We start from the raw sequence: 56,784 nt of genomic DNA, 5'->3' as shown, positions 1-56,784 counted from the left end.
ACCCACCTGCCGCTGGCTTACGTGTCGAAGGCCATCACCGAGGAGCGATTACACAAGCTGATCACCATCCTCAACGATGACCTGAAAAACAAGTTTGGCATCAAACAGCCGCGCATCTATGTGTGTGGCCTAAACCCCCATGCCGGAGAAGATGGTCACTTGGGCCGCGAAGAGCTCGACATCATCATCCCCGCTCTGGACATCCTGCGCGAGCAGGGCCTCGACTTAGTTGGCCCGCTTCCCGCAGATACCTTGTTCCAGGAAAAATATCTCAATGACGCCGATGCAGTACTCGCCATGTATCACGACCAAGGCTTACCTGTACTGAAATACAAAGGATTTGGCAAGGCCGTCAATATCACTCTAGGCTTACCCTTTATCCGCACCTCGGTAGATCATGGCACCGCGCTCGATCTGGCAGGTAAGGGAGAGGCCGACAGCGGTAGCATGCTCACCGCGCTAAATCAGGCCATATCCATGGCAGCGAGTAAACATGAATAAACAGGTACACCAAGGTCACCGCGCACGTAAACGCTTTGGCCAAAACTTTCTAAACAACGACGCCATCATCGACCAGATCGTGGCGGCCATCTACCCGCAACCAAAAGATAAGCTGGTTGAGATCGGCCCAGGCCTCGGTGCACTCACCGAGCCGGTGGCTAATGGCGCTGGCCACCTGAATGTGGTGGAGCTGGACCGTGATTTGGCCCAGCGCCTGCGCGAGCACCCTACTCTTGCCAGCAAGCTCACGGTCCACGAGATCGATGCGCTAAAGTTTGACTTTCGCCAGCTGGCCGAAGGCGGCAAGCTACGGGTATTTGGCAACCTGCCGTATAACATCTCTACCCCACTGATCTTCCACCTGCTGAGCTATGCCAAGCAGATCAGTGATATGCACTTTATGCTGCAAAAAGAAGTGGTACTGCGTATGGCCGCAGGGCCGAACAGCAAGGCCTACGGCCGCTTGTCGGTTATGACTCAGGTGCAATGTAAGGTGCTGCCAGTGCTGGAAGTGCCACCAGAGGCCTTTGCACCGCCACCAAAGGTAGACTCTGCCGTGGTGCGCTTGGAGCCCTATGAAGCTCCATTGCATGACCTGAAGGATCTCAAGGCACTGGATTGGGTGTGTAAAGAGGCCTTCAACCAACGCCGCAAGACCATCCGCAATTCGCTGTCCAATATCTTCAGCGCTGACGAGCTAGAAGCCCAAGGCTTCGACCTTAAGCTGCGCGCAGAGAACCTCACCCTTGAGCAATACTGCCAGCTGGCTAATCTGGCTTGCGACAAACAAGGCGCCGCCAATGACTGAAGACGCTGACTACCAATTGGATATTGAAGTAGAGACCGGCTTTATGCCCGAGCACTCCAGTACCGATCAGGAGCAGTTTGCGTTTTACTACACCATCACCATCACCAACTTCAGCAGCTGCGCACTCACCCTGCGCCGCCGCCACTGGCTGATCACCGATGGCAACGGCGAAGTGCAAGAGGTCAAAGGCGATGGTGTGGTTGGCAAACAGCCCACCCTCGAGCCAGGCAAACCCTTTACCTACACCAGCAGCGCCATGCTCAGCACCGAGGTGGGCGTAATGCAGGGGCGCTACTTTCTTGAAGATGACGAAGGCCAGGAAGTGGAAGCCGAGATCCCGGCCTTTCGCTTGAGCCTCCCCAACAAACTTCACTAAGCCATGGCCAACTATTTTCTTGGCGACATCCAAGGCTGCTTCGATGAGTTGCAGCTGCTGCTCCAGCAAGCCGCGTTCGATCCAAGCAAAGATCTGTTGTGGTTCACCGGCGATCTGGTGGCGCGTGGACCTAAATCGCTAGAGACCCTGCGCTTTATCAAAGGCTTGGGTGCGGCCGCACGTGTGGTTTTGGGTAATCATGACCTACACCTGCTGGCGGTGGTTCATGGGATCCATCAGGCAAAGCCGTCTGACCGGCTCGCCCCTTTGCTCGATGCGCAGGACTTGGCTGAACTGTGTGATTGGCTGCGCCAGCAGCCACTGGCCATCAAACATCCCGACTACCCGATCCTGGTCAGCCACGCCGGACTTTACCCGGGCTGGAGTGCCAAGCAGGCGGTAAAACTCAGTAACGAGGTCTCTGAGCAACTGCGAGGCGACGACTATCGCACATTGCTGCAAAAGATGTATGGCAACCAGCCCGATAGCTGGGATGAGCAGCTAAGCGGCTACAAGCGCCTACGCTTTATCATCAATGCCTTTACGCGGATGCGTTATTGCTATACCGATGGCCGGCTGGACTTTGACAGCAAGCTGGCGCCTGATTCGGTCGAGGGTACGCCATTGCAGCCTTGGTTTACCTTAGATAACCCAGCACTACGCAAGCGCAGCGTGATTTTCGGTCATTGGGCGGCCTTGATGGGCAAGACCAATTGCCAGCAAGCGATTGCCCTCGACACTGGCTGCGTGTGGGGCAACTACTTGAGTATGCTGCGCTGGGAGGACGGAAAGATATTCACCCAGCAAAGTGTGGAAGGTGCTCGCGGCTAAACACGCTCTAAGGTCACGAAACGGTAGGCGTGGGCGTTCTTCTCGTCTGCCGGATGCGATTCGCTCTCTAGCTCATTCCATGCATATTGCTGGTAATCAGGGAAATGGGCATCACCCTCTACGCAGAGGTCGATATGGGTGAGGTATAGGCGGTCGGCCGTGGGCAGGCATTGCTGATAAATCTTGGCGCCACCGATCACCATCAGCTCATCCACATCCCCCGCCACCGCTTTGGCCTGCTCAAATGAGTTCACCACGGTCACGCCCTCGATGCTCAGCTCACTGTTACGGCTAACAACGATGTTCAAACGTCCCGGCAACGGACGGCCGATGGACTCATAAGTCAGTCGTCCCATCACCACCGGCTTGCCTAGCGTCACCTTCTTAAAATGCTGTAGGTCGGCGGGCATATGCCAAGGCATTTGGTTGTCTTTGCCAATCACTCGCTGGTCTGCCATCGCGGCAATCATGGAAATCTTCAAAACTTACTACTCATACTATCGGTCGATTGCGGTAGATGATAATCGATGGCACCGCTAAGCCAAAGCTTAGTGCGCCCAAAATAAACAAGGTTTTTAGGCCATTCTCCAACACCTCGGCCAACAACTGGGTATCGAAGCCGTGGTTGTAGAGCGCCAGCAGGCTCAGGATGGTTTTAAAGGCAAAGCTCCCCGGTACCATGGGGATCACGGCTGCCACCGTCATCACCGGTCTTGGGATTAGGTGCTTACGTGACCAGTACACCGCTATCAGGCCGATCAGCATTGCGGCAACTAAACTGGCCCACTCTATGGGCATATGCAACTGCAGCAGTGCACTGCGGCACACATAGCCAAAGGCGCCCAGAATCGCGCAGAACTTGAGGTACTTGGCTGGTACGTGGAACAGCATGGCAAAGCCAACGGCCGGTATCGCCGCCAGTATCGCTTGCTTGATAAACAGCATCAGTAACGTCATTACCATAGCCCCCACAGATGACCCAGCCACATGGCAAAGCTCACGCCAACCGCTGCAGAGAGCGTCAGCAAGGAGGCAAAGAACCAACGCGCGATGCCCATATTGATGTGCCCTTTAACCAAATCCGACACGGCATTAATTAGCGGAAAACCAGGTATCAGCAGCAGCACCGAAGCCGCTTGAGCAATCTCTGGATGGCGCCCTAAGTGGAAGGTGGTCGCCACCCCGGCAATCATGGTGGCGACAAAGGCTGTGAGGCAAAAGTTCACCATCGGGCTATGGTGTCGTTTACCCATGCTTTGGCGAAACGCCATCGCACAGCTACTTGCCACAAAGGTATTCAAGCAGACCAGCAGTGAGCCACCAAACTGGGCAGCAAAGCTTGCACAGGAGAGCCCTACCATCACCACAATAAGCCAGCGCGGGTATTTGAGGGGTACTAGGTTATTCAGGCGCTGCTCCACCTGAGCGGCGTCTAACAGGTGCTTCTCGGCCAGGATGGTTAGCCGCTGCACCTCGCAAACCATCTGCATATTTAAGCCACGGTCATAGACTCGACGGGTGGTGGTAACGCAGCGCCCAGAGACGCGTCCGGTAATCACTATCGCATTGGCGGTAATCGCCATGTCCACTTGCTCCAGACCTAGACAGGTGCCAAGGCGAATAGAGGTTTCTTCGATTAGCTTGGTTTCTGCGCCATGTTGCATCAGGGTTTGTGCAACCCGCGCGACTAAGCGGCACAACTGGTTTTGCAGATCGCGAGACAGGCTCGGTTCAGTGGGAGCCGAGAGGGCTGAGACGTCCATGTGTTCTCCGTTGTACTACTCGAGCAAAATATGCTCGAAACAAAAAGGGCCGCGATATGCGGCCCCTTATTCTAACGCTGATAGACGACTTCTACATCATAGTCATCATCATCAAAGTCGTCGTCATCCCAATCATCATCGTCTTCGATGGCAGCTTGTTCGATCTTACTCTTATGGTAATCATCCCACTGGAAGCTGACTTTCTCTTCCTCAGTCAGCTCATGCTGTACTTCAGGCAAGCTATCCAAGTAATCACCAGCCTGCTTACACAGGTCAGTGGTGCCTTCTTGGGTTAGTGCGGTAATCCGATGGATATCGCCGTCCCACTCCAGCGCGTCAACCACCGATTGGATGATCTCATCGGCTTCTTCTTCGAGCACCAGATCCAGCTTGTTGAATACTAACCAGCGCGGCTTGCCCGCCAAGGCTTCGCTGTATTGCTCAAGCTCATTGAGGATGGTCACCGCATTCTCTGCCGGATCGCTGCCATCGGCAGGTAACACATCCACAATGTGTAACAGCAGGCGACAACGCTCAAGGTGTTTGAGGAAGCGCACACCCAGACCCGCACCGTCGGCAGCGCCTTCGATCAAGCCAGGAATATCGGCGATTACAAAGCCACGGTTAGAGCCTTGGCGAACCACACCCAGATTCGGGATCAAGGTGGTAAACGGATAATCAGCCACCTTCGGCTTGGCCGCCGATACGCTGCGAATAAAGGTCGACTTACCGGCGTTAGGCAGACCGAGCAGGCCAACATCGGCCAACAGCAGCAGCTCTAGCTTGAGGTTGCGCACCTCACCCGGGGTACCGTTGGTCTTTTTGCGCGGCGCACGGTTAGTACTGCTCTTAAAGCGCGTATTGCCCAGGCCATGATAGCCACCTTTGGCCACCAACAGGCGCTGCTTGTGCTGGGTAAGATCACCTAGGATCTCACCGGTATCTTCGTCACGGGCACGGGTGCCCACTGGCACTGACAACTCGATGTCTTTACCACGCTTACCGGTACAGTTACCACCTTGACCGTTCTCGCCACGCTCAGCAGCGTAAAAACGGGTAAAACGGTAGTCGATCAAGGTATTGAGGTTCTCGTCGGCGACCAGGTATACGCTACCGCCATCGCCACCATCACCGCCATCGGGTCCACCGCGTGGTACGTACTTTTCGCGGCGAAAGCTAATGACGCCGTTACCGCCATCACCCGCGTCTACTTTAATGACCGCTTCATCTACAAATTTCATGTTCAGGATTCCGCTTACTAACCGGCTTAGACTATCCAGTATAGAAACAAAAAAACCCCGCTTATAGCGGGGCTTTCAGTAAAGTTCGAAGTAATTACTCAGCGTCGATGCTTACGTATTTACGGTTCTTAGGACCTTTAACTTCGAATTTTACTTTACCGTCTGCAGTGGCGAAAAGAGTGTGGTCTTTACCAATGCCTACGTTTGAGCCAGCGTGGAACTTAGTACCACGTTGACGAACAATAATGCTACCCGCTAGAACAGATTCGCCACCGAAGCGCTTAACACCAAGGCGTTTACTTTCGGAATCGCGACCGTTACGAGTACTACCACCAGCCTTTTTGTGTGCCATGAGTGTATTCCCCTAAATTAAGCGTTGATGCCAGTAATGCGAACTTCAGTGTACCACTGACGGTGGCCCTGCTGTTTGCGTGAATGCTTACGACGACGGAACTTAACGATCTTAACTTTATCGCCACGACCATGAGCAACTACTTCTGCAGTTACTTTAGAACCATCAACATAAGGTGCGCCTACTTTTACGTCGTCGCCATTGGCAACAAGTAGCACGTTGTCAAACTCAACGGTTTCGCCAGTTTCAACTTCAAGTTTCTCTAGGCGAACGGTTTGACCTTCGGCAACACGGTGCTGTTTGCCACCGCTTTGGATAACCGCGTACATTTTCAAACTCCGCTATCGCGCCCACTAAATTTGGACGCTTTTAATTCTAAACAATGGCCGCGAATTCTACGTAAAAAGATCACTTCAGGCAAGGGCAAAATGAAAAAAGTTTAATTTTCATCCAAGGCCCTCGATTTTACCGCTCGCGAGCTGTGCAGGCGCTGGTTTTAAGGTAAGATAGCGCCGCGTAAAACACTACGAAAAGCACTACACTTCATTGCATTAACAGCTCCCGGTAGCCTAATAAAAAACTATGAAAATGGACACCATTAAGCAACTTTCTGACGCCGATATGACGGCAGTGAACGAGCTCATCTACCAAGAGCTGTCTTCAGATGTTGCATTGATCAACCAGATTGCGGTCTACATCGTTAACAGTGGTGGCAAAAGGATCCGTCCGCTACTTACCGTATTGGCAGCCCAAGCCATGCAAGTCAGCAGCGATCACCACATCAAGCTGGCCGCCATCATCGAGTTTATCCACACCTCCACACTGCTACACGATGATGTGGTCGATGAATCGGCGCTGCGTCGCGGCAAAGACACCGCCAATGCCCGCTTCGGTAATGCAGCTAGCGTACTGGTGGGTGACTTCCTCTACTCGCGCTCGTTCCAGCTGATGACCCAGCTGCGTAACTTAAAAGTGATGGATATCCTGGCAGACGCCACCAACGTGATTGCCGAGGGTGAGGTGATGCAGTTAATCAACTGTAACGATCCCGATACCACTGAAGCGCGCTATTTCGACGTTATCTACTGCAAAACCGCCAAGCTTTTCGAAGCGGCTACTCGCCTAGCTGCTGTACTCGCTGAAAAAGATCCCGCCATTGAGCAGGCAATGGCGGACTATGGTCGTTACCTCGGCACTGCCTTCCAGCTGATGGATGACATCCTTGATTACACTGCTGACCAAGCAGAGATGGGCAAACAGCAAGGCGATGACTTGGCCGAAGGTAAGCCAACTCTGCCGCTTATCTATGCCATGGATAGAGCAGAGCCTGAGCAAGCGCAGCTGATCCGCAACGCCATTGAGCAGGGGGACGGCCGCGACCAACTCGACGCCATCCTGACAATCCTTGAGCAGACCAAGGCGCTAGATTATTGCCGCGAGCGCGCCTATCAAGAAGCCCTCAAGGCGGTGGAGTCGCTAGCGGTGCTGCCAGAGAGCGAGGCCAAGCAAGCGTTGATCTCACTGGCATATATTGCCGCTGACCGACAAGCTTAGCGTCGAACGCTAGAGAATCAGCGCACACCAATAAAAAAGGCTGCCCAAGGCAGCCTTTTTTGATCCCGCTGTTCCTTATGCTTCAGCAAAAGGATGACGCAGGATAATGGTCTCGTTGCGGTCAGGACCGGTAGAGATGATATCTACTGGCACTTCCAGCAACTCTTCGATGCGAGCGATGTAGGCCAATGCAGTAGCAGGTAGCTGTTCGCGCTCGGTCACACCAAAGGTGTTGTCAGACCAACCAGCCAGACTCTCATAGACAGGCGTTACCTTTTCGTAATCGTCTGCAGACATTGGCGGTACGTCAACCACAGTGCCGTCTTCCAGCTGGTAGCCGGTGCACAGTTTGATCTCTTCAAGACCATCCAGTACGTCCAGCTTAGTCAGACATAGGCCCGACAGGCTGTTGATCTGCACTGCACGGCGCATTGCTACGATGTCCAACCAACCACAACGGCGTTTACGACCGGTGGTTGCACCGAACTCGTGGCCTTTCACGCCAAGATGCTCGCCGACTTCGTCATCCAACTGAGTTGGGAATGGGCCAGCACCAACACGGGTGGTATAAGCCTTGGTGATACCCAGCACGTAGTCCACGTGGCGAGGGCCGAAGCCGCTACCAGTGGCAACACCGCCAGCGGTGGTGTTAGACGAGGTTACATACGGGTAAGTACCGTGGTCGATGTCCAGCAACGTGCCTTGAGCACCTTCGAACATGATTGAGTCACCACGACGACGGGCTTTGTCCAGCAAATCGGTAACGTCTTGTACCATTGCGGTCAAGGTCGGTGCCATTTCACGCATCTGCTCGAGGACTTCCTCGTAGCTAACGCTAGGCGCATCGTAGTAGTGGTTCAGCTGGAAGTTATGGTATTCCATCACTTCTTTCAGCTTGGCTGCGAACTTGTCCATATCGAACAGATCACCAACGCGCAGGCCACGACGAGATACCTTGTCTTCGTACGCAGGGCCAATACCACGACCGGTGGTACCGATCGCGTTCTTACCGCGGGCTTTCTCACGGGCTGCATCAAGCGCAACGTGATAAGGCAGGATCAGCGGGCAAGCTTCGCTCAGAACCAAGCGCTCTTTCACTGGTACACCACGCTGTTCCAGCATGGTCATCTCTTTGAATAGCGCGTCTGGAGCCAATACCACGCCGTTACCAATTACACAGGTAACATTTTCGCGAAGTACGCCAGATGGAATTAGATGGAGTACGGTTTTTTCACCGTCGATGACAAGGGTATGGCCTGCATTGTGGCCACCTTGGTAGCGCACCACATAGGCCGCTTTGTCGGTAAGTAGGTCAACAATCTTGCCCTTACCTTCGTCTCCCCATTGGGAGCCGAGAATGACTACGTTTTTTCCCATTGTGTTTTCTGCGTTAGTTAAAAAGCGATTCTATCAGAAATCGGGTTTACAAAGGGAGCCCGTTATACAGATTTTCACGCTTTAGGTCAAAGATTAATCACAACTAACAAGGTTATACCAAGGGCGCAAAATGTCATCCCTAAGCGACGAAAAGACTCGGGCGATTGCTGGGAAAGGTAGTCTAGCCAAGCCTTGTAGCGGTTTGGAAACAGTGCCGGCATGGCTCCTTCGATAAGTAAAACTAAGGCGATTACTGTCAGTACTAGTGTCATAAAAAAACCCGGCGCACGGCCGGGTCCTCTGTATTAAGCAACGCTTAGCGCGACTGCTTCATAAACTGGAAAAACTCGCTGTCAGGCTCAAGCACCATCACATCGCTGCCAGAATCGAAGGCCTTGCGGTAGGCTTCCAGGCTTCGCCAGAACTGATAGAACTCGGCATTGGCTTGGTAAGCATTCGCATAGATGTTGGCCGCTTCCGCATCGCCTTCACCGCGCATCTCGCGAGCACGCTTGTCGGCATCAGCCAGCAATACACTTACCCGGCGATCAACATTCGCACGGATAATCTCCGCCTGCTCCTGACCTTCCGAGCGGTGCTCTTTGGCCACTGCTAGACGCTCAGCGCGCATCCGTTGGAAGATGCTGTTGCTGACTTCGTCAGGCAGGTTGATCTGCTTAATCCGCACATCACGCACTTCAATACCAATCTCAGACGAGCGAGCCATGCGCAGTAGTGCATCTTCCATCACCTTGCCACGCTCACCGGAGACGATTTCGCGAATGGTGCGAGAACCAATCTCTGAACGCAGGCCGTTATTGATCTTCCGTTGTAGCAGTGATTCTGCTTGTAGGAAAGAGCCGCCGGTAGAGAGGTAAAAACGTGAGAAATCGGTGATTCGCCACTTCACGTAGGAATCGATGATCAAGTCTTTCTTCTCTGAGGTTACAAAGCGGTCAGCGTTGCCATCCAAGGTTTGGATACGTGCATCCAGGATCCGCACCGAGTCGATAAACGGTACCTTAAACTGCAGGCCAGGCTCATACACACGAGTATCGCCATTAGAATCACGCTTCACCTTGCCAAACTGAACCACGATGCCGCGCTCGCCTTCTTGCACCACGAACACCGAGGAGAAACCCACTAGCAGCACTGCAATCAGCGCAAAGATAGATAGTTGTTTCATGCTTAGTTTCTCCCTGAAGAACGTTCTGAGCTACGGCCAGTGCTGCTGCGCGTTGGCTCCGAGCCAAAGTTATCTTGGCTAACGCCGCTATTGCGCGAGCTAGAACTCGAAGAAGCACTACTGCCTGAGCTACGGGTTTCGCTAGGAACCAACTTGTCTATCGGCAAGTACATCATGGAGTTGTTGTTTTGCGCATCAACCAACACCTTACTGGTGTTGCCATACACTTGCTCCATGGTCTCCAAATACAGACGGTTGCGCGTCACTTCAGGGGCAGCTTCATATTCAGGTAGCAGCTGAACAAAGCGAGATACCTCACCCTGGGCTTTCAGTACCACTTGCTCTTTATAAGCTTGGGCCTCTTGCTCAATACGTTGAACCCGGCCACGGGCACGCGGCTCAATCTCACGCTCATAGGCTTCGGCTTCACGGATGTAGCGCTGCTCATCCTCTTGCGCGGCAATCGCATCATCGAAGGCATCTTTCACTTCTTCTGGCGGACGCGCTGGCAAGAAGTTCACATCGATAATCGATACACCCATGTCGTATGGAGCAATGATCTCTTCGATCAGCTCCCAAGTTTGGCTACGCACCACTTCACGACCGGTGGTCAGGATGTCATCCATACTGGTGTGACCCACCACATAACGCAGAGCGCTGTCGGTGGCTTGTGCCAAGCTGTCATCCGGTGCAGTCACGCTGAACAGGTACTTGGCAGAGTCGGTCACACGGTACTGAACGTCCATCTCAACCCGCACTACGTTTTCGTCTTCGGTCAGCATAAAACCAGACGCTGGCAACGAGCGGATCGTTTCTACGTCGACTGGAATCACATCTTGAACGAAGGTGGCTTTCCAGTTCAGACCCGGCTCAACCGGCCCAGCTTCCTGGTTGTAGCGACCAAAGGTCAACTTAACCCCACGCTCTGCTTCTTTGATGGTGTAAAAGCCGCTTGCGACCCAAATCACCAACAAGATCACCGCGATGATACTAATACCAAAGCCACCCACGCCGCCTCCCGGCACCGAGGGTTTCTTGCCACCACCGAGGATCCCTCCCAGGCTGCGGTTTAGCTTCTTGAACACTTCGTCCAAATCAGGCGGACCCTGATTCTTATTGTTATTACCCCAAGGGTCGCGGTCACCGCCACCTTTGTTGCCAGGCTCGTTCCAGGCCATCTGTGTCTCCAGAATTTAAGGGTTAATGCTACTCACTAATGAGTAATGTACTTTTCGAGCTGATAATCAAATTGCTTGTCCAGGCGCTGCCATTCCACGGCAGGTACCCGCACATCGACCAAGCTGTTGCCACTTTCATCAATAGCCTCGTTATCTACGCAGTCTAACTGATATAAACGGCTTCGCAAACGCCCTTCAGCGGGCGGAATACGCAACTGATGAGTCACCATGCTACCGGATAAGCGCTCACTAATCGCTTGATATAAAAGGGGCAGTCCATCACCACTGAGGGCTGACAACCACACCTTCTGTGGCACACCATCCTCGTCTCGCTCAATCCGAGGGGCTTGATCCGGATGCTGGTCGACCTTGTTGAACACCAACATGGTAGGAACCTCGTTGGCCTCAATTTCTTCTAATACGATGTCAACCTGCTCAATGTTCTCTGCCATCCGCTCATCGGCGCAATCGACCACATGTAGTAGCAGGTCTGCCTCGCGGGTTTCGGTCAGGGTTGCTTTAAACGCTGCAACCAAATCATGGGGAAGGTGACGAATAAATCCAACGGTATCCGCCAGGATCACTTTGCCTACATCGTCGATATCAATCTTTCGCAACGTGGGGTCGAGGGTCGCAAACAGTTGGTCTGCAGCATATACCTCGGAGGTGGTGATCCGGTTAAACAGGGTGGATTTTCCGGCGTTGGTATAGCCGGCAAGAGATACGGTAGGGATCTCGGCGCGCTGGCGGGCTCGGCGCCCTTGCTCACGCTGCTTACCGACTTTCTCGAGGCGCTGCAAGATCTGCTTGATACGCGCTCTAAGCAAACGTCGGTCAGTTTCCAGCTGCGTCTCACCCGGGCCACGCAGACCAATACCGCCTTTTTGGCGCTCCAAGTGCGTCCAACCACGAATCAATCGGGTAGACATGTGACGCAGCTGCGCTAACTCAACCTGCAGCTTACCCTCGTGGGTACGCGCACGCTGAGCAAAAATATCCAGAATCAGAGTGGTTCGATCCAATACCCTTGCTTCGCAGAGGGCCTCCAGATTACGTTCCTGCGCAGGCGATAACGCGTGGTTGAAAATGACCACATCCGCCTGCTGGCTTTTCACGTACTCGGCAATTTCTTCCGCTTTACCCGCCCCAACAAAGTACTTGGGATGGGGAGCAACACGACTTCCTGTAACCGTTGCAACGGCGTTAACCCCCGCAGAACTGACTAACATCTTCAGTTCCTGCAGATCCTCACGCTCATCCTCGTCTGTAAAATTAACATGTACAAGAATGGCCTGTTCACCTGCTTCATAACGGTCAAACAAGCTAATTTACTCCTTGGTATCGCAGTGGCCGAATACCACTGAGATAACTACTCTTCGTTATTTTCGTTTGGAGCCGGTGTGTGGTGAGATACAGCACGCGCTGGTACAACGGTGGAGATTGCGTGCTTGTAAACCATTTGGCTCACAGTGTTTTTCAGAAGGATTACGAATTGATCGAACGACTCGATTTGCCCCTGAAGCTTAATACCGTTTACTAAGTAAATCGAAACGGGAATACGCTCACGTCGTAGCGCATTCAAAAACGGGTCTTGTAAAGACTGCCCTTTCGCCATTTTATTATTTCCTTTGTTGTTATCTGTCACTGATATTAGTGGCTAAACTTCCCTCGCCAGTATATACCAGTAAGGTGGTTGCTTATAGCGCCATTTTCAAGTTTAACTCAGTGAATTTATGATTATTTTATCGTTTTGAGTCGCGCTACTGTCAAGCCAGTTCAGCTCTGACCAGCCATTCAGCCAGTTCATTTGTTTCTTTGCTAACTGCCTGGTTGCGACCACCCCGCGGAAGATCATCTCCTGATAATCCAGCTCGCCGTGCAGGTAATTCCACATCTGTCGATACCCCACACAACGCATCGAAGGCAGGCTTAGATCCAAATCGCCACGATCTATTAAGGATTGCACCTCATCGGCGAAGCCCTGCTCTAGCATCAAGTGGAAACGTTGCTCGATGCGCTGATGCAATACCTCTTTCTCACTCGGAGCAATCGCGAACTGATGAAAACGATAGGGCAGCAGTTTAGGCGGCTCGGCCTGTAATGCGCTCAAGCTCTTGCCGGTGAGACGATATACCTCAATGGCGCGCATCAGCCGCTGCTTGTCGTTAACGTTGATTCGGGCCGCGCTGGCAGGGTCGATACGCTGCAACTCTTCGTGTAGAGACCGCCACCCTTGCTCATCGCCTTGCTGGATGATTAGCTCACGCAGCGCATCATCGGCTGCTGGTAACTCGGCAATCCCTTCAATTAGAGACTTGAAGTAGAGCATAGTTCCCCCAACCAGCAGGGGGATCTTACCCGCTTGGTGAACCCGCTCTATTTCACGCAGCGCGTCGCTACGAAAATCGGCCACAGAGTAGACCTCAGTAGGGTCGCAGATATCAATCAGGGCATGGGGTGCCAAGGCCTGCTCTTCAGCCGTTGGTTTAGCGGTACCAATGTCCATGCCACGGTAGATCAGGGCCGAATCGACACTGATCAGCTCTGCGCCCAGCTTTTGATGTAACTCAATCGCCAACGCGGTCTTGCCCGATGCGGTAGGCCCCATCAGGCAAATCACTGGCAGCGAAGCATTCATATTAGAAACTCTTAATGTATTCGGTGAGGTCAACCGGCTTGCTTGAGCGACCCGCCATGGCCGACCACTCCTCGGTATCGAACTGTTGCACCAAGTGTAGGACTTGCTGCCACTCTTTGACATGGTGGGTACTGGCGCAGCAGCTAAGCAGCGCATCCAATACCAATTCGGGCTGTTGCCAGCTCCCCTCCGCCTGACCTTCCATCAGCTCAAAGAACTTCGGTAGCGCATGGCTAAAGTCACAACGGCGCACCAACTTAGGCACTTCACACAGACTGACTTTTTTAGCTGTCGACGGCCTTAGCACCAAGCCCAAGCGCTTAAGCGCCTCACTCTGCTGTTCGATAAGCGCGATATGACCAGCACTTAAGTTTAGCTGTAGCGGCAATAGTAAAGGGAGCCGTTGCAGGCCTTGCGGCCACTGGGCCAAGGCCTGTTTACGCCAAACATTGGTCTGCAGGGCATTCACATTCCACAGCTCCAGCTCCCCCGCCCGCTCGGCAAGCAGATAACCTTGCTCTTGCAGGTACAAAGGTCGCAAGCTGGTCGATGGCTCCATGGAAGCGGCATTGGTGTCAGGCTGGGCAGATACTGCGACCGCAGGCTCATCGGCATGCTCCTTGGCAAACGCGGCGCTGCGGTCCATCCACTGATGATAGGCCCGATGCTGCTCTTGCACTGCTGGCCGCAGCGGGCTGCGGTAGTCATGACTGCCTCCCGCACTCCCACCGGATGAGGCAGAACTTGGAGAGCTGCCACTTGAGTCAGCACGATACTCGCCAGCACTCTGATAGCCATGCAGCGGTGGATAGCTGTGCTCACCGCTCAATGAATGTGAACTCGCGGCTGGAAAGTCTGGCTCTGCAGCACCGTCGCTATCTGGCTCGGGTGCCCACTGCGACGTTAGATTCGCTTGCTGGGCAGCGCCCAAGGTCTGCGCCAACACCCGCACGATATAGTCGTGCACCAAGCGGGCTTGATGAAAGCGCACCTCATGCTTGGCCGGGTGAACGTTTACATCGACCTGCGAATGCGGTAGCTCCAGATACAGAACGTAGGCCGGGTGAGAGTCTTCAGCAATATGGCCCACATAGGCTTGGCGGATGGCGTGCTGGATCAGCTTATCGCGCATCATCCGGCCATTTACATAAAAGTACTGTTGGTCGTTTTGGGCGCGCGCGGCGTCCGCCAGGCCCAGCCAACCAGTTAGATGCAGCTGGTCATGTTGGTTCTCAAGATAGAGGCAATGCTCGGTAAAGCCCTTACCCAAGGCCGAGGCAATCCGGCGCAGTTGGCGGGACTGATCCGGTGCAATCCGATACTGACGCATCGTCTTGCCGTTGTGCTTTAGGCTTAGTGCCACATCAAAGCGGCTCAGCGCCAAGCGCTTTAACAGCTCATCGATATGGGCAAATTCGGTCTTGTCAGTGCGCAGGAACTTGCGCCGCGCCGGGGTGTTGTAGAACAGGTCCAGCACCTCAAGCGACGAGCCGGGAGGATGCGCAGCGGGCTGCAGGTCGACTTGCATGTCGCGGCCATGGGCGCGCGCCTGCCAAGCCTGTTCTTGGTCGGCCGGACGAGAGGTCAAGGTCAGCCGAGAAACCGAACTGATACTGGCGAGCGCTTCGCCGCGAAAACCGAGGGTAGCGATGCTCTCCAAGTCATCGATACAGGCAATCTTACTGGTGGCGTGACGGCTAAGCGCCAGCTCAAGTTCGGCCTTGCCGATACCTTTGCCGTTATCGCGGATAAGGATCCGTTTGGCCCCGCCCTTATCGATCTCCACATCGATGCGGGTCGCCCCAGCATCCAGGCTGTTTTCGATAAGCTCTTTAACCACCGAGGCTGGCCGCTCGACCACCTCACCGGCTGCAATCTGGTTGGCCAGCTGCGCCGGCAGGATCTGAATACTCATACTAACTACTTGGAATGACCAGCACCTGGCCGATGCGCAGCGAGTCCGAGCTCAGATTATTGGCACGCTTAAGGCCTGCCACGCTCACCTTGTAGCGCTGCGCCAACACCGATAGCGACTCACCGCGCTGCACGGTATGTTTGCGCTCAGCATGGCGCATCGCGTACAGCGTGCCCGCTGGCGGCTGGCGACGGTAGTGCTGCTTAATACCGGCCACGATCGCCTTGGCGATGCGCTCTTGGTAGTTGCCGTCGCGCAGGTTCTTCTCTTCGCCGGGGTTGGTGATAAAGCCTGCCTCGACCAGTACCGAGGGAATATCTGGCGACTTGAGTACCGCCAAGCTGGCGTGCTCCGGTTTCTTTTTGTGTAGGTGAGCGACTTTGCCCAACTCTCGCAGGATTTCGGTGGCCGCAGAGTAGGCGGTATTCATCGAATAATCTTTTTGCATATCTACCAAGGCAAAGTTCAGATGGGCATCACCACCCACCGAGCCCATCACCTCGCCCACGCCACCGAGTAATTCAGACTGGACCTCATGGTCCTCGATATGCCGGCCCACCTCAGATTTGGCGCGGCCTGCCGACACCACCCACACCGACGCGCCTCGCGGCTGTGGGGTTGAGAAGCCATCGGCATGAACCGACACCAAAAAGTCGGCTCGGTGCTTGCGGGCGATCTGCGAGCGGCGATTAAGGTTTACATAGTAATCACCGGTGCGGGTTAACACGCCTTTAAGACCCGGCTCTTGATTCAACAGGCGGACGACTCGCTTGGAGATCGCCAACGTAATCCCTTTTTCGTAGGTACGCTTGGGACCAATTGCCCCGGGATCTTCGCCGCCATGGCCCGGATCGATGGCAATCACGATGTCGCGATCACCAGTAAGCTGTTGGGTACTCTGGGTCTTGGCAACTTGTTGTTGCTCTTGCGCCACCCGTTGCTCACCTTTTTTATCCGGCAGGTCGATCACCAACCGGTGGCCGTAGCTACCGGTAGGCTTGAGAGGAAACACCACCGGTTTCACCGATTGGCCCAGCTCAATCACCAAGCGGTAGTCTTGTTTTGCTTTGGGGGTACTCGGGCGTAGCTTCTTCACTAGGTTGCCGCTGAGCGATACCTTGGCCAAGTCCACCTGCACCTGGGTGTTGCTCAGGTCAAGCACCAAGCGATGCGGGTTGCTCAGATTGAAGTAGCTGTAGTCGGCCGCTGAAGACAAATCCAACACTAAGCGGGTGTTCTCCGGCCCAGCCCATACACGGATCCCCGACACTTTATTGGCTAGCGCGTTGGCGCTAGCCAGCATCAACATCAGAGGAAAAACCCAAAACCACTTAGCTTTCATCATTGTCCATTCGTGTTACGACTTCGCGCCCAATATCACTTTGGGCAGCCACTTCTGCGACCCGTTGCTCACCTTGATAGCTTAGGGTAACAATCAGATCAGCCTCAGGCAGGAACCCTAGGCCTCGTTCAGACCACTCCACCAAACACTGACAGTCATCGGCAAAATAGTCTCGAATACCGATAAACTCCAACTCTTCTGGGTCAGCCAGGCGGTAGAGATCGAAATGATGCACCCGCCACGCGCCGAGCTGATAGGGCTCAACCAAGGTGTAAGTGGGGCTCTTTACCTGGCCTTGGTGACCGCGGCCTTGGATAAAGCCGCGGCTAAGGGTGGTTTTCCCCGCGCCGAGCTCACCATTGAGGTAGATAACACAGGCGCTATCGCAGGCCGCTGCAAGTTGTCTTCCGAGGTCAACAGTGGCCTCGGCATCACTAAGAAAAGTCTGCCAATTCATCTCGTTACTATTGGGGGTTCACTAGTTGCCGCACATAAGGCATCAGATCAGAGGCGAGCAGGCCACGCTGTCCCTGCTCGGCTGCAAGATCTGCCGCCATACCATGAATGGTCACGCCTATGCTGGCAATATCAAATAGGTCTATCGACTCAGCAAACTGAGCCAGTAAACCGCCGATTATACCAGACAATACATCGCCCATCCCACCTGAAGCCATGCCCGGGTTACCTGCACTGCTGATACGTACCCGGCCATTGTCGCCAGCGATGATTGTGCCAGCGCCTTTAAGTACACAAATACCACCAAAACTCTGCTGGATGTTACGCGCGGCAGTGATGCGGTCGTCCTCAATCTCAGCCACCGAGCAAGCCAACAAGCGGGCCGCTTCGGCGGGATGCGGGGTGAGGATCCAGTTGCCCCGCCATTTCGGCATCTTGGTCAGCAGGTTCAGGCCATCGGCATCGACCAGCAGTGGAAAGTCGCGCTCTAAACAAGCTGTCAGCAGCTCACTGGCCCATTCGTCGGTGTCCAGGCCCGGGCCGATTACCGCGGTGTTGGCTTTGTCCAGCAAGGTCGCCAGCAAGGTTTGCTCACCGGACTCAATGCCAGCCACCATCAGTTCAGGTCGGCCAGACAGTACCGATTTTTGATGCTCGCTGCGGGTTAGAATGTTGACCAGGCCGGCACCGCTGCGCAGGCTGGCCTCGCCCGCTAAACGAATAGCGCCGGGCATCCCGATGTTGCCACCCAAGATCGCCACTCTGCCGAAGTTACCCTTGTGGGCTACCGGTGAGCGGGGCTTGAGCAAGCTAAACAGGGACTCGGGGTTAATCCGCTCCACGCAGGTTTTGTTCTGCTCCTCAAACGCCGCGTCCAGCCCAAGGCCAGCAAACACCAGCTCGCCGACTACCGCAGCCGCTAGGCCGGTAAACAGGCCCTGCTTGGCCGCGATAAAGGTGACCGTGCAGTCGGCCATCATCACTGACTCGCGCGGCTTGCCGGTATTGCCGCAAAGGCCCGAAGGCAGGTCAATCGCCAATACCGGGGTATCCACCGAGTTGGCCTTCTCAATCAGTTGCTTGTAAGGCTCTCTCACCTCACCATTGGCGCCGGTGCCAAGCAGACCATCGACGATCACATCGCTGTGCCACTCGGCCCATTGGGCACTTTCTGCCTCGCCGCCATCGGCCAGCCAGTTATCGCGCGCAGCGGCAGCTTGTTCGGGCAGGCGCTCTGGGTCGCCCACCTCTACTACCTGCACCTGTAGCCCTGCCGCTTGGGCGAGGCGTGCCACCACATAGGCATCACCACCGTTGTTTCCGCCGCCGGCCAGCACCAAGATCTGTGTTGCCTCGGGCCAGCGGGTGTTCAAGGTCTCGAATACTGCCTTGCCGGCCAACTCCATTAACGCAGCTAAACTGATATCATGCTGCTCGGCTAACTTAGCCTCTTGGTCTTTTACTAACTCGGCCCGCCACACGCTATATGGTAGGCTTGCACTGAGGTTTCCCTGCATTTGCGCCATGAATAATCCATCCGAAATAGACTTAAAAAAGCTGGTTCAACATATCAAGCATACTGGTGAAGCGCTAGGCTTTCAGCAGATCGGCATAGCAGATGTGGATCTCAGTCAACATCACCAACAGCTCGATAAATGGCTGGCGGAAGGCTGCCACGGCTCAATGGATTGGATGGCACGCAACACCGAGCTACGCAAGCACCCAGAACAGCTACACCCCGGTACCATGCGGGTGATATCGGTCAGGCTCGACTATCTACCGGAAGACGCGCGCTTCGCCCAGTCACTCTCAAGCAGCAAACAGGCCTATATCAGCCGCTACGCGCTTGGCCGCGACTACCATAAGCTGATGCGCAAACGCTTGAAGCAACTGGGACAGGCCATCAGCGAGTATTGCCAGACTCAACTTAATCTGCGCCCCTTCGTCGATTCGGCACCGGTATTAGAGCGTCAGTTGGCCAGCAAGGCCGGACTCGGCTGGCAGGGGAAACACAGCCTGCTGATCAACCCTAAGGCGGGGTCTTGGTTCTTTTTGGGCGAGCTGTTTGTCGACCTGCCTTTGCCGGTCGATCAGCCCATCGATGAGCAGTGTGGCGAATGTGTGGCCTGCATGACCATCTGTCCGACCAGCGCGATTGTCGCCCCCTATAAGATTGACGCCCGTCGCTGCATCTCGTATTTGACCATCGAGCACTCTGGCAGCATTCCCGAAGCGCTACGCCCGCTGCTGGGCAATCGCATCTACGGCTGTGATGACTGCCAGCTGGCCTGCCCGTGGAACCGCGAGTCCTCGGTCAGCCAAGAGCAAGATTTTCAGGTTCGCGCTCAACTTGAGCAAAAGAGCTTAGTAGAGCTGTTCAGCTGGGATGAGGCCACCTTCCTCAAAGCCACTGAAGGGTCGGCGATTCGCCGGATTGGCCATATCCAGTGGCAGCGTAACCTGGCCATTGCCATGGGCAACGCCGAGTTCGACGCGCAGATTTTGCAGGTATTGAGCCAAGCCAATAGCCAAGACGAGATGCTTGATGAACACATCCAATGGGCCATTAACCAACACCAAAGCAAGGCGGTATTAGCCAGAAAAACCCAGCGCTTGATCCGTATTGTCGAGAAAGGCCTGCCCCGAGACGCCTAGGCGGAGTGTAAACTTAACTTTACTAAACGCTATTCCCGACGATTCCCCGCCAGCTCTACATTCTTAAACACAGAGTAACAAGCAATCCAGCAAAGCTTCGGTGTTCAGCTATAACTATAAAAGCCATCAGGCAGAGAAGTGATGCGGAGGTAACGTTATGGCGATGAAGAGTTCCAAAGAGTTTGCAACGTGGTTGATCAATCGTTTTGGTCAGCAGCTCGAAGGCGTGGTGATTACCCGTGATGACCTTAAAGCACTCTCTGGCCGACAAAACCTACGGCCGGATTTTGTTGCTGACGTTCACTCGGAGTTAAGCCACCATGGCTTGGGCTTTGTAGCGGACCGACTCCGGGCAAACTACTACTTTTTCTACCTACCCAAGGTGTACTGGAAAGACGTGGCCGACCGCTACGCCGAGGACGAACCACAAAATATCCTACCGCTAAAACCATCCAGCGCCTCCCGACAAGGGTAACTTCATAGTCTTGCCGTTTGCTTGCCCGCAAAGCTGGCATTCCATCTGCTTACTCCTTACCCTGTAAGCAGATTGGATTTACCTAGTAAGCATAGGAATACTATGAGAATTCTTGGAGTTGATATTGGTGGCACCGGGATCAAAGGCGCCATCGTAGACAGCATTAGCGGCGAGCTTCTCAGTGAACGCCACCGCATCCCCACCCCCCAACCGGCTACACCCAATGCCGTGGCAGATACCCTGAAACAGCTGGTCGATCACTTTGAGTGGCGCGGGCCAGTGGGCTGCGGCTTTCCAGCAACTGTGCACCATGGGGTGGCTCAAACGGCGGCCAATATCGACAAGTCTTGGATTGGCACTAATGCAGCAGCCTTGTTTTCCGCCGCCACTGCCTGTAACTGCGTAGTGGTAAACGATGCCGACGCCGCCGGCGTAGCTGAGATGGCTTTCGGTGCGGGGCAAGATCGCAGCGGTGTGGTGATACTGATTACCGTGGGCACCGGCATTGGCACGGCGGTGTTTGTTAACGGGGAACTGTTACCCAACACTGAACTGGGCCACCTACTATTGGGCGACACCGTTGCCGAGCACTATGCCAGCGCCCGAGTACGCGAACAGCAAGATCTGAGCTGGAAGAAGTGGGGCAAGCGTTTTAATACCTACCTGCAACGCCTCGAGTTCTTGTTCTCTCCCGACTTGATGATCATCGGCGGTGGTGCCAGCAAGAAGTTCGACAAGTACGTGGAGCAGTTTGAGGTGAAATCCGAGGTGGTTCCCGCCCAAGGGCTTAACCAAGCCGGTATTGTCGGCGCAGCCATGTACGCCCTCCATGAGTTCGGTGACGACTCGAATAGCTGAGCGCTAGCTCAAAATTGCGCCAGATAGATAGGCTTTGCGCAAGGTCTCGGGAAAACGCTCGATAGAGTATCGCAGCAGTTCCCGAGGCAAGCTGGATAGATTGGCCTTGAGAAACGCCTCGACTGAAGCTTGATCACGCTTGGCTAACTCCCTGAGCATCCAGCCCACCGCCTTGTGCATCAGCGGATGTGGATGATGTTTAAAACGCTCGGCCAACTGCATGGTCAGCGCGCTATCCCCTTGGCGGATATAGTGCCAGCAGCTAACCATCGCCATCCGCTGACTCCAAAGCAGCGGGTCGGAGGCAAAACGCTCAAGCAACGCGATGTCTTGATGCGTCCAAACATAGGGCCCCAAGATATATGGGCATGAACAATCCACCAGATCCCAGTTATTCACCCTGCGCCGCTTATCCCAGTAAACAGCAATAATGCGCTCACGCTCCTCCGCCGAGCCCTGCTTAAACAAGCTCACCAAATTCACCAAGGCCAGCTGGCGCTGTTCATGCCACTGCGACTCCAACAGCTGTGCGCTGTCGGTGATAGTCAGAGGGCAGTGCTTGGCGACCAAACGAATACTCGGCACCCGCACTCCGAGAAAGCAATCCCCCTCGCCATACCCTCCGGCTTGGGCCTGAAAGAACTTGGGATAATGCGCGGCCTTCTCAGGTTCGATGTACTGCTCAAGCGCCTGACAGGCTTGTTGAATGGCTGACATAGCTAACAGCTCGGACGAAAAGTGATGAACGCTATGGTGGGGGATCGGGAAATACCCGTCAATCTAGAACGAAAAAAGCCCCGTCGTTTCCAACGGGGCTTTCGATTTGGAGCGGCACACGAGGTTCGAACTCGTGACCTCAACCTTGGCAAGGTTGCGCTCTACCAGCTGAGCTAGTGCCGCTTCATAAACTGTCGCATTACTGTGACTCGGTGGTGGCAATTAGGCAACATAGGTTGCGCTACTCTCTAATCCACACTGAGCAAGTGCCGCTTCGATGCTTACTCTCGTAAGACTTTAAAATTGGAGCGGCACACGAGGTTCGAACTCGTGACCTCAACCTTGGCAAGGTTGCGCTCTACCAGCTGAGCTAGTGCCGCTTCATCATGCATGTAACGCCTTGGCTTCACATGTCTTACAGGGCTGCGAATTATAAGAGGAAAATTCGGCTTTGCAAGAGGCATTTCAAAAAAAACGCCCCTTTGCTGCTGTTTGCTTAGATTTCGTCCAGCTTAAAGAAGAACTGGCGATAATGCTGCAATTCAGCAATCGATTCGCGGATATCATCCAATGCCAGATGACTGCCGCTTTTCTTAAAGCCGTTAAGCAACTCAGGCTGCCAGCGACGCGCCAACTCCTTCACGGTGCTGACATCTAAGTTGCGATAGTGGAAGAATTTTTCCAGCTTAGGTAGGTATTCATGGATAAAGCGGCGATCTTGGCCAATGCTGTTGCCGCACATCGGGGAGATGCCAGCAGGTACCCACTCTTTGAGGAACTCGATAGTCATCTGTTCGGCTTCCGCCTCACCAATCTTGCTCTCACGCACCCGCTCGACCAGGCCAGAGTTGGTATGAGTGGTGGTACACCACTCGTCCATCTTCGCTAGCACCTCATCACTTTGATGTACTGCGATAACCGGACCCTCTGCGAGAATATTCAAGTGGGGATCGGTGATGATAGTGGCAATTTCCAGAACCCGATCCGTCATGGGTTCAAGACCGGTCATTTCCATATCGATCCAGATTAGATTATTTTCGCAAACAGCCATGGACACCCTATTATTGGAGGAAAACTTTTCCGCAAATCAACGATAACGGGTATCATAGCGACTTTACCCTCTTACTTGAATAGCAGTTTTCGTGACGAAAAGAAAGAAACTGAGCCGTGGTCAGCAGCGCCGGGTACGCAGCAACCAGCAAAAACGTCTGCAACAGCAAGACAACCAGCAATGGCTCGATGAACAGCTAGGCGAACGCCAAGAAGGCGTGATCATCAGCCGCTTCGGACAGCATGCGGATGTTGAAGACCAGCAAGGAGAGGTATTTCGCTGTAACCTACGCCGCACCATCGACAGTCTGGTCACCGGTGACCGAGTGGTTTGGCGCGCTGGTAATACCCAGCAATCCGGCATTTCCGGGGTAATTGAAGCGGTCCATGAGCGCCGCAGCGTACTCACCCGCCCCGACTTCTACGACGGTATCAAACCCATCGCGGCGAACATCGATCAGGTGATCATCGTCTCTGCGGTGCTGCCCGAGTTCTCCGCCAATATTATCGATCGCTATTTAGTGGCAGTAGAGGATGTCGGCCTCGAGCCCCTGCTGCTGCTCAACAAAATCGATCTGCTCGATGACCAAGCGCGCGACGCGCTCGAACCCCAGCTACAGCAGTACCGTGACTTGGGCTATCAAGTGCTCTACGCCAGCAGCAAGCAAGCTCATGGCCTCGACGAGCTGCAAGCGCAACTGAAGGGCAAAACCAACATCTTTGTTGGGCAATCCGGCGTGGGCAAAAGCTCACTAGTGAATGCCATCATGCCCGAACATGGCATTGCCACCCAGGAAGTGTCTGACGTATCGGGCCTTGGCCAACACACCACTACCGCCGCCCGCCTGTATCACTTGGCCAGCGGGGGCGAGCTTATCGACTCCCCGGGGGTACGTGAGTTTCAGCTATGGCACCTCGAGCCGGAGCGGGTCACTTGGGCCTTCCGCGAATTCCGCGAACACCTCGGAGAATGTCGTTTTCGTGACTGCAAGCACCAAAATGACCCGGGATGCGCGATCCTTGCCGCCCTGGAACAAGGTAAGATCAGTAGCCAGCGCTACCAGAGCTACCTACGGATATTGGAAACCATGGAAGCCAACAAGCCAACTCGCGTGATACCCAACAAGCATTAGAGAGAATCAACGTGTTAGACAGAATCAAAGTGGCTGCTCAGTACTGCATCCCACAGCACCTTATTTCCCGTTTAGCAGGGCGCTTTGCCCAGGCTGAAGCTGGCAAGCTGACCCAAGCGGCTATTAGCTGGTTTATCAAACGTTACAAGGTGAACATGAGCGAAGCCGAGCAAGGGTCCCCCGCCGACTATGCCTCGTTTAACGCCTTCTTTACCCGTCCACTAAAAGCCGGGATGCGCCCGATTATCGAAGGCGACGAGCAGCTAGCCCACCCGGTAGACGGCGCGGTTAGCCAACTGGGCGATATTGAGCAAGGGCGAATCTTTCAGGCCAAGGGCCATGACTTTAGCGCTCGCGAGCTGCTGGGCGGCGACAAAGCGCTAGCCGAAGAGTTTCGTGACGGTAAGTTTGCCACTATCTACCTCTCTCCCAGTGACTACCATCGCATCCACATGCCGTGCAAAGGCACCTTGCGCCAGATGGTGTATGTGCCCGGTGACCTGTTTTCGGTCAACCCACTGACTGCGCAAAATGTGCCAAACCTGTTTGCGCGCAATGAGCGGGTCGCAGCCATCTTCGACACCGAGCAAGGTCCGATGGCCATGGTGTTAGTGGGCGCAACCATCGTTGCCAGCATTGAAACCGTTTGGGCCGGTACCATTACCCCGCCGCGCGGTAAGCAAGTATTTAGCTGGGATTACCACAATAACCCGATCACCTTGGATAAAGGTGAAGAAATGGGCCGCTTCAAGCTGGGCTCAACCGTGGTGATGCTGTTCGCCAAAGACGCCATCGACTTTGTCGAAGGCCTCTGCGCCGAGCAAACCACCCGCATGGGTGAGCTGTTCGCTACCCGCAAATAGCCACTTTTAGGCGTCGCCTCGCCACGAGGTGACGCCCCTTCAGATAGCTCACTAAAAACCTCTTCTGACAGCCCGCTGAAAAATAAAGGAAAAGGCGAGTTTCAACTTAATATTTTCGGCAACTTGCTGATAAACTTACCCAAGCGCCCTTTGTCCTGTAACAAGCCATGTTCCGCCCTAGCTTTGCACTGTTTTGTAGCCTTATCTTTACCAGCATAGCCCTCGCGGCACCGCTGCCCACCGCCTCCAGCGGAGAGGGGCAACTGATGGGGATGATCCAATCCCTTAGCAGCGACTCCCCCACCCTCGACCAGCAACAGCAACAACAGCTCTATGAAGAGTCGTTAAACTTGCTGCGTGAAGGCGACGGCTTCAGGCAACAGGCTAAGCAGTACCGCGATATCATCCATAACTTCGATCGGCTCAAGCAGCAGGCGCAACAGCAGCTCGAGCAGGCCGACAACCTGCCACCACTCGATGAGCAGCTCGACCCGCGCAGCCTCAATCAACAGTTTCAGATCAACCAAGAGCAACTGCTCGCCCTTAAACAGCGCCAACAACAGGTGCGCGATGAGCAGCGCCGCTTAGATAGCGATGTTAGCCAGCTCTACGACCGCTCCCAGCCGCTGCGTGAGCAGCTTAACGAGCTGCGTGGGCAGTTGGATGCGCTGCAGTTCTCGGTCCTCAACGATGTCGACGAGGCCAAGCGGGTTAAGGCGCAGGTCAACGAGGCCAAGCTCACCTCGCAACTGGCGATGTTAGAGCTGGCCGCCCAAAGTGCCCCGTTGCGCAACGAGCTGCTGCAACTGGAGCTGGCGCTACTGCAAAGACAGCAAGCCAATCTCGAGGCCAATCAGCAAACCCTGCAGCAGCGCTTACAACTGAGTATCGAAGCCGACAATTTAGCCCTGACCCAACGTGCGATTGAGCTCGATGAGGCACTAGCAAGCCATCCCTTAGGCGAGTCACTGCTCGGGCTAAATCGCCAGCTACGTAAGCAACTGGATGCGCTGATCGAGCAGTCCTTCGAGCTGCAGCAATCCCAGCAAACCGTTAGCCAGCAGCTCAATCAGATCAGCTATACCTTCGCCAACTTCAAAGAGCAGGTCTCTTGGCTCAAGGTCACCCGCGCCTACGGCGAATACCTGCGCGAACAGATCGCCGGCCTGCCCGATCCCTACCCGATGCGCGGGCTGGAGCAGCAGATCATCGAGACCCGGGTGAGTAAACACCGCTTCCAGCAGCAGCAATACAGCTGGCGCTTTGAGGGAATGGATCAAGAGATTGAGCAGTGGCGCAATCAGCTGCCGTTGGACCAAGCCCAGCAAGTCCGCCAACTGCAAACCTTTAATCAGCAGCTGGCCAATAATTACCAGCGCGAGCTGGATCTGCACCTGTTTACCCTTGCCTCACTCAAGCTCGATTACACCCGCCTCAACGACGAGCTGGAACAGATCCGTATCGCTGCCAATCAAGAGCTGTTCTGGACCGCCGATGTCAAAGCCATCGATGCCAGCTTCTTTGTTGGCCTGCAGCAGGCGGTAGTGTGGCTGTTGCAACCCCAGCATATGCTCAGCCTGAGTAAGTCGGTGATGAACATCAATGTCTGGTGGTGGCTGGGGGCCGTGCTGAGCTTGGTAGTATGGGGCTACCAACATTACCTAAAACGCACCTGGCTGAAAGATTACTTGCAGCGCAGCGATGCCAAAACCCGCAATATAACCAAGGACAAGTTCAGCCTGACCTTGGCCAACCTGCTGCTATGCGTGTTTTTGTCTGCCCCCATGCCGGTATTGATGCTGAGTATCGGCAATGGCTTGCTGCAGTCCTGGGAGGAGGCCTTTGTCCGCGACTTTGGTGACTCGTTGGTGTTCTTGGCAAAATCGCTGTTTTTATTCCAACTGCTGCGCCACATCTGCTTTAAGCATGGCTTGCTCAACACCCACTTCAAGTGGCCGCTGGTCAATGTGCAGCAGGTCTACCACGAGCTGTATCGCTTGGCCTTAGCAGCGCTGCCGCTGCTGTTCTTGTTTTTCCTAAGCTACAGCCAGAGCTCCCACCCGGCCTATAGCAGCCTGGCGCGGCTGATCTTTATTCTACTGATGCTGTGGCTGGCAAGTAGCTGGTACCGGATCTCCCGCCTAGAGCTGCCGGTTAACTACCATGTCGACATCTTTAAAGCGCCTCAGTTGGCTAAGCGCTTGTTCTGGTACGGCGCGATGGCGATCCCACTGGTTGGCGCCGTCGCCGCCTGCGTGGGCTACTTCTCCACCGCCTACACCATTGTCTGGCAGTTCTGCGTCAGCGTGCTGATTGGCTCGGCCTTTATCATGGTTTATCTGATGGTGCGCCGCTGGATGTGGCTGCAGCGCCGGCGGATTGCCTTCGAGCGTGCCAAGGCCAAGCGGATTGAAAAGATCGCCCAGCGCAACCAACAAGAAGACGAGCAACAAAGCTCGGCAGAAGGTCAGCTAGATAACATCGAAGAGCCCGAAATCGACCTCGATACCATCAGTGCCCAGTCTCTCGGCCTGCTGCGTACCGCCTTGTTTGTCGCCTTCTTCGGGGTGCTGGCGGTACTGTGGTCGGAGATGACCAACGCTTTTTCGGTGCTCGACAACGTGACTCTGTGGGAGATCTCCAGCGTGCGCTCCGGGGTGGAAACCCTGCAGGCGATCACCCTGCGTGGGGCGCTAATGGCGATTATCACCTTGGGGCTGACCATGATCTTGGTGCGTAACCTGCCCGGTTTGCTGGAGCTGATGCTGCTGCAGCATCTGTCTTTAAGCCCCGGCACTGGTTTTGCGATTACCACCACCATCAATTACTTGGTGATATTGTTCGGCGCGCTTACTGGCTTTGGCCTGCTCGGCATTGAGTGGTCGAAGCTGCAGTGGTTGGTGGCCGCACTCACCGTTGGCCTCGGCTTTGGCCTGCAGGAGATCTTCGCCAACTTTATCTCCGGCTTGATCATTTTGTTTGAGAAGCCGATTCGGATTGGCGATACCGTGACCATTCGCGAGCTGACTGGCACCATCTCCAAGATTGAGACCCGCGCTACCACCATCCTGGATTGGGACCGCAAAGAGATCATCGTGCCCAACAAGGCCTTTATTACCGAACAGTTTATTAACTGGTCGCTGACCGATCCGATCACGCGAGTAGTGCTAAGTGTACCGGTCAAGCAGGGCTCAGATATTAACCAAGTTACCCGTCTAATTACCGAAGCGGTGGAAGAATCCAGCCTGGTGCTAGACAACCCAGCGCCCGAAATCTACTTCCTCGGTTACACCGATCATGGTCCCAATTTTGAGATGCGTGTCTATGTTAGCGAAATGGCCTACCGTCTCCCCATGACCCATGAGGTGTTCTCTTTGATCAACGACAAGTTCAAGGCAAGTGGAATTGAGATAGCATATCCGCAATTGGATGTATCGCTAAACACATCAAAAGAAAAAAGATTTTCTAAATCGATGGCGTCACGCCACAATTTCACAAGGACCTAGTTGATTACAATGACTATAACAAAACAACATATCAGCCTTGCGCTTTGCGTTGTCATACCCCTGTTGGTACTGGCAATTCCCACCGAGAGCATTACCTTTATGGAGCTGTCGGTGATTGAGCATCGCGTAGTGGCGATATTCTTAATGGCAGCGCTGCTGTGGATTATGGAGCCGATCCCGGTCTTCGCCACATCTCTGCTGATCATTACCTCTCTAGCGCTTACGGTTTCCAACCAAGGCCTGCGGATGATTACCCACACCGCAGATGGCGTACCCCTGCCAGACCTGATGCCTTACACCTCTATTTTTGCCAGCTTCGCCAACCCCATCATCATCCTGTTTATGGGTGGTTTTGCCTTGGCAATCGCAGCATCTAAATACGAGCTGGACAACAACTTGGCGCGGGTATTATTAAAGCCTTTCGGTGAGAGCGTACCCATTGTAATGCTGGGCATCATGCTGATTACCGCGGTATTCAGTATGTTTATGAGCAACACCGCCACCACCGTAATGATGCTGGCCATCGTTGGCCCGATTATCGCCAAAGCACCAAAGGGCGATCTGGCCATGAAAGGCCTGGTATTGGCGATTCCAGTGGCCGCAAACACCGGTGGTATCGGTACCCCAATCGGTACCCCACCCAACGCCATTGCGGTAGGTGCCCTTGGCGATGCGCTGGGTTCGACTAACCAAATCAGCTTCCTCGATTGGATGAGCTTCGGCGTGCCGTTCGTGATTGTTCAGCTGGCCATCGCTTGGTTTGTACTGTGTAAGTTCTACCCAGCCAAAGGCAAGAAGATTGAAATCAACATGGAAGGTAGCTTCCAGCGTAGTCCTCGCGCCTACCTGGTGTACGCGACCTTCGCGGTCACCATCCTGTTGTGGCTAACCGGTAAATTCCACGGCATTAACTCCAACGTGGTAGCGATTATCCCGCTGACTGTTTTCTGTCTGTCGGGCATTATCACCAAAGATGACCTGAAGCTGTTTAACTGGGATGTACTGTGGCTGGTTGCCGGTGGTATCGCCATGGGTTACGCCCTTGGTGCCAGTGGCTTGGCCAAGAACATGGTCGATGCCATCGACTTCACCGCGCTGTCGACCTACGTGGTCATCATCACCATGTCGCTGCTATGTATCACCATGGCGAACTTTATGTCGAACACCGCCACCGCGGCCCTGATTATGCCTATCGCGCTAACCGTAGCCATCGGCCTGACCGGTGTCGATCCAGCCACCGGCGAAGCCGTGGTAGCCGCTGGCCAGCAAGGCACCATCACCGTGTTCCTATCGATTGTGGCACTATCAGCCTCGCTGGGTATGATGCTGCCAGTAAGTACGCCACCTAACTCACTGGCCTACTCAACCGGCTTTATCGAGACCAAAGACTTGCTGAAAGTCGGTGGCGTAATCGGTGCCACCGGTTTGGCACTGCTTTACGCAGCCATGATGGTAATCATGTAATCACTCGCGTGGCCAGCGCCTAGGCCCTGGCCACATCGAAACTGAGCACATCCTTGATGTGCTCAGCATCACACGCCAATATCAACAACCTATCGATCCCCAACGCCACCCCGGCGCAATCCGGCAATCCGGCTTGCAGCGCATCTAAAAAGTGCTGATCAATCTCTGCCTCAGGCAGGCCCACCTCTGCGCGATAGCGCTGGTCGGCGGCAAAGCGCTGCGCCTGCTCTTCGGCGTCACTTAGCTCATAAAAACCATTCGCCAACTCCATACCGCGATAGTAAAGCTCAAAACGCTCCGACACCTGCGGATCATCCTCGCAGATCCGCGCCAAGGCGGCCTGGGTTGCTGGAAAGTGGTAGATAAAACAGGGCTTGTCTTGACCAATATGCGGCTCAACCCCAAGGCTAAACAGTAGCTGCAGTACCGTGTCGCGATTAGTCTCTTTGGCCACCAAGTCCTCTACTCCCAAAGGAATAGATGCCTCAAGTAGCTCTTCAGTACTGGCGTCAATCGGGTCTACCCCTAAGTGGGTAAAGAAAGCTTGACGGTAGCTAACCCGCACTGCTGCTGGGGTTTTGAGCACTTTGCCGACTAAATCATCGACTTCAGTCATTAATTTATCGGCATCAAAATTGATCCGATACCATTCCAACATGGTGAATTCGGGGTTATGATGGCGCCCGGCTTCCTCATTTCTAAACGCCTTGGCGAGTTGATAGATACAACCACTGCCCGCGGCGAGTAGACGCTTCATATGGAACTCTGGTGAAGTTTGCAGATAGAGCCTCTGTCCCGCAGGTGCCGCGGGGCCACGCAAGAGGGTTTCAAATGAAGATAAATGGACGTCACTGACACAGGCTTGGCTCATGCTCGGCGTGTCAACTTCCATTACCCCCCTTTCGTGAAAAAACTGTCGGATGTCACCCAAGATCCTTGCTCGCATTTTTAGGTTCTTTAGACTGGCTGATGGCTGCCACTGACGTAGCCGCGGGTTTAAGGATGAATTCATTAGCTTGCCTTGGGTTGTAATCCGCTTTACTGGATGACCGCAGAAGCGGGATAAAAATCAAAAAAAAAGTATTATCTGCGTAGATTTTCTAAAGTCACGCAAGTTTTTGATTTTTGTCAAACTTAACAGTCGTAATACTCGGACAATTGCTGAGTTTATAAAAACATCGTGGAGAAGAACGTGGAAATCATCAAAACCGACGTTGCCGTTGTCGGCGCAGGTGGTGCTGGTCTGCGCGCAGCTATCGAAGTTGCCAAAGAGCACCCTGAGCTGGAAGTGGCACTCATTTCCAAAGTTTACCCCATGCGTAGTCACACCGTAGCCGCCGAAGGTGGTGCAGCGGGTGTTGCGCAGGATCATGATTCACTGGACAACCACTTCAACGATACCGTTGCAGGTGGTGACTGGCTGTGTGAGCAAGACGTAGTTGAATACTTCGTTGAGAACGCGCCTAAGCAGCTAACCCAGCTTGAGCAATGGGGTTGCCCTTGGTCTCGTCGCCCAGACGGTACTGTTAACGTTCGTCGCTTCGGCGGTATGAAAATCGAACGTACCTGGTTTGCTGCAGATAAAAGTGGTTTCCACGTTCTGCACACCTTGTTCCAAACCTCTATCAAGTACCCAACCATCAAGCGCTTTGACGAGCACTTCGTACTGGACTTGGTTGTTGAAAACGGCGAAGTAAAAGGCGTTATCGCGCTGGACATCGCTGAAGGCGAAGCCAAGCTGATTCAAGCTAAATCAGTAATCATCGCAACCGGTGGTGCGGGTCGTGTATACCGCTACAACACCAACGGCGGTATCGTAACCGGCGACGGTATGGCGCTAGCTTACCGTGCAGGCGTACCTCTGCGTGATATGGAATTCGTTCAGTACCACCCAACTGGCCTACCAGGCTCAGGCATCCTGATGACCGAAGGTTGTCGTGGTGAAGGTGGTATCCTGACCAACAAAAACGGCTACCGTTATCTGCAAGATTACGGCATGGGTCCTGAGACTCCAGTTGGCCAACCTAAGAACAAATACATGGAGCTGGGCCCACGTGACCGTGTAAGCCAAGCGTTCTGGCAAGAAGAGCAGAAAGGTAACGTAATGGAAGGCCACCTTGGCACTTACGTAAACCTTGACCTGACTCACCTGGGTAAAGACTACCTGCACGAGCGTCTGCCGTTCATCTGTGAACTGGCTAAAGCGTACGTAGGTATCGACCCGGTTAAAGAGCCAATCCCAGTTCGTCCTACCGTTCACTACACCATGGGTGGTATCGAAACTGACCAGAAATGTGCAACTCGCATTAAAGGTCTGTACGCCGCTGGTGAGTGTGCCTCTGTAGGTCTGCACGGTGCTAACCGTCTGGGTTCTAACTCACTGACTGAAATCACTGTATTCGGTCAACTGGCTGGCGCAGAAGCCGCTAAAGCCGCTATCGCTGCCGAGCACGCTGACAGCGCAGTGGTTAAAGCTAAAGCTGAAGCGATTCTGGCTAAGTACCTGGCACTTAAAGATATCAACGGTGACGAAAACCCTGCTGATATCCGCAACGAGCTGGGCCGCACCATGGAAGCCGGTGTAGGTATCTACCGTACCGAAGAAGCCATGCAAGCGACCATCGAAAAAGTTGCCGAGCTGAAGCAGCGCTACAAGAACATCAAACTGGTTGATGACACTGAAGTGTTCAACACCGAGTGGTTGTACGCTGTAGAGCTGGGCTACCTGCTAGACGTTGCAGAGACCATGGCTCACTCAGCCATCCTGCGTAAAGAGAGCCGTGGTTCTCACCAGCGCCTGGACGGTTTCGAGAAGCGTGACGACGAGAACTTCCTGAAGCACTCTCTGGCTTTCTTCCAAGAAGACGCAGCGCCGACCATCGATTACTCTCCAGTTTGCATCACCAAGTCTGCGCCGAAAGAGCGTCTGTACGGTGAAGCTGCTGAAGCACAAGCCGCTGCTGAAGCTGCAGCCCAGAAAGAAGCGGAGGCACAATAATGTCCCAGGTAATGAAAGTTGAAATTCAGCGCTACCGCCCTGAACTGGACAAAGAACCGTTTTGGCAAAGCTACGACGTTCCTTACACCAAGGAAATGTCTGTACTTGAAGCTCTGGCTTACATCAAAGACGAACTAGACCCAACCCTGAGCTACCGCTGGTCTTGCCGTATGGCGATCTGTGGCAGCTGCGGCATGATGGTTAACGGTGTACCGAAGCTGGGTTGTAAGACCTTCCTGCGTGATTACCCACAAGGCATGAAGATCGAAGCTCTGGCCAACTTCCCAATCGAGCGCGACTTGGTTGTGGATATGAGCGACTTCATCGCTAAGCTGGAAGCTATCAAGCCTTACATCATCCGTGAGACTGAACAGACTCCAGAAGATGGCTGCTCAATCCAAACTCCAAAAGAGATGGAACAGTACCGTCAGTTCTCTATGTGCATCAACTGTGGTCTGTGCTACGCAGCCTGTCCTCAGTACGGCCTGAACGACAAGTTCATGGGTCCTGCTGCACTGGCACTGCTACATCGCTACAACAACGACACCCGTGACGAAGGCAAGGAAGAGCGCATGGCGTTCCTGAACGCCCACGAAGGTGCTTGGGGCTGTACCTTTGTAGGTTACTGCTCTGATGTATGTCCGAAGAAAGTTGACCCAGCCGCTGCTATCCAGCTTGGCAAAGTGGACAGCGCCAAGGACTACGTGATTGCCATGCTCAAGCCAGGAGAATAAGAATGTCTAAGCGTAAACCTTATGTTCGTAAAATGGGCTCGACTTGGTGGACTAAGAACAACTTCCACACCATGTACATCGTACGTGAACTGTCTAGCCTGGTGATCTTGGCCTACAGCGTTATCCTGCTGTTCGGTCTGAACGCCCTGCGCGGCGGCGAAGCAGCGTTCGACGCTTGGTTTGCTGGCCTGACCAACCCACTGGCAATCGTGTTCCACGTGATCACTCTGCTGTGGACTCTGTACCACGCGACAACCTGGTTCTCACTGGCGCCTAAAGCGGCCAACCTGTGGATCGGCGAAAAGCGTGTTGCTGACAACGTCATCACCGGCTCCCTGTACGCAGTACTGGGCGGCGTAACCGTGATTGGCCTGCTAATCGCATTCGTGCTGTAAGGAGAAACAGATGAAACGTTCTAACGAACCAGTATTTTGGGGTCTGTTTGGTGCAGGCGGTATGGTTGCAGCACTGCTGACGCCAGTACTCATCCTGATCACCGGTATCCTGGCGCCAATGGGCGCAGTGGACTTCTCGTTCGCTCGCGTTGATGCCTTCGCCAGCAACATCCTGGGTGGCCTGATCATCTGGGCAGCGGTAAGCTTCCCACTGTGGCTGAGCCTACACCGCTTGTACCACTGTCTGCATGACTTTGGTGTTCACGCGGGCAACGGTGTTAAAGCGGCGTTCTACGGCGCGGCAGCACTAGGCACTGTAGCAGCGGCTTACCTGCTGTTGTTCTAAGCCTCGCTTAGCGACAAAAAAGCCACCCGTTCCCTGGGTGGCTTTTTTATTTCAGACCTTGCTTGACCTTACAACTGCATCTACGCGCAGTTTAAATCTCTTCTACAGCTGCTCTTCAACCGGGCAATATCGCTCTCCAGTTGCGAAGTACGCTGCTTAAGCAGCTCTAATTCGGCTTCCTTGCTCGCTAGCATCTCAAACACACCCATTGGGTAGTCCCCGGCCTGATCGGCGTAGTGGTAAACCGGTGATGCTTTAACATGTACGTTACTCACTTTACCCACTCCTGTGTCATATTTTGAAAACCATTTCACGAAAAACAGCGAAATATCAGCGGCGCATAAACAAGCATTACACAGCACTAATAACGGTGCAAAGGGCCAAATTGATCTAAATCAAATCAAGCGAGTAGACGGTTTTTTTCCCGTTGAGAATAATATAAATACCTGTTGAAGACGGTATTTGTAGGATTAATTACTTACAAAGGAAATCGATTACAACGATGGCTGGATCACAAAACTCTAATCGGCGAAAAAATACGCACATTTGGTGCATTTTATTGCATTGTCAATGGCCGCGCTATATCAGCTGTTGCTGATGCTTTACACATTACTTTTCTCTAAGTAAATATCCACCTTCTAAAGAAGGTGGCTTTGAATGAGCCCCCTCGAAGGGGGCCTTTGTCTAGTGCAGCGCCAACTCACCTTGCTCTTGACGCTCCACTTTCTCTTGATGTCTTACATATCGGCGTATGATTTCTTCGTTAATACCTACAGTATCTACGAAATACCCTCGCTGCCAAAAGTGGTTGCCCCAAAGCTTGTTCTTCCTCAAGTACGGAAACTTGTTGAATAGCTTCAGAGCTATCTTCCCTTTTAACGCCCCCATCAGCTTGGAAACACTCAGCTTTGGCGGAACCTTTACAACCAAGTGTACGTGGTCACTTTGGACGCTGAGCTCGACCACCTCACATCCCAACTGAGCACAGTAAACTTGAATACACCGATAGACTTCTTTCCCTACATTGTTTCTCAAATATCCTAAATCGATATTTGGGCGTCCAAACTATGTGATATTGACACCGCCAAAATACGTGTGATGCTTGCTTGTATCTACTCATGTTATTTGTCCTTTTGACTTCGCTAAAAATCAAAGGCGCATTTAGCATGAGTGGGTCTTCAGGCAAAGCCTCACCGGATGATAACCACCTACTGAAGTAGGTGGTTTAGGGCCGAAAATAAAAAAAAGCCCGCTAAAGCGGGCTCCGAGACAAACCGGTAATTACTTCACGCGGCTTACGTACTCAGCGCTGCGGGTATCTACCTTAATTACCTCACCGATCTGGATAAACAGTGGTACACGAACCACCGCACCAGTGCTCAGCGTGGCTGGCTTACCACCGGTACCTGCAGTGTCACCTTTCAGGCCAGGATCGGTTTCGGTCACTTCCAGCTCAACAAAGTTCGGTGGAGTGATTGAAATCGGGTTTTCGTTCCAAGTGGTAACGGTGCAAACATCTTGCTCAACCAACCATTTCTCGGCGTCACCTACCGCTTTCGCGTCTGCGGCAATCTGCTCGAAGGTTGCGTTGTTCATGAAGTGCCAGAACTCGCCATCGTTGTACAGATAAGCCAGTTCCATATCCATTACGTCAGCGCCTTCAAAGCTCTCACCAGACTTGAAGGTTTTTTCCAGTACCTTACCGGTCAACAAGCGACGCAGCTTAACACGGTTGAAGGCTTGGCCTTTGCCCGGCTTTACGTACTCGTTTTCGATGATCGAGTAAGGTTCACCGTCGAGCATAATCTTTAGCCCGCCTTTAAAATCATTGGTAGAATATGACGCCATTTTGTCCTCAACATACAAGGTAATTGCTTTTTCGATGCAGCGAATAATAACGCGAAACGCCGCCGCTGTGCAGGGAAATTGGCAAAAACAGCTCGCTCAAGCCGTGAGCAACCCAGCACAATTGCTGATGCAATTGGGTTTGGAGCCAGAGCACTTCCAAAAAGACATCCAGGCACGCAAGTTGTTTCCGATGCGGGTGCCGCAAGCCTTTATCGACCGCATGCAAACCGGTGATGCTAATGATCCTTTGCTGCGCCAAGTGCTGCCCGCCGCCCATGAGTTCATCGAACAGGCCGGGTTTACCAGCGATCCATTGGGCGAGCATCAATCGGCGGTGCCGGGGCTGCTGCACAAGTATCGCAGCCGTGTACTGCTGATTCTCAAAGGCGGCTGTGCGGTCAACTGCCGGTATTGCTTCCGCCGTCATTTCCCCTATCAGGACAACCAGCCCGGCCAGGACTGGAGCGAGGCGATTGCCTACATCGCCGCCCGCCCGGAGATCGATGAAGTGATCCTCAGTGGTGGCGATCCTTTGATGGCCAACGATCGCCACTTGGCCAAGCTGTTTGCCCAGCTAGCGACGCTGCCCCAGCTGCAGCGAGTGCGTATCCACACACGCCTGCCGGTAGTGATCCCAGCCCGGGTAACCGAGGAGCTGGTCGACCTGCTAGGCAGCTTTGCGAAACCGGTGGTGATGGTCACCCATATCAATCACCCCAATGAGATAGATGAGGCGTTCAGCCAAGCCATGTTCAAGCTTAAACAAGCTGGCGTGCAGCTGCTCAATCAAGGGGTGTTACTGCGGGATGTGAATGATAACGCTGACACGCTCTGCGCGCTGAGTAACCGCTTGTTTGAGGTGGGGATCCTTCCCTACTACCTGTTTATGCTGGACCGGGTTGCCGGTGCTAGCCACTTCGAGGTTGCGCAAGAGCAAGCCATCGCCCTTATCAAGCAGCTGTATCGGCGCCTGCCGGGCTACCTGGTTCCGCGTCTATCACGAGAAGAAGCAGGCAAATCGAGCAAAACCCCGATAGATTTACAGATGTGAGCGACAAAGCGATATGCGCGCGCATCACCCTAACGAATCCACGATATACTAAGGAGAAAACCAAGGTGCCAGCCATGGATACTCAACAAGTCATCAAGCAGATCCAGACCAACTTAAAAGAGATCTACCACAAAGCGGTAGATGCAGACCGGGTCCTCAAGCAGCTATCTGAGCAAGGACACGGCAAGTTTAATGCGCTGTTCGACGAAGAGAGTCTGTTTAAAACCCACGAGCGTGAGTTTCTGCCCTATGTGGAAGAGCTGGCCAGCGATCTGGTACTGCTGGAAGAGTGCGAAGATGAGGAACACTTTGTCTCGCAACTCAAACAAACCGTTGCCAAACTTGAGCAGATGCATCTGCTGTTGGCGCAGTTCAAAGATGTCGCTAAGGCGCAGTAAGCCCTAGCCGATTAGCCATCGTTAAACTGTCGGTCGAGATAGCGCGAAAACTCCTCGGCCGGCGCAACCACATCCACCGACCCCATCAGCACATACACCTCTTGGCTTATCGCTTGCAACTCAGCCAACTGCTTTTCATCGCGCACACCATTAATCACCAGCTTCACCCCAAGGCGATTGGCAAACATCACCGTGGCCGCCAACAGGGTTTCCTGTTCGTCACCACCCGAGGCCTTACTCAACATGTTGCCCAGTGGGCCGCGCAGGAACTGCACGGGTAGGTCGTTAAGCAGATCCAAGGGGCAGTCGGCGGAGCCAAAGTTATCCAGACACAAACCCACCCCAATTCGGCGTAGCTCGTTGATCGCATCAATGGCATCCAGCAAGGAGTTGCGGCTGTTGCTCTCTATCACGTTGATGATCAGCCGGCTCGCCATCACCCGCGATTCAATCAATACCCGGTTAATCTGCTTGACCAAATCGCCATGCAAGGTAGTCGATGACAGTGACACCATCAGCAGCAGGCGATTACTCACCCCATGGTGCCAACGCTTGAGTTGCTGCGCCGCGCTGGAGAGCAGCCAGTCTTCTAACTCGCTAATGCAGCCCACCGACAAGGCCAGTTCGGTCAGCTCACTTTGCTCCACCCAGCCAAAGCTGGGGTGCTGCCAGCACGCCTGAACTTCGACCCCCACTATGCTGTTCGAGCTAAGATCGGTGATGGCTTGATAATACAGCTCAAGTTTGTGCTGTTTGAGCGCCTCGCGCAGCTCCACCCGCAGGGTTTGCTGGCGCTCCTTGGCACGCTGCATCTTGCCTTGGTAAAACTTCCAGCTACTGCCTTTGTTGCTTAGCTTGGTGTCATACATCGCGGTGTCGGCCTGGCCCAGCACCCCCAGCCAATCGAGCTTGGACTCGTCGGCCAAGCTGATGCCGATGCTTGCACCGATTAAACATAACCGACCTTCCATCGAGATCGGTCGCTCCAGTGCCTCTATCAAGCGCCGCGCCAGGCCACTGCAGTCTTCTCGCGAACGCACGTGGGTTAGCACCACACAAAACTCATCACCGCCAATCCGGCACACCACGTCTTGCTGACGCATCAGGCCTTGTAAGCGCTGTGCCACTGCCTTCAAGATGCGATCACCGAACTCATGGCCATAGCTGTCGTTGATGCCTTTAAAACCATTTAAATCGAGCATCATCAGCGCATAGTGGCGATGATCAGCGCAATGCTGGGCGATAAAGGCCCGCAAGCCGGCGCGATTAGATAAGCCGGTGAGGGCATCGTGGTAGGCCAGATAGCGGGTATGGCGATTTTCCTGAACGATGTAGAAGATCAGCAAGCCGCCGCTGATAAACACCACCCCAAACGACAGGGCCAAAGACAGCTGCAACCGCAGCATCTTGGCATCGTTCTTGTCATCCATGCTGCCACGGCGCTGGAACTCGTAGTTAACCATTCGCATCAGCCTTGGGGTATAGCCCTCCAGGCTGTCGATGATTGATGCAATGCTGCTGTGTTCACGGTTTAGGCTGAGCAACATTGGCTCGATGCGCTGCACTTCCATAAACAGATCAGAGACAAAACGCCGCTCTATATCGTTGTGGCGGAAGGTGATGGTCTCCTGACCTTCCAACAACACCTTGAAGCGACTCCAGAAGATGTCATAGCGCAGCATCAACTCGCCCTTACTGCCACCGCCGAGGTGATAGATCTTTAATTGTGAGGCAAAGCGCTGATGTTCCTGCAGCAACTGGGTGACCGCCCAAGTGGTCGACATCCGAGGCGCTTCCAGCACAGCGATAATCTGCCGTAGCTGGGCAATGCTGACGGATGCACTGATCAAGAACACCAAAATAATGGCAGGAAGCAACAGCTTACGAAGACCGCGATGTCGCGAAAATTGCTTGGTAAAACCTGAAAACATACTACTTCACTTCAATGACGCGCAGCTGCCAAATCATGTAGTCGTTATAGCGCTTGTTCTTAACTTCGGGATAGTCGTCGACGGGAAACATTAGCCAGAGCGGCCCTTTTTCCCGAATTGAGAGGGTCTTGCCATCTTGCTGCCAGGCCAGGATCGGCTGAAACTTTTTGATATCCGAGAAATCCACCTCAACCTCGTAATCATTTAATGCCACCATCCGCAGCATCTTTCCCTTGGCTTGGGCAACATCGAGCACATCAGCAAGCAACGGCCCTTGGTAGCGCCGCCCCACTTCCGTCCACGGATGCTTGGTGACAAAGCTGTGTTGCTCCATCGCTTTGATGTCTTCAAGGGAGAAGGCCATACCCGACACCTCTCGGATGTTGCCTTGGATGATCAGCACATTATCCGCGAGTACTTTAGGCACCCAAGCCAGTATCAGTACCAGCAATAGGGCAACGCGACGCATAGGCGCTCCTGCTATTTGTCAGTTTCTTGCTTCAGTGTAGTTAACTGCGCCAAACCTGACCGAGAAATCACTCGCTAAGCAAAAAGCTAAACACCTAATAAGTCGGAAGTTAATTATTGGCATCTCAAGCGCTAAAGGAAAGTAATTACTGGTCGATAAAAATACTGATGCGACCTTTCAAGGAGGAACTATGGTAGGAGATGTTATTCATGAGGCCGTGCACATGGTTGTGCCGAAATCGCTGTGTCCACTGGATAGTTGTAAAGAGCCATCCAACAAATCTTCGAATCTTATCGATCCGCAATCACCAGTAAAGACCGCCGCCAACGTGGCCGGCATGGCGGTGAAGGTAGCAGCTACCGCCTATCTAGGTAAGAACCTGCTCGCCATTGTCTAGTACCAACCCGCATAAGTAGCCGAGTACTCTTGCTGGTTCGATAACGCCGGGATCAAAAAAAGCAGCTCTAAGAGCTGCTTTTTTGGTTTGGCTAGATGTCGGGGGATGATTACATCATGCCGCCCATGCCACCCATACCGCCCATGCCGCCCATATCTGGGGCTGCTGGGGCTGCTGCGTCTTGTGGCTTGTCGGTGATCATGCACTCGGTGGTGATCATCAGGCCAGCAACAGATGCGGCGAATTGTAGCGCGCTACGGGTTACCTTGGTTGGATCCAGGATACCCATTTCCAGCATGTCGCCGTAGCTGTTATTCGCAGCGTTGTAACCGTAGTTAGCTTCGCCTTCACGCACGTTGTTCGCTACAACAGAGGCTTCTTCACCACAGTTGCTTACGATTTGACGCAGTGGCGCTTCCATCGCGCGCAGTGTCAGACGAATACCTACGTTTTGGTCTTCGTTGCTACCTTCCAGCTCAGCTACTTTAGCGGCCGCGCGAACCAGCGCAACACCACCACCAGCAACTACGCCTTCTTCAACCGCAGCACGGGTTGCGTGCAGCGCGTCTTCTACGCGGTCTTTCTTCTCTTTCATCTCAACTTCGGTGGCAGCGCCAACCTTGATTACCGCGACACCGCCAGCCAGTTTAGCTACGCGCTCTTGCAGTTTTTCACGGTCGTAATCAGAAGTGGTTTCTTCGATTTGCTGACGAATTTGAGTCACACGACCTTGGATGTTGGCTTCTTCGCCTACACCGTCAATGATGGTGGTGTTGTCTTTAGAGATAACCACACGCTTAGCGCTACCCAGGTCTTCCAGAGTTGCTTTCTCAAGCTCCAGGCCAACCTCTTCAGAGATAACGGTACCGTTGGTCAGGATCGCGATGTCTTGCAGCATGGCTTTACGGCGGTCACCGAAGCCAGGTGCTTTAACCGCAGATACTTTAACGATGCCGCGCATGTTGTTCACAACCAAAGTTGCCAGCGCTTCGCCTTCAACATCTTCAGCGATGATCAGCAGCGGCTTGCCTGCTTTAGCCAGGGCTTCTAGCAGTGGCAGCAGCTCACGGATGTTAGAGATTTTCTTGTCAGCCAATAGGATGAACGGGCTTTCCAGCTCTACGGTGCCGTTTTCCTGGTTGTTGATGAAGTAAGGAGACAGGTAACCACGGTCGAACTGCATTCCTTCAACCACGTCCAGCTCGTCAACCAGCGCTTGGCCTTCTTCAACGGTGATAACGCCTTCTTTGCCAACTTTCTCCATCGCTTCAGCGATGATGTTACCAACGGTTTCGTCAGAGTTAGCAGAGATGGTGCCTACTTGAGCGATAGACTTAGAGTCGGCACATTCGGTAGATAGGGCTTTTAGCTCTTCAACCGCAGCGATAACCGCTTTGTCGATACCACGCTTAAGGTCCATTGGGTTCATGCCAGCAGCAACAGCTTTCAGGCCTTCGTTTACGATAGACTGAGCCAGAACGGTTGCAGTAGTGGTACCGTCACCGGCCGCATCGTTGGCTTGAGAGGCAACCTCTTTCACCATTTGTGCGCCCATGTTTTCGAACTTGTCTTCCAGCTCGATCTCTTTAGCTACCGATACACCATCTTTGGTGATGGTTGGTGCGCCGAACGATTTGTCCAGAACCACGTTACGGCCTTTAGGGCCCAGAGTTACTTTTACTGCGTCTGCTAGTACGTTAACACCCGCCAGCATCTTTGCGCGCGAGTCATTACCAAATAGTACGTCTTTAGCTGCCATGATTAATTTCCTTAAACGATTTCAGCTTTAATTCTTGAAAGGGAGATTATTCTACGATTGCCAGAATGTCTGATTCAGACATGATCAGCACTTCTTCGCCGTCTACTTTCTCAGACTTCACACCGTAGCCTTCGTTGAAAATCACGGTGTCGCCGACTTTAACGTCAAGCACTTGTACTTCACCGTTTTCCAGAATACGGCCTTTACCTACAGCCAGTACTTCACCACGGGTAGACTTCTCTGCTGCAGATCCAGTTAGCACGATGCCACCAGCAGATTTGCTCTCTTGGTCTTTGCGTTTGATGATGACGCGGTCATGCAACGGACGGATGTTCATTGCTATCTCTCCTTAAAAACAATCGAGGTTGCTAGTTGCGCAGCCCACATGGCTGCAAAACTGATGTTGCATTTAAAAATGGGGCCATAAAAAACGCTTACAAGGGGGAAACCCAGATTTTTTTTGAATTTTTTCGTTGTAGCCCATCGCTATCCGCCCGATAGCGTGCTGCGGGCATCAAAAAAGGGCGCTTTCGCACCCTTTTGTTAAACGTTGGCTGTTTTGACTAGTTCAGACGATCGTGGTCGTTGTCGTCTTTACGCTCAAACTCACCTTCATAGACATCGCTGTCGCTGCCACCACCCGGAGGGCGACGGAAACGCACGCTTTGCATATAGCCTTTCACGATCAAGCGCTGGGCAGCAGCACCACGCAGGGCGGGGATCAACAGCAACATACCTACTGAGTCGGTAATAAAACCGGGCATAAACAGCAATACCCCGGCGATAATCAGCATCAGCCCTTCGAGCATCTGCTGGGCAGGCGCCTCACCACGGTTCATGGCGTTCTGTGCCGCGAATGCGGTTTGCAGGCCTTGGCTGCGCACCAAGGAACCACCGACGATGGCGGTTAACAGCGTCAGGGCGATGGTGCTAAAGGCCCCGACCTTTGCGCCGACCGCAATCAGCACATAAATCTCTGCGTAGCTCAGGCCGGCGAGTAATAACAAGATATATAGAAACAACGGATTATCCTCTTGAGCGTCTTGTCTTAAGCAAATTTTTGGATGCGTATACCCTATAATATGGGGCATATTTGCACGATTTAAAGGGTATTACCTCGGATTGGTGTAAGTCACGCTTTTGCACAAAAGCTGAGCGATGCTATAAAAGTCGACGACTTGTGTAAGTTTTTTCGCTAAGTTGCTGTCTAATATACCCGAACGACCTCAAGGTATAGGGTTCCTCAAGGTATAGGATTCGGAGTAGCTCACACAGCGTTACTGCTCCTTGATTTAGGCCACTAGATCGGCACAGCAGTGCCTTGCCTGAGGGCTAGGAAATTCTCGCTGAACACGCACCTTGAGCTCGTTCGGGTATAAAAGGCTGCTCGGCCCGCCCTAGCTTTTCGATATTTGCATTGAAGGATAGAACCCAAAACTATGGCTACTCGTTGTTGGTTTGCATTATTTCCCCTGCTGTTAGGTTTAGCCACGCCGCTGCACGCATCTCCCAGTCTGCTTGATACGCTCAGCCAGCAAACGAGCAGCACCAATGCCAATGACTTTCTGCCGGTCAATGAAGCCTTTCCGTTTAGCTATCAAGTGACTGCTGATCAGCTACTGCTGAGCTGGGATATCACTCCCGACTACTACCTGTATCAAGGCCAGTTCAAACTGGAGGTCAGCGGCCAGGCCGTTGACCTGAGCTTACCCCCAGGCAAGGACTACCACGATCCTTACTTTGGCGATGTGGTGATCTATCGCCAACCACTGGATGTGGCGGTGCCACTGAGTGCGCTGGGCGAAGCGACTCAAGCCACCATTACCTACCAAGGCTGCGCCGATGCTGGGCTTTGCTATCCACCGGAATCCCAGCAGCTGCTGTTTGCAGCAAGTGCTTCTGCCCCCTCCGGGCCGGCCTCGTCATCTGCAAGCAATGCCTCATCAGCAACTAGCGCGCCAAGCGCAACACAAAGCGAACATGAAGGCTTTGCCAGTCGTCTGGAGAGTCAGGCGCTTTGGATTAACATCGCACTGTTCTTTGCTATCGGGCTGGGTCTGGCCTTTACCCCCTGCGTGTTCCCGATGTACCCGATCATCACTGGGCTTATCGCTGGCCAACAGCGACCGCTAAGCACCCGCAAAGCCGCCAGCTTATCGCTTACCTATGTGCTGGGCATGGCCATCACCTACACCGCGCTCGGCTTAGTAGTGGCTAGCGCTGGCCTACAGTTTCAGGCAGCGCTGCAACATCCCTATGTGCTAAGCGCCATCGCGCTGCTGTTTGTATTGCTGTCGCTTTCGATGTTTGGCCTGTATCAGCTGCAGCTGCCCGCAAGCTTGCAAAATCGACTTAATCAGCTGAGCAACCAGCAACAAGGCGGCCAGTACTGGGGCGTTGCGTTGATGGGCGCGATCTCAGGCTTGGTGGCATCGCCTTGTACCGCCGCGCCTATCTCTGGCGTGTTGCTGTTCGTGGCACAAAGTGGTGACTTGGTACTCGGCGGCATGGCGCTGTTCGCCCTGAGCTTGGGCATGGGCGTGCCGCTATTGATTGTAGGTACCTCCAGCGGTCGCCTACTACCCAAAGCCGGTGCCTGGATGGAGCAGGTGAAGATCGTATTTGGCATCCTGCTACTGGCTGTGGCGGTGGTGATGCTGGAGCGTTTCGTATTGCCATCGGTGGGGCGCCTGCTTTGGCTAGCGCTGATTGCTGGCAGCATTAGTTATTACTACCACCTTAACCGCTTAAGCACACTCAGCTTCGCGCAAAGCCTGCGCCAGCTAGGGTTGGTCACCGCCCTTGGGCTAAGTATCGCCTGGGCCAGTCAACCTTGGTGGCAACAAGCCCCGGCCCAGCAGCATGGCGAATTTATTCAAGTCAGCGATCTTAAGCAACTGGAGCAGCAACTGGCCATCGCCAAGCAACATAATCGCCCTGTGATGGTCGATTTCTATGCCGACTGGTGTGTCGCCTGCAAAGAGTTTGAACAGTACACCTTTAGCGACCCGGCGGTTGCTGCCAAGCTCGACACTATGGTGCTGCTGCAAGCCGATGTCACCCGCACCGATGCCGCCGCCATTGAGCTACTCAATCACTATCAAGTGCTAGGCCTGCCCACCTTGTTGCTGTTTGCCGATAACGGCCAAGAGCTCAGTCAGGCCCGAGTCACCGGCTTTATGAACGCAGAGGCCTTTAACGCCCACCTGACCCTCAACGGCCTGTAATGCAGCTCGGCAAGGTCAACCTGATACTGCTGAATGCGCTCTATCATCTATTGAACGAGCGCAGCGTCAGCCGCGCCGCCGAACAGATGCATATCAGCCAGTCGGCCATGAGCAAGCACCTCAGTAAGCTACGGGATTTGTTCGGCGACCCACTACTGGTGCGGGTCGATGGCCAGTGGCAGACCACCGATCGCGGCCAAGCCTTAAAAACCCAGGTGGCCAGCGTGCTGGAGTCCATCGACTCGCTGTTGCAGCAGCAGGCCTTCGAGCCGGGCAAGTGCCAACGCACCATCCGCTTTGCCACGTCTGATTATGTCAGCGCTCACCTGCTGCCGCCCTTGCTGGCACAAGTTTTTGAGCAAGCCCCTCAGCTGAAGATCGAGCTACTTAACTGGGATGACAGCACTCCGCACCAGCTCAGCCAAGGAGCGGTGGACATAGGTATGACCCTACCGCCCAAAGACAGCGGTGATTTCCACGCGCGGGCACTGGGTGAAGATAAGCTGGTGTGTATGATGCGTAACGACCACCCTTATTTAGCACTGAGTGATCCCCAGGCCAGCGACTATTGCCGCTTCGCCCACGCCTCGGTGCACAGCGGTGCGGATAAGTTCTCCAGCATCGACAAGCTGCTGCGCGCTCAGGGCCAGAGTCGGCAGATCCAGCTACAGGGGATCTCCTACGCCGCCACGCTGGAGCTAGTCACCGAGACGCCCTTTATCTTGACCCTGCCGGAGAAGATCGCCCGTCACTACCACGACCGCCATCCGCGGCTGGTGATCACCTCGCTGCCACTCAAACAGCAGGCCTTCGAGTTCTCGCTGATCTGGCATCATCGCCAGCACCACGATCCGGCTCATCAGTGGTTTCGCCAGACCTTGATAGAGCAGCTTGGTCACTAGGCGTCTCTCCGCTAGCAGTAAATTCCAAAATGGAATACTTGTGGTCAACTATTTTCCATTTAACGATTGTTTGTTAATCCATACACTTAGCGCGTTTTTCAAATGCTTGGATCTCCCATGGACGCGCTACTCGCCCTACTCACCATTAATCTACTTGGCATGCTCACTCCGGGGCCGGATATGCTGCTGGTGCTGCGCTACAGCGCTCAAAGCAAACAACTGGCGCGTCGCTGTGTAGCCGGCATTCTGCTCGGCTTCACCACCCATATCCTGTTGGCCCTAGCCGGGATTAGCCTGCTGGTGACTCAGGTGCCATGGCTGTTTCAGGTGGTGCGTTTCGGTGGTGCGGGCTACCTGTGTTTTATCGGCCTGAAGATCCTGCAGCACCGCAAGCTCACCCCCGCTCAACAAGAAGCTGTTCAACATAGCCAGCAAGCGCTGCGCAGCGGCCTTAGCTGCAACCTGTTAAATCCCAAGGTGCTGGTGTTTGCGGTGAGCATCTTCAGCCAGTTTATTACCGCCGATACCAGTGCCACCAGCAAGCTGCTGATGTCGAGTGCATTGCTAGTCCAGTGCGCGGTGGTATGGCTGCTACTTATCGAGATCCTCGGTGCCCAACGTATCCAGTCGCGGCTGTTTAACAACATGCCCAAGGTCAACACCCTAAGCGGTTCAATGCTGCTGGGAATGGGAACATTGCTCGGCCTTCACAGTTAGCGGTGAAGCAAATTGAATCCACTCTGTCATGGTGCTATGTTCAAAAAAACGTCTAAGTGATTGAGTTATGGAAGACTGTTACCAAATAATCATCGCCGACGACCACCCTTTGTTTCGCTCGGCGCTCAACCAAGCCGTTAGCACTGCTGTCCCCGATGCTGAACTACGCGAAGCAGATAGCGTGGCCGAGTTACTCAAGTTGCTGGAGCAACATGGCGAGCCCGATCTGCTGCTACTCGACCTAAAAATGCCCGGTGCCAATGGCTTTTCGGCCTTTACCCATCTGCATGGTCATCACCCCGAGCTGTCGATAGTGGTGGTCTCTGCCAGTGAGGAGCAGGAAGTAGTGCAAAAAGCCAAACAGCTTGGCGCGTCTGGCTTTATCCCCAAGTCCACCCCGCTGCAGCAATTGGTTGGTGCGGTTTCGAGCATTTTAGAGGGCGATGAATGGTTCCCCGAGGGCTTCTCTTACCAAGAGGATCTACCAGAAGATCCGATGGCTGAGCGCTTAGCCAGCCTCACTCCGCAGCAGTACAAGGTATTAGTGATGCTCAACGAGGGCCTGCTTAACAAGCAGATCGCCTACGAGCTGAATGTGTCGGAGGCCACCATCAAGGCTCATGTCACCGCCATCTTCCGCAAGCTCAATGTGAAAAGCCGCACCCAAGCGGTGATCGCCTTGCAGCAACTCGATCTGGAAAGTAATCAGGAGGGCTAGCTGTTAGCTCTCCTATCCTTCGAACCCTCCCTTCTGCCACGCTTTATGCGCTGGGCTTCAGCCAGAAGTTCGCTTCGCCGCGATCATTGAGTAGCTGTTGGCACAGCTTCTTCAAACGCAGTGGGCGGATTGGTTTACTCAGGTAGGCATAGCCATGTTGGCGAATGGTGTCGATAAGCTCGGCGTTACGGTCGGCACTTATTACGATGCCGTGGCACTGCAAGCCTAGCGGCGTAATCAGCCGCTGTAGCGCCTGCAAACCCGTCTTGCCAAAATCCAGATGGTAGTCACTAAGGATCAGGTCCGGCTGCCAGCCATCGCGGATCAGCTCTTCGGCAGTATCGGCATCCTCACAGCACACCACCTCATAGCCCCAGCGCATCAGCAAGCGCTCCATGCCCACCAAGATATCTGGCTCATTGTCGATACACAGCACCTTGGCGCCGTGGGTAACCGCGACGCTCTCGCTCTCTTCACTGGCTTGCGGTGCCACCATTGGCGCTGTCAGCGGCATCGACACATGGAACATCGAGCCATTGCCCACCCGCGAGTGCACCCCAATCGGCAGCCCCAATAACTCGGCAAAGCCTTTGGCAATCGCTAGCCCCAGCCCCAGCCCTTCCTTGCTGGCACGGCCGTTATCCACCTGTTGGAAGGCCTCGAAGATCTGCTGCTGCTTGTCTTCATCGATCCCCGGGCCGTTATCCCACACCTCTACCCGTAGCCACTGGCCACGCTTGCGCGCCGCCAGCAGCACCGAGCCATCGGGGGTGTAGCGGATGGCATTGGTCAGGAAGTTTTGCAGAATACGCCGCAGCAGCTTGCTGTCGGTAAACAACGCATTGGGACAGGCGCGGATACGCAAGCGCACCTGCTGCTGGTCGGCAATCGGCTGAAACTCGGCATGTAAGTGCTCCAGCAGGTTACCCACCATAAAGCGCTCGTTGCGCACCTCCACCTTGCCCGACTCCAGCCGTGAAATATCCAGCAGATCGCTGATAATCTCTTCTGCCGAGAACAAGGATTTATCCAGCTTGGCCGCCAGAAACTGCTGCTCGTCGCTCAATCGGCTATCGAGCAGCGAGGCGGCGAATAGCTTGGCTGCATTGAGTGGCTGCATCAGGTCGTGACTCACCGCCGCCAAGAAGCGGGATTTACTCTGGTTGGCATCTTCCGCCTCGGTGGTGGCGAGGATCAGCTGCTGGTTCATGCTCGACAGCTCTTGGGTGCGCTGGGCCACCCGCGCCTCCAAGATTACATTGGCCTGTTTGAGCATATCCTCGGCCTGGCGGAAGGTGGTGATATCGCTGAAGGTCATTACATAGCCGCCGTTAGGCATCGGGTTGCCTTGCACCTGGATCACCCGCCCATCGGGCCGGGTGCGCGACGAGGTATGGCTATGCCGCTGATGCAGATAGGTCACCCGCTTGCGCACATGCTCCTCCACATCACCCGGCCCACATAAGCCTTTACGGGCATTAAAGCGGATGATGTCTTCGATGGGGCGGCCGACATTGATAAAGCCATGGGGGAAATTGAACAGCTCCAAATAGCGGCGGTTCCAAGAGACCATCTTCAGGTCCTTATCGACAATTGCAATACCTTGGTCGATATGCTCAATCGCCCCTTGCAGCAGGTGGCGGTTGAACTGCAGCAGCTCCGAGGCCTCTTCGGCAATCGAGGCAAACTCTTCTAGCTGCACCTGTCGCCCGTGCAACGCCGAGGCCAGCACCAAGCGCGCCGATGACGAGCCAAACACCCCCGCCAACATCCTCTCGGTGTCAGCGATTAACTCAGCTGGCGCCTGCTGGTTCGGGCTCAAAGCCATGGAGCGCGAACGCGCATAACGGGAGAAGCTTTGGTTAACCCGCTGCGAGCCCAGAAAGCGCGAGGCCAACATCTGCAGCTCTTCAACACTGACCTTGGCGTGCTGCAAGGAGCCGGGGTCATTGGCGCGGGTCGATTTGCCGACGAAGTTGCTGGCCTGCAACCACTCCGATACCGCCGGGCTGGTCAGCTTAGAGGCCGCCACATAGCCAATCACATTGCCGATCAGGCTGAGTAAGATCCCCCAGTTATTGTCCGAGATCAGCGCCTCACCGCGCCAGGCAGGGGCACTGAACAGGGCTCGCAGCCAGTTATCTTGTTCGCTACCAGCCAGTAGCCCGGCGATATTCATCAGGTTGAGCAGCCACAGGCTCATGCCAAACAGCAGACCGAGATAAACACCACTGCGGTTGCCTTCGCGCCAGTAAAGGCCAAACAGCAGCGGCACCGCCAACTGGGCAATTGCGGCGAACGAGAGGAAGCCGATATCAGCCAGGTTCTCGACTTGGCGCAACATCAGGTGCGCCCCCCAGGCCAGCAGCAGGATCACCAAGATGGTGGTGCGCCGCACATTGAGCAGCAGCTCGCTGAACTGGTTGAAGTTGCGCTGACTCAAGCCACCTTGTTTAAGCAGCAGCGGCAATACCAAATCATTGCTCACCATGATCGCCAGCGCGATGGTCGAAACCACCACCATGCCGCTGGCCGCCGAGGTGCCCCCTAAAAACGCCGCCATCCCCAGCCACTGCTGCCCAGCAACCAGCGGCATCGAGATCACATAGTTATCCGCCGACACCGAGTCGCCCAGCAGGTGCTGACCCGCCAAGGCAATCGGCAGTACAAAGATACCCAGCAAGGTCAGGTAGGCGGGGAACAACCAACGCGCCTTGCGCAGATCGCTTACCTGATTGTTCTCCACCACGGTAACGTGGAACTGCCGCGGCAGGCAGATAACCGCGGCAATCGCCAACAAGGTGGCAACAACCAAGTTAGTGAAATCAGCAATCCCCAGCTCATCAACCCGCTGCGCCAGACTTTGCTGGATCACCATGCCATCGCTCTCCGGCAACTGCCCGAGCAGGGCTACCGCAAACAGGCCAACACAAACAAAGGCCACCAGCTTAACCAAGGATTCAAAGGCGATGGCAATGATCACCCCGCGGTGGTGCTCGGTGGCATCGATATGGCGGGTACCAAACAACATGGTGAAGATCGCCAGCGCAATACTGACCAACAGAGCGAATTGGGCGCTACTGCCCTCACCCACCGCTAAGCGCATCTGCTCGCCACCGAACAGGTCGATGCCCATCACAATCGCCCGTAGCTGCAGGGCGATATAGGGCAGGATCCCTAAAATACACAGCAAGGAGATCACCACCGCTAAGGTCTGCGACTTACCATAGCGAGCGGCAATAAAGTCGGCAATGGTAGTGATGTGCTCGCGCTTGGCGATAAGCACTAGCCGCGCCAGTAGCTTCCAGCCAAAGATGAACAGCAGGATCGGCCCCAAGTAGACCGGGATAAACGACAGCAGGCTGGTGCTAGCTTGCCCCACTGTACCGTAGAAGGTCCAGGAGGTGCAGTACACCGCAATCGATAGGGAGTAGATCAGTGCTTGACCGGGCAGGCGCGGCTGGGTGAAGCGGTCACAGAAATAGGCAATCAGGAACAACAGCCCCAGATAGGCAATCGACAAGGGGATCACTAACCAGCCTTCCTGCAACATAGACGCTCCTTTGGCGTGGCAATGCCTATCTTCCTTGTAGTGGCGACACCGCACGTTATTGCCGATGATGTGAGGTTGCTCTCCTTGCCACGTCACATCTTCCCTACGCTAAGACTAAAGTCGTCTGGCAGATCAAACAAATATCTCGATGCTGTTATGTGATGACAGTGACGTGATGATAAAGGTAGAAACGGCAGGCCATGACCAGCGACTTTAACTTCCAACATCCTCCCTTCGATCAACTGGATAGTAGCCAGCGTCAACTGCTGTTGGACCAACTGGACATCCACTACTTCCAGAATCAAGAGAAGATCCTCAGCGCCGGTCAGGAATCGCAGTTTCTGTTTGTGATCCTTAAGGGCGAGGTGGAAGAGCGCGCCGACAACAACGATGAGATCTTCGCCCACTACACCTTGGATGACTGCTTCGATATTCGCTCCCAGTTTGGCGGCTACTGCAAACACGATTACGTCGCACTGGAAGAGTGCCTGTGCTTTGCCCTGCCCTCTAAGGTGTTCCGCCAACTGGCCGAAGTGAACAGCGATTTCGCCGACTACTTTCAAAATGACTTGGCCACCCGCCATCAACTGGTTGAATCGCGCGAACGCAATAAGAACCTGGCCGAGTTTATCCTCACCACCATCGATGAGAGCAATGTCCAGCTGGCGGTGGTGATCGATGGCGACACCAGCCTGTACCAAGCCACCAAGATGATGCGCGAGCAAAAGCTGGAGTCACTGCTGGTCGACTACGACGGCTGTATCGGCATGCTCACCGGTACCGACTTGCTGCATGCGGCGGTACTCACCCAGCAGTCCTTAGATACCCCGGTCTCCCAGCTGGCCAACTTCAACCTGATCTCGGTGGAGCAGGGCGAGTTTTTGTTTAACGCCATGTTGTTGATGACCCGTAACAATATCGAGCGGGTGGTGGTAAAGCAGCAACACAAGGTGGTGGGCATTATGGAGATGGCCCACTTGCTGAGCCTGTTCTCCACCCACAGCCACGTGCTGGCGCTGCAGATTGCCCGCGCCGACAGCATCGACGAGCTGGCCAACGCCGCTCATACCCTCAATCGATTGATCGAAAACCTGTGCAACAACGGTATTCGCACCCTGTTTATCATGAAGCTGCTGGCCACCATGAACGAGCAGTTAATCGAGCGGGTGTTCCGCCTATGCGTGCCCGAACAGCACCATAACGCCATCTGCCTGATCGTGATGGGCAGCGAGGGGCGCGGCGAGCAGATCGTCAAAACCGATCAAGACAACGGCCTGATAATCGAAGACAGCTACGACTGGCCGGAACGCGAGCAGCAGCTGCAAGCTTTTAGCGATGCGCTGCTCAAGTTGGGCTACCCGCCTTGCCCGGGCAAGATCATGGTGAATAACCCGGCCTGGGTGAAAAGCCAGAGTGATTGGACTTCGACCCTGGATAGCTGGGTTGAAAGCGGCCATGGCGATGCGGCGATGAATATGGCGATCATGTTCGATGCCCATGCTGTAGCGGGCAACCGCAGCCTGCTGCGCAAACTCAAACGCCACCTTATCCAAGCTATGCACCAGCGCGAGGTGGCGCTGTCGTTCTTTGCCCGTCCGGCGCTGCAGTTCAGCACCCCGCTGACCTTCCTTGGCAATGTGCGCAACGAGGGCATCGACATCAAAAAAGGCGGGATCTTCCCCATTGTGCATGGGGTGCGGGCGATGGCGCTTGAGCAAGGCATCGAGCAAACCAATACCTTGGAGCGCATCGAACAGCTCAAGCAGGCTAAGGTGATTCAGCCCGAGCATGCCGCCAACCTCAGCGAGGCGCTATTGCTGTTCTTCAAGCTGCGTATTCAACAGCTCTCCGATAAAACCGAGAGCTACCACCATATCGATGTGGCCAACCTACAGCGCGGGCAGCGCGACTTGCTGCGCCATGCCCTGCATGTGGTGAAAAAATACAAGCAGAGCCTGGCCCATCACTTCCAGATCCGGGACTACTGATGTTGTTGCGCGGCCTCTATCGTCAGCTCTACAGCCACCAGCAGCGGCACAGCCCTTATCACTATCTGTATGAGCCTGCGCCAGTGGGCGAGTTGGTGGCGCTGGATTTCGAGACCACCAGCCTTAAGGCCAGTGAGGCGGAGATTGTCTCCATTGGCGCGGTAAAGATCGTTGGTAAGCAGATCCTGCACTCGCAGCGACTGGACCTGAAGCTGCGGCCGGGCGTGCGCTTAGGCGCTACCTCCATCAAGGTGCACCGCCTGCGCCACCAAGACTTACAGCAAGGCCTTCCGCCACAGCAAGGCATCGAACAGCTGCTGGAATACATCGGCCCCCGGCCATTGGTGGGCTACAACATCGCCTACGACTTCCGCATCCTTAAACGCTACGCCAAACAGTTGTTGCAGCTACAGCTGGTTAATCAACTGGTGGATGTTGGCCAACTGTATGCCGACCGGGTACACCTGCCCCATGAAGGCATGCCCGCCAATCAGGATCTAGCCCATATCTGCGATGCCCTGCAGATCCCCTTAAGCGCTCGCCATCAGGCCTATGATGACGCGCTCAATGCCGCCATGATCTACCTTCGGCTACAGTTCGGACCACGCCCCAGCGCCGCGTAATCGCTGCCAATTGCGCCTGACAGCTCACAAATTTTAACTTCGTTTACATATGCTTAACCTAAAGTCTAATTGTCGGTATAAGGGCGCTGAGCGAGTCTTTATACCCACATTATCTGTAGACAAAGGCATGGCCACGAAGGTAGTGCCGTCGTTACCGCCAAGGAGAGCAAGATGAGCGAGACCAAGCTTTATCCCGTCAAGAGCCACATCGCCGAGAACTGCCTGCTGGATAACCAGCAATACCTTGCCATGTACCAACAATCCATCGACAACCCAGAAGCGTTTTGGGGTGAGCATGCACGTTCACTGGTTGATTGGATGACTCCGTTCACCAAGGTAAAAAACACCTCCTACGACCCCGGCCACGTTAATATCAAATGGTTTGAAGACGGCGCACTGAATGTCAGTGCCAACTGCCTGGACCGCCATTTGGAAGAGCGCGGCGATGAAGTCGCCATCATCTGGGAAGGCGACGACGCCAACGAAGACAGCACCCTAACCTTCCGCGAGCTGCATCGCGAGGTGTGTAAGTTCTCCAATGCCCTCAAAGAGCTGGGCGTGAAAAAAGGCGACGTGGTCTCCTTGTATATGCCAATGGTGGCCGAGGCCGCGGTGGCAATGCTCGCCTGTACCCGCATTGGCGCGGTGCATTCCATCGTGTTTGGAGGCTTCTCCCCTGAGGCGCTGTCGGGCCGGATTATCGATGCCACCGCCAAGTACGTGATTACCGCTGATGAGGGTATTCGCGCAGGCCGTAGCGTGCCGCTTAAAGCCAATGTCGACGAAGCCCTGCAAAACCCCGGCTGTAGCTGCGTGGAAGCGGTGGTGGTGTTCAAGCGTACCGGCGCCGATATCAACTGGGTGGAAGGCCGCGATGTTTGGTGGCACGACGTCACTGAGCCGGCATCGGAAGATTGCCCACCAGTGCCGATGAACGCCGAAGACCCGCTGTTTATCCTCTACACCTCTGGCTCCACCGGCAAACCCAAAGGGGTGCTGCACACCACTGGCGGCTACCTGGTGTACGCCACCTTGACCTTTAAGTACGTGTTCGACTACCAGCCGGGCGATATCTACTGGTGTACCGCCGATGTAGGCTGGATCACTGGCCACAGCTATCTGGTATATGGCCCGCTAGCCAACGGCGCCACCACGGTATTGTTTGAGGGCGTCCCCAACTACCCAACCGCCGGACGGATGAGTGAGGTGTGCGACAAACACAACGTGACCATTCTTTACACCGCACCGACCGCGATCCGCGCCCTGATGGCCCAAGGCGACACAGCCGTTGAAGGCACCAGCCGCTCCAGTTTGCGGATCATGGGCTCGGTGGGCGAGCCGATTAACCCCGAAGCCTGGGAGTGGTATTACCGCACCATCGGCGATGAGCGCTGCCCGATTGTCGATACCTGGTGGCAAACCGAAACCGGCGGTATCTTGATTACTCCACTGCCCGGTGCCACCGACCTAAAACCCGGTTCAGCAACCCGTCCGTTCTTTGGTGTGCAACCGGCGCTGCTAGATAACGAAGGCAATGTGTTAGAGGGTGCCAACGAGGGGAACTTAGTGATCCTCGACAGCTGGCCGGGGCAGATGCGCACCGTGTACGGCGACCATGAGCGCTTCGAGCAAACCTACTTCTCCACCTTCGCGGGCGTTTATACCACCGGCGATGGCGCGCGCCGCGATGAAGATGGCTACTACTGGATCACCGGCCGGGTCGACGACGTACTCAACGTCAGCGGCCACCGCATGGGCACCGCCGAGATCGAGAGCGCACTGGTGGCCCACCCATTGATCTCCGAGGCCGCGGTGGTGGGCGTTCCCCACGAGATCAAAGGCCAAGGCATCTACGCCTATATCACCCTGAATGCCGGCGAAGAGCCAAGTGCCGAGCTGCATAAAGAGGTGAAAGCATGGGTGCGCAAAGAGATTGGTCCAATTGCTACCCCAGATATCCTGCACTGGGCAGAGGCGCTGCCGAAGACCCGCTCCGGGAAGATCATGCGCCGCATCCTGCGCAAGATTGCCACCAACGAGACCGATTCGCTGGGCGATACCTCCACATTGGCCGATCCTTCCGTGGTCGAGCGACTCATTGAAGAGAAAGCCGCCGCAGTTTAGCAATCGACACCTTTTACTTACGCTACGCTTAAAGCCACCTTCGGGCTGTCTCTTGATCACAAGTCCCCGTGCTCAAGAGACATCGCAAGCTCATAGCCTTCAAGGATGGTTTGCAACTTAAACCATCCTTCCCACAACACCTTCACAGACGCTCGGCCTGTTCGTTTTGTATCTTTCCATCCACCTAGTCTGGCGAGGCTCTCGTAAGCCCAGTGCATATCCGGAATGCCCGTGGGTAGTGGCTTTCCTACCGTTTTCATCCACAACAGTTTCCAAGCCTTCGTGCTCATCACGTGTTCGCAGTTCATGGTTGTGCCGTTCGGCTCGACCTCTTTGATAAAACGTAACTGCAGTAAACGGGTGGCAA

General features: G+C 54.4%; 54 protein-coding genes, 2 tRNA genes and 2 pseudogenes (1 of these 58 only partly in view). 26 read left to right on the top strand and 32 right to left on the bottom strand.

Going from position 1 to position 56,784, the window contains the following annotated elements; translation table 11 throughout:
• The 4 genes in view from pdxA to G462_RS0114045 are tightly spaced (at most 3 nt apart) and all read left to right on the top strand, a layout consistent with a single transcriptional unit that may run on beyond the window.
• Nucleotides 1-501, top strand: partial view of a 4-hydroxythreonine-4-phosphate dehydrogenase PdxA gene (gene pdxA / locus G462_RS0114060; protein WP_026959561.1) — the 3' portion only. Its footprint begins 486 nt before the window's first position; the window shows 501 of its 987 coding nt (coding positions 487-987); its start codon lies beyond the left edge, outside the window; its stop codon occupies nt 499-501.
• Complete coding sequence (gene rsmA, locus G462_RS0114055; RefSeq protein WP_026959560.1) at nt 494-1,309, top strand: 16S rRNA (adenine(1518)-N(6)/adenine(1519)-N(6))-dimethyltransferase RsmA; 816 nt, start codon at nt 494-496, stop codon at nt 1,307-1,309. Before pdxA ends, rsmA begins: the two co-directional genes overlap by 8 nt.
• Entirely contained in the window at nt 1,302-1,685 is a 384-nt protein-coding gene (gene apaG, locus G462_RS0114050) for a Co2+/Mg2+ efflux protein ApaG (RefSeq protein ID WP_026959559.1), read from the top strand. The genes rsmA and apaG overlap by 8 nt, the downstream gene beginning before the upstream one ends.
• Nucleotides 1,686-1,688: 3 nt before the next feature.
• The gene (locus tag G462_RS0114045) at nt 1,689-2,516 is read left to right on the top strand and encodes a symmetrical bis(5'-nucleosyl)-tetraphosphatase (protein ID WP_026959558.1); all 828 of its coding nucleotides are present in this window, start codon (nt 1,689-1,691) and stop codon (nt 2,514-2,516) included.
• On the opposite strand, the gene folA is transcribed toward G462_RS0114045, so the two are convergent.
• From folA to rplU, 6 genes are all read right to left on the bottom strand, one after another.
• Entirely contained in the window at nt 2,513-2,998 is a 486-nt protein-coding gene (folA, locus tag G462_RS0114040; RefSeq protein ID WP_026959557.1) for a type 3 dihydrofolate reductase, read from the bottom strand. The genes G462_RS0114045 and folA overlap by 4 nt on opposite strands.
• 10 nt (nt 2,999-3,008) lie before the next feature.
• Nucleotides 3,009-3,473 carry a threonine/serine exporter family protein gene (locus G462_RS0114035; protein ID WP_026959556.1) on the bottom strand — a complete coding sequence of 155 codons (465 nt, stop codon included), beginning with the start codon at nt 3,471-3,473 and terminating at the stop codon, nt 3,009-3,011.
• Nucleotides 3,473-4,279, bottom strand: a complete 807-nt coding sequence (locus G462_RS0114030; protein WP_051326756.1) for a threonine/serine exporter family protein — start codon at nt 4,277-4,279, stop codon at nt 3,473-3,475. Before G462_RS0114030 ends, G462_RS0114035 begins: the two co-directional genes overlap by 1 nt.
• Before the next feature lie 71 nt (nt 4,280-4,350).
• Nucleotides 4,351-5,520, bottom strand: a complete 1,170-nt coding sequence (gene cgtA / locus G462_RS0114025; protein WP_026959554.1) for an Obg family GTPase CgtA — start codon at nt 5,518-5,520, stop codon at nt 4,351-4,353.
• A gap of 94 nt (nt 5,521-5,614) precedes the next feature.
• Nucleotides 5,615-5,872, bottom strand: a complete 258-nt coding sequence (gene rpmA, locus G462_RS0114020) for a 50S ribosomal protein L27 (protein WP_026959553.1) — start codon at nt 5,870-5,872, stop codon at nt 5,615-5,617.
• A 17-nt stretch (nt 5,873-5,889) separates the two neighbouring features.
• Nucleotides 5,890-6,201 carry a 50S ribosomal protein L21 gene (gene rplU / locus G462_RS0114015; RefSeq protein WP_026959552.1) on the bottom strand — a complete coding sequence of 104 codons (312 nt, stop codon included), beginning with the start codon at nt 6,199-6,201 and terminating at the stop codon, nt 5,890-5,892.
• Between the two features lie 253 nt (nt 6,202-6,454).
• On the opposite strand from rplU, the gene ispB reads away from it, so the two are divergent.
• Nucleotides 6,455-7,426 (top strand): octaprenyl diphosphate synthase, encoded by a 972-nt coding sequence (gene ispB, locus G462_RS0114010; RefSeq protein ID WP_026959551.1) that lies wholly within the window; start codon nt 6,455-6,457, stop codon nt 7,424-7,426.
• A 75-nt stretch (nt 7,427-7,501) separates the two neighbouring features.
• On the opposite strand, the gene G462_RS0114005 is transcribed toward ispB, so the two are convergent.
• The 11 genes from G462_RS0114005 to G462_RS0113960 form a co-directional block, all read right to left on the bottom strand.
• Nucleotides 7,502-8,803, bottom strand: coding sequence for an adenylosuccinate synthase (locus G462_RS0114005; protein WP_026959550.1), 1,302 nt, complete (start codon nt 8,801-8,803; stop codon nt 7,502-7,504).
• An 86-nt stretch (nt 8,804-8,889) separates the two neighbouring features.
• Nucleotides 8,890-9,075 (bottom strand): DUF2065 domain-containing protein, encoded by a 186-nt coding sequence (locus G462_RS24315; RefSeq protein ID WP_084405075.1) that lies wholly within the window; start codon nt 9,073-9,075, stop codon nt 8,890-8,892.
• A gap of 44 nt (nt 9,076-9,119) precedes the next feature.
• Nucleotides 9,120-9,989 (bottom strand): protease modulator HflC, encoded by an 870-nt coding sequence (hflC, locus tag G462_RS0114000; RefSeq protein WP_026959549.1) that lies wholly within the window; start codon nt 9,987-9,989, stop codon nt 9,120-9,122.
• Between the two features lie 2 nt (nt 9,990-9,991).
• Nucleotides 9,992-11,167, bottom strand: a complete 1,176-nt coding sequence (hflK, locus tag G462_RS0113995) for an FtsH protease activity modulator HflK (protein WP_026959548.1) — start codon at nt 11,165-11,167, stop codon at nt 9,992-9,994.
• A 35-nt stretch (nt 11,168-11,202) separates the two neighbouring features.
• On the bottom strand, nt 11,203-12,489 hold the full coding sequence (hflX, locus tag G462_RS0113990) for a ribosome rescue GTPase HflX (protein ID WP_026959547.1): 1,287 nt from the start codon (nt 12,487-12,489) through the stop codon (nt 11,203-11,205).
• A gap of 47 nt (nt 12,490-12,536) precedes the next feature.
• Complete coding sequence (gene hfq / locus G462_RS0113985) at nt 12,537-12,782, bottom strand: RNA chaperone Hfq (RefSeq protein ID WP_026959546.1); 246 nt, start codon at nt 12,780-12,782, stop codon at nt 12,537-12,539.
• Nucleotides 12,783-12,884: 102 nt separating this feature from the next.
• Nucleotides 12,885-13,805, bottom strand: a complete 921-nt coding sequence (miaA, locus tag G462_RS0113980; protein ID WP_026959545.1) for a tRNA (adenosine(37)-N6)-dimethylallyltransferase MiaA — start codon at nt 13,803-13,805, stop codon at nt 12,885-12,887.
• Between the two features lies 1 nt (nt 13,806).
• Nucleotides 13,807-15,720 carry a DNA mismatch repair endonuclease MutL gene (gene mutL, locus G462_RS0113975; protein ID WP_026959544.1) on the bottom strand — a complete coding sequence of 638 codons (1,914 nt, stop codon included), beginning with the start codon at nt 15,718-15,720 and terminating at the stop codon, nt 13,807-13,809.
• 1 nt (nt 15,721) lies between these two features.
• The gene (locus tag G462_RS0113970) at nt 15,722-17,065 is read right to left on the bottom strand and encodes an N-acetylmuramoyl-L-alanine amidase (protein ID WP_035477768.1); all 1,344 of its coding nucleotides are present in this window, start codon (nt 17,063-17,065) and stop codon (nt 15,722-15,724) included.
• Nucleotides 17,052-17,519 (bottom strand): tRNA (adenosine(37)-N6)-threonylcarbamoyltransferase complex ATPase subunit type 1 TsaE, encoded by a 468-nt coding sequence (gene tsaE / locus G462_RS0113965; protein WP_026959542.1) that lies wholly within the window; start codon nt 17,517-17,519, stop codon nt 17,052-17,054. Before tsaE ends, G462_RS0113970 begins: the two co-directional genes overlap by 14 nt.
• A 7-nt stretch (nt 17,520-17,526) precedes the next feature.
• The gene (locus tag G462_RS0113960) at nt 17,527-19,044 is read right to left on the bottom strand and encodes a bifunctional ADP-dependent NAD(P)H-hydrate dehydratase/NAD(P)H-hydrate epimerase (protein WP_035477765.1); all 1,518 of its coding nucleotides are present in this window, start codon (nt 19,042-19,044) and stop codon (nt 17,527-17,529) included.
• Between G462_RS0113960 and queG the strand changes: the two genes are divergently transcribed.
• The 3 genes from queG to ppgK all read left to right on the top strand — a co-directional run bounded on the left by queG (nt 19,043) and on the right by ppgK (nt 21,506).
• A complete protein-coding gene (gene queG, locus G462_RS0113955; RefSeq protein ID WP_026959540.1) occupies nt 19,043-20,173 on the top strand; it encodes a tRNA epoxyqueuosine(34) reductase QueG in 1,131 nt (376 codons plus the stop codon). The genes G462_RS0113960 and queG overlap by 2 nt on opposite strands.
• A gap of 157 nt (nt 20,174-20,330) precedes the next feature.
• Nucleotides 20,331-20,648, top strand: coding sequence for a hypothetical protein (locus G462_RS0113950; RefSeq protein WP_026959539.1), 318 nt, complete (start codon nt 20,331-20,333; stop codon nt 20,646-20,648).
• Between the two features lie 102 nt (nt 20,649-20,750).
• Nucleotides 20,751-21,506 (top strand): polyphosphate--glucose phosphotransferase, encoded by a 756-nt coding sequence (ppgK, locus tag G462_RS0113945; protein ID WP_026959538.1) that lies wholly within the window; start codon nt 20,751-20,753, stop codon nt 21,504-21,506.
• Between the two features lie 3 nt (nt 21,507-21,509).
• Here ppgK and G462_RS0113940 read toward each other — a convergent pair whose 3' ends face one another.
• From G462_RS0113940 to orn, 4 genes are all read right to left on the bottom strand, one after another.
• On the bottom strand, nt 21,510-22,223 hold the full coding sequence (locus G462_RS0113940) for a DNA alkylation repair protein (RefSeq protein WP_026959537.1): 714 nt from the start codon (nt 22,221-22,223) through the stop codon (nt 21,510-21,512).
• Nucleotides 22,224-22,330: 107 nt separating this feature from the next.
• A tRNA-Gly gene (locus G462_RS0113935) sits at nt 22,331-22,406 on the bottom strand.
• Nucleotides 22,407-22,527: 121 nt separating this feature from the next.
• A tRNA-Gly gene (locus G462_RS0113930) sits at nt 22,528-22,603 on the bottom strand.
• Between the two features lie 116 nt (nt 22,604-22,719).
• A complete protein-coding gene (gene orn, locus G462_RS0113925; RefSeq protein WP_026959536.1) occupies nt 22,720-23,274 on the bottom strand; it encodes an oligoribonuclease in 555 nt (184 codons plus the stop codon).
• Between the two features lie 91 nt (nt 23,275-23,365).
• Here orn and rsgA point away from each other — a divergent pair, with 91 nt between their 5' ends.
• From rsgA to G462_RS0113905, 4 genes are all read left to right on the top strand, one after another.
• A complete protein-coding gene (gene rsgA, locus G462_RS0113920) occupies nt 23,366-24,406 on the top strand; it encodes a small ribosomal subunit biogenesis GTPase RsgA (protein ID WP_026959535.1) in 1,041 nt (346 codons plus the stop codon).
• A gap of 11 nt (nt 24,407-24,417) precedes the next feature.
• Nucleotides 24,418-25,269 (top strand): archaetidylserine decarboxylase, encoded by an 852-nt coding sequence (gene asd / locus G462_RS0113915; RefSeq protein WP_026959534.1) that lies wholly within the window; start codon nt 24,418-24,420, stop codon nt 25,267-25,269.
• Between the two features lie 167 nt (nt 25,270-25,436).
• Entirely contained in the window at nt 25,437-28,775 is a 3,339-nt protein-coding gene (gene mscM / locus G462_RS0113910) for a miniconductance mechanosensitive channel MscM (RefSeq protein ID WP_026959533.1), read from the top strand.
• Between the two features lie 9 nt (nt 28,776-28,784).
• Nucleotides 28,785-30,239, top strand: a complete 1,455-nt coding sequence (locus tag G462_RS0113905) for an SLC13 family permease (RefSeq protein ID WP_035477763.1) — start codon at nt 28,785-28,787, stop codon at nt 30,237-30,239.
• Nucleotides 30,240-30,258: 19 nt separating this feature from the next.
• On the opposite strand, the gene epmA is transcribed toward G462_RS0113905, so the two are convergent.
• Nucleotides 30,259-31,251, bottom strand: a complete 993-nt coding sequence (gene epmA, locus G462_RS0113900) for an elongation factor P--(R)-beta-lysine ligase (RefSeq protein WP_026959531.1) — start codon at nt 31,249-31,251, stop codon at nt 30,259-30,261.
• A 168-nt stretch (nt 31,252-31,419) separates the two neighbouring features.
• Here epmA and frdA point away from each other — a divergent pair, with 168 nt between their 5' ends.
• The 4 genes from frdA to frdD are packed head-to-tail and all read left to right on the top strand — an operon-like array spanning nt 31,420 to nt 34,712.
• Entirely contained in the window at nt 31,420-33,237 is a 1,818-nt protein-coding gene (gene frdA, locus G462_RS0113895; RefSeq protein ID WP_281171856.1) for a fumarate reductase (quinol) flavoprotein subunit, read from the top strand.
• A complete protein-coding gene (locus G462_RS0113890; protein ID WP_026959529.1) occupies nt 33,237-33,971 on the top strand; it encodes a succinate dehydrogenase/fumarate reductase iron-sulfur subunit in 735 nt (244 codons plus the stop codon). Before frdA ends, G462_RS0113890 begins: the two co-directional genes overlap by 1 nt.
• A gap of 2 nt (nt 33,972-33,973) precedes the next feature.
• Nucleotides 33,974-34,366 carry a fumarate reductase subunit C gene (locus G462_RS0113885; protein ID WP_026959528.1) on the top strand — a complete coding sequence of 131 codons (393 nt, stop codon included), beginning with the start codon at nt 33,974-33,976 and terminating at the stop codon, nt 34,364-34,366.
• Nucleotides 34,367-34,376: 10 nt separating this feature from the next.
• The gene (gene frdD, locus G462_RS0113880) at nt 34,377-34,712 is read left to right on the top strand and encodes a fumarate reductase subunit FrdD (RefSeq protein WP_026959527.1); all 336 of its coding nucleotides are present in this window, start codon (nt 34,377-34,379) and stop codon (nt 34,710-34,712) included.
• Nucleotides 34,713-34,792: 80 nt separating this feature from the next.
• Here frdD and G462_RS0113875 read toward each other — a convergent pair whose 3' ends face one another.
• The 3 genes and pseudogenes from G462_RS0113875 to efp form a co-directional block, all read right to left on the bottom strand.
• A complete protein-coding gene (locus G462_RS0113875; protein WP_026959526.1) occupies nt 34,793-34,987 on the bottom strand; it encodes a hypothetical protein in 195 nt (64 codons plus the stop codon).
• A gap of 409 nt (nt 34,988-35,396) precedes the next feature.
• A pseudogene (gene tnpA / locus G462_RS22865) lies at nt 35,397-35,832 on the bottom strand (IS200/IS605 family transposase).
• A gap of 161 nt (nt 35,833-35,993) precedes the next feature.
• Nucleotides 35,994-36,560 carry an elongation factor P gene (gene efp, locus G462_RS0113865; protein WP_026959525.1) on the bottom strand — a complete coding sequence of 189 codons (567 nt, stop codon included), beginning with the start codon at nt 36,558-36,560 and terminating at the stop codon, nt 35,994-35,996.
• 34 nt (nt 36,561-36,594) lie between these two features.
• Here efp and epmB point away from each other — a divergent pair, with 34 nt between their 5' ends.
• Together epmB and G462_RS0113855 are read left to right on the top strand one after the other, a co-directional pair.
• Nucleotides 36,595-37,611: an EF-P beta-lysylation protein EpmB gene (epmB, locus tag G462_RS0113860; RefSeq protein WP_026959524.1), complete on the top strand. Its 1,017-nt coding sequence runs from the start codon at nt 36,595-36,597 to the stop codon at nt 37,609-37,611.
• 74 nt (nt 37,612-37,685) lie between these two features.
• Complete coding sequence (locus G462_RS0113855) at nt 37,686-38,009, top strand: hypothetical protein (protein ID WP_026959523.1); 324 nt, start codon at nt 37,686-37,688, stop codon at nt 38,007-38,009.
• An 11-nt stretch (nt 38,010-38,020) separates the two neighbouring features.
• Here the strand turns inward: G462_RS0113855 and G462_RS0113850 are convergent, their stop codons facing one another.
• Nucleotides 38,021-39,940, bottom strand: a complete 1,920-nt coding sequence (locus G462_RS0113850; RefSeq protein ID WP_026959522.1) for a putative bifunctional diguanylate cyclase/phosphodiesterase — start codon at nt 39,938-39,940, stop codon at nt 38,021-38,023.
• 1 nt (nt 39,941) lies between these two features.
• The gene (locus tag G462_RS0113845) at nt 39,942-40,409 is read right to left on the bottom strand and encodes a putative pterin-binding protein (protein ID WP_051326755.1); all 468 of its coding nucleotides are present in this window, start codon (nt 40,407-40,409) and stop codon (nt 39,942-39,944) included.
• Between the two features lie 190 nt (nt 40,410-40,599).
• Here G462_RS0113845 and G462_RS0113840 point away from each other — a divergent pair, with 190 nt between their 5' ends.
• Complete coding sequence (locus G462_RS0113840; protein WP_026959520.1) at nt 40,600-40,806, top strand: hypothetical protein; 207 nt, start codon at nt 40,600-40,602, stop codon at nt 40,804-40,806.
• Between the two features lie 109 nt (nt 40,807-40,915).
• Here G462_RS0113840 and groL read toward each other — a convergent pair whose 3' ends face one another.
• The 3 genes from groL to G462_RS0113825 form a co-directional block, all read right to left on the bottom strand.
• On the bottom strand, nt 40,916-42,565 hold the full coding sequence (groL, locus tag G462_RS0113835; RefSeq protein ID WP_026959519.1) for a chaperonin GroEL: 1,650 nt from the start codon (nt 42,563-42,565) through the stop codon (nt 40,916-40,918).
• A 46-nt stretch (nt 42,566-42,611) separates the two neighbouring features.
• Nucleotides 42,612-42,902 carry a co-chaperone GroES gene (locus G462_RS0113830; protein WP_026959518.1) on the bottom strand — a complete coding sequence of 97 codons (291 nt, stop codon included), beginning with the start codon at nt 42,900-42,902 and terminating at the stop codon, nt 42,612-42,614.
• Nucleotides 42,903-43,128: 226 nt separating this feature from the next.
• On the bottom strand, nt 43,129-43,587 hold the full coding sequence (locus tag G462_RS0113825) for an FxsA family protein (protein WP_026959517.1): 459 nt from the start codon (nt 43,585-43,587) through the stop codon (nt 43,129-43,131).
• Nucleotides 43,588-44,004: 417 nt separating this feature from the next.
• Between G462_RS0113825 and G462_RS0113820 the strand changes: the two genes are divergently transcribed.
• The 4 genes from G462_RS0113820 to G462_RS0113805 all read left to right on the top strand — a co-directional run bounded on the left by G462_RS0113820 (nt 44,005) and on the right by G462_RS0113805 (nt 48,129).
• Entirely contained in the window at nt 44,005-45,792 is a 1,788-nt protein-coding gene (locus tag G462_RS0113820) for a protein-disulfide reductase DsbD (protein ID WP_026959516.1), read from the top strand.
• Entirely contained in the window at nt 45,792-46,694 is a 903-nt protein-coding gene (locus tag G462_RS0113815) for a LysR family transcriptional regulator (protein WP_026959515.1), read from the top strand. The genes G462_RS0113820 and G462_RS0113815 overlap by 1 nt, the downstream gene beginning before the upstream one ends.
• A gap of 117 nt (nt 46,695-46,811) precedes the next feature.
• Nucleotides 46,812-47,411: a LysE family translocator gene (locus G462_RS0113810; protein ID WP_035477760.1), complete on the top strand. Its 600-nt coding sequence runs from the start codon at nt 46,812-46,814 to the stop codon at nt 47,409-47,411.
• Nucleotides 47,412-47,478: 67 nt separating this feature from the next.
• Nucleotides 47,479-48,129: a response regulator gene (locus G462_RS0113805; RefSeq protein WP_026959513.1), complete on the top strand. Its 651-nt coding sequence runs from the start codon at nt 47,479-47,481 to the stop codon at nt 48,127-48,129.
• A gap of 43 nt (nt 48,130-48,172) precedes the next feature.
• Here G462_RS0113805 and G462_RS0113800 read toward each other — a convergent pair whose 3' ends face one another.
• Entirely contained in the window at nt 48,173-51,682 is a 3,510-nt protein-coding gene (locus G462_RS0113800; RefSeq protein ID WP_035477758.1) for a PAS domain-containing hybrid sensor histidine kinase/response regulator, read from the bottom strand.
• A gap of 200 nt (nt 51,683-51,882) precedes the next feature.
• Between G462_RS0113800 and G462_RS0113795 the strand changes: the two genes are divergently transcribed.
• The 3 genes from G462_RS0113795 (at nt 51,883) to acs (ending at nt 56,417) form a co-directional block, all read left to right on the top strand.
• Nucleotides 51,883-53,670, top strand: coding sequence for a DUF294 nucleotidyltransferase-like domain-containing protein (locus G462_RS0113795; protein WP_026959511.1), 1,788 nt, complete (start codon nt 51,883-51,885; stop codon nt 53,668-53,670).
• Nucleotides 53,670-54,293, top strand: coding sequence for a 3'-5' exonuclease (locus G462_RS0113790; protein WP_035477755.1), 624 nt, complete (start codon nt 53,670-53,672; stop codon nt 54,291-54,293). The genes G462_RS0113795 and G462_RS0113790 overlap by 1 nt, the downstream gene beginning before the upstream one ends.
• Before the next feature lie 171 nt (nt 54,294-54,464).
• Nucleotides 54,465-56,417, top strand: a complete 1,953-nt coding sequence (gene acs / locus G462_RS0113785) for an acetate--CoA ligase (RefSeq protein WP_026959509.1) — start codon at nt 54,465-54,467, stop codon at nt 56,415-56,417.
• A gap of 56 nt (nt 56,418-56,473) precedes the next feature.
• Here acs and G462_RS22860 read toward each other — a convergent pair.
• Nucleotides 56,474-56,784 (bottom strand): annotated as a pseudogene (locus G462_RS22860) (IS4 family transposase); the annotation flags it as partial.

The sequence above is a fragment of the Aliagarivorans taiwanensis DSM 22990 genome, assembly GCF_000429505.1.
Lineage (GTDB): Bacteria > Pseudomonadota > Gammaproteobacteria > Enterobacterales > Celerinatantimonadaceae > Aliagarivorans > Aliagarivorans taiwanensis.
Note: the sequence above shows the minus strand (reverse complement) of the source record. Positions and strands in the feature narration are given on the sequence as shown.

Bases quoted from the DNA above. Each gene is read 5' to 3' on its own strand.
- hfq (WP_026959546.1), bottom strand. From the start codon at position 12,782: ATGGCGAAAGGGCAGTCTTTACAAGACCCGTTTTTGAATGCGCTACGA.
- groL (WP_026959519.1), bottom strand. From the start codon at position 42,565: ATGGCAGCTAAAGACGTACTATTTGGTAATGACTCGCGCGCAAAGATG.
- hflK (WP_026959548.1), bottom strand. From the start codon at position 11,167: ATGGCCTGGAACGAGCCTGGCAACAAAGGTGGCGGTGACCGCGACCCT.
- G462_RS0113830 (WP_026959518.1), bottom strand. From the start codon at position 42,902: ATGAACATCCGTCCGTTGCATGACCGCGTCATCATCAAACGCAAAGAC.
- G462_RS0113805 (WP_026959513.1), top strand. From the start codon at position 47,479: ATGGAAGACTGTTACCAAATAATCATCGCCGACGACCACCCTTTGTTT.
- G462_RS0113815 (WP_026959515.1), top strand. From the start codon at position 45,792: ATGCAGCTCGGCAAGGTCAACCTGATACTGCTGAATGCGCTCTATCAT.
- epmB (WP_026959524.1), top strand. From the start codon at position 36,595: ATGCAGCGAATAATAACGCGAAACGCCGCCGCTGTGCAGGGAAATTGG.
- rsmA (WP_026959560.1), top strand. From the start codon at position 494: ATGAATAAACAGGTACACCAAGGTCACCGCGCACGTAAACGCTTTGGC.
- efp (WP_026959525.1), bottom strand. From the start codon at position 36,560: ATGGCGTCATATTCTACCAATGATTTTAAAGGCGGGCTAAAGATTATG.
- G462_RS0113940 (WP_026959537.1), bottom strand. From the start codon at position 22,223: ATGTCAGCCATTCAACAAGCCTGTCAGGCGCTTGAGCAGTACATCGAA.
- cgtA (WP_026959554.1), bottom strand. From the start codon at position 5,520: ATGAAATTTGTAGATGAAGCGGTCATTAAAGTAGACGCGGGTGATGGC.
- hflC (WP_026959549.1), bottom strand. From the start codon at position 9,989: ATGAAACAACTATCTATCTTTGCGCTGATTGCAGTGCTGCTAGTGGGT.
- miaA (WP_026959545.1), bottom strand. From the start codon at position 13,805: ATGAATGCTTCGCTGCCAGTGATTTGCCTGATGGGGCCTACCGCATCG.
- G462_RS0114005 (WP_026959550.1), bottom strand. From the start codon at position 8,803: ATGGGAAAAAACGTAGTCATTCTCGGCTCCCAATGGGGAGACGAAGGT.
- G462_RS24315 (WP_084405075.1), bottom strand. From the start codon at position 9,075: ATGACACTAGTACTGACAGTAATCGCCTTAGTTTTACTTATCGAAGGA.
- G462_RS0113950 (WP_026959539.1), top strand. From the start codon at position 20,331: ATGGCGATGAAGAGTTCCAAAGAGTTTGCAACGTGGTTGATCAATCGT.
- G462_RS0113885 (WP_026959528.1), top strand. From the start codon at position 33,974: ATGTCTAAGCGTAAACCTTATGTTCGTAAAATGGGCTCGACTTGGTGG.
- G462_RS0113810 (WP_035477760.1), top strand. From the start codon at position 46,812: ATGGACGCGCTACTCGCCCTACTCACCATTAATCTACTTGGCATGCTC.
- rpmA (WP_026959553.1), bottom strand. From the start codon at position 5,872: ATGGCACACAAAAAGGCTGGTGGTAGTACTCGTAACGGTCGCGATTCC.
- G462_RS0113960 (WP_035477765.1), bottom strand. From the start codon at position 19,044: ATGGCGCAAATGCAGGGAAACCTCAGTGCAAGCCTACCATATAGCGTG.
- frdD (WP_026959527.1), top strand. From the start codon at position 34,377: ATGAAACGTTCTAACGAACCAGTATTTTGGGGTCTGTTTGGTGCAGGC.
- epmA (WP_026959531.1), bottom strand. From the start codon at position 31,251: ATGAATTCATCCTTAAACCCGCGGCTACGTCAGTGGCAGCCATCAGCC.
- G462_RS0113905 (WP_035477763.1), top strand. From the start codon at position 28,785: ATGACTATAACAAAACAACATATCAGCCTTGCGCTTTGCGTTGTCATA.
- G462_RS0114035 (WP_026959556.1), bottom strand. From the start codon at position 3,473: ATGACGTTACTGATGCTGTTTATCAAGCAAGCGATACTGGCGGCGATA.
- mutL (WP_026959544.1), bottom strand. From the start codon at position 15,720: ATGAGTATTCAGATCCTGCCGGCGCAGCTGGCCAACCAGATTGCAGCC.
- tsaE (WP_026959542.1), bottom strand. From the start codon at position 17,519: ATGAATTGGCAGACTTTTCTTAGTGATGCCGAGGCCACTGTTGACCTC.
- G462_RS0113845 (WP_051326755.1), bottom strand. From the start codon at position 40,409: ATGCGTCGCGTTGCCCTATTGCTGGTACTGATACTGGCTTGGGTGCCT.
- G462_RS0114045 (WP_026959558.1), top strand. From the start codon at position 1,689: ATGGCCAACTATTTTCTTGGCGACATCCAAGGCTGCTTCGATGAGTTG.
- rplU (WP_026959552.1), bottom strand. From the start codon at position 6,201: ATGTACGCGGTTATCCAAAGCGGTGGCAAACAGCACCGTGTTGCCGAA.
- G462_RS0113800 (WP_035477758.1), bottom strand. From the start codon at position 51,682: ATGTTGCAGGAAGGCTGGTTAGTGATCCCCTTGTCGATTGCCTATCTG.
- orn (WP_026959536.1), bottom strand. From the start codon at position 23,274: ATGGCTGTTTGCGAAAATAATCTAATCTGGATCGATATGGAAATGACC.
- G462_RS0113795 (WP_026959511.1), top strand. From the start codon at position 51,883: ATGACCAGCGACTTTAACTTCCAACATCCTCCCTTCGATCAACTGGAT.
- apaG (WP_026959559.1), top strand. From the start codon at position 1,302: ATGACTGAAGACGCTGACTACCAATTGGATATTGAAGTAGAGACCGGC.
- G462_RS0113850 (WP_026959522.1), bottom strand. From the start codon at position 39,940: ATGTTTTCAGGTTTTACCAAGCAATTTTCGCGACATCGCGGTCTTCGT.
- G462_RS0113855 (WP_026959523.1), top strand. From the start codon at position 37,686: ATGGATACTCAACAAGTCATCAAGCAGATCCAGACCAACTTAAAAGAG.
- ispB (WP_026959551.1), top strand. From the start codon at position 6,455: ATGAAAATGGACACCATTAAGCAACTTTCTGACGCCGATATGACGGCA.
- acs (WP_026959509.1), top strand. From the start codon at position 54,465: ATGAGCGAGACCAAGCTTTATCCCGTCAAGAGCCACATCGCCGAGAAC.
- ppgK (WP_026959538.1), top strand. From the start codon at position 20,751: ATGAGAATTCTTGGAGTTGATATTGGTGGCACCGGGATCAAAGGCGCC.
- G462_RS0113840 (WP_026959520.1), top strand. From the start codon at position 40,600: ATGGTAGGAGATGTTATTCATGAGGCCGTGCACATGGTTGTGCCGAAA.
- G462_RS0114030 (WP_051326756.1), bottom strand. From the start codon at position 4,279: ATGGACGTCTCAGCCCTCTCGGCTCCCACTGAACCGAGCCTGTCTCGC.
- G462_RS0113820 (WP_026959516.1), top strand. From the start codon at position 44,005: ATGGCTACTCGTTGTTGGTTTGCATTATTTCCCCTGCTGTTAGGTTTA.
- G462_RS0113890 (WP_026959529.1), top strand. From the start codon at position 33,237: ATGTCCCAGGTAATGAAAGTTGAAATTCAGCGCTACCGCCCTGAACTG.
- G462_RS0113790 (WP_035477755.1), top strand. From the start codon at position 53,670: ATGTTGTTGCGCGGCCTCTATCGTCAGCTCTACAGCCACCAGCAGCGG.
- G462_RS0113970 (WP_035477768.1), bottom strand. From the start codon at position 17,065: ATGATGAAAGCTAAGTGGTTTTGGGTTTTTCCTCTGATGTTGATGCTG.
- queG (WP_026959540.1), top strand. From the start codon at position 19,043: ATGAATAATCCATCCGAAATAGACTTAAAAAAGCTGGTTCAACATATC.
- mscM (WP_026959533.1), top strand. From the start codon at position 25,437: ATGTTCCGCCCTAGCTTTGCACTGTTTTGTAGCCTTATCTTTACCAGC.